50 protein-coding genes (1 of these 50 running past the window's edge) are annotated in these 56,443 nt (G+C 67.8%); 30 read left to right on the top strand and 20 right to left on the bottom strand.

Annotation, left to right across the window (positions count from 1 at the left end; translation table 11 throughout):
* Positions 1 to 584 precede the first annotated feature (584 nt).
* The 7 genes from glyA to fdhA all read left to right on the top strand — a co-directional run bounded on the left by glyA (position 585) and on the right by fdhA (position 9,436).
* Positions 585 to 1,838 (top strand): serine hydroxymethyltransferase, encoded by a 1,254-nt coding sequence (glyA, locus tag A9G05_RS00475; protein ID WP_069559108.1) that lies wholly within the window; start codon positions 585 to 587, stop codon positions 1,836 to 1,838.
* 15 nt (positions 1,839 to 1,853) lie between these two features.
* On the top strand, positions 1,854 to 3,104 hold the full coding sequence (locus A9G05_RS00470; RefSeq protein ID WP_044409143.1) for a sarcosine oxidase subunit beta family protein: 1,251 nt from the start codon (positions 1,854 to 1,856) through the stop codon (positions 3,102 to 3,104).
* 11 nt (positions 3,105 to 3,115) lie between these two features.
* Positions 3,116 to 3,442, top strand: a complete 327-nt coding sequence (locus tag A9G05_RS00465; RefSeq protein ID WP_044409140.1) for a sarcosine oxidase subunit delta — start codon at positions 3,116 to 3,118, stop codon at positions 3,440 to 3,442.
* On the top strand, positions 3,439 to 6,459 hold the full coding sequence (locus A9G05_RS00460; RefSeq protein WP_069559107.1) for a sarcosine oxidase subunit alpha: 3,021 nt from the start codon (positions 3,439 to 3,441) through the stop codon (positions 6,457 to 6,459). The genes A9G05_RS00465 and A9G05_RS00460 overlap by 4 nt, the downstream gene beginning before the upstream one ends.
* Positions 6,452 to 7,081: a sarcosine oxidase subunit gamma gene (locus tag A9G05_RS00455; RefSeq protein WP_044409134.1), complete on the top strand. Its 630-nt coding sequence runs from the start codon at positions 6,452 to 6,454 to the stop codon at positions 7,079 to 7,081. Before A9G05_RS00460 ends, A9G05_RS00455 begins: the two co-directional genes overlap by 8 nt.
* Before the next feature lie 110 nt (positions 7,082 to 7,191).
* Positions 7,192 to 8,049 carry a formyltetrahydrofolate deformylase gene (gene purU, locus A9G05_RS00450; RefSeq protein WP_069559106.1) on the top strand — a complete coding sequence of 286 codons (858 nt, stop codon included), beginning with the start codon at positions 7,192 to 7,194 and terminating at the stop codon, positions 8,047 to 8,049.
* A 187-nt stretch (positions 8,050 to 8,236) separates the two neighbouring features.
* On the top strand, positions 8,237 to 9,436 hold the full coding sequence (gene fdhA / locus A9G05_RS00445) for a formaldehyde dehydrogenase, glutathione-independent (protein ID WP_069559105.1): 1,200 nt from the start codon (positions 8,237 to 8,239) through the stop codon (positions 9,434 to 9,436).
* 124 nt (positions 9,437 to 9,560) lie between these two features.
* Here fdhA and betT read toward each other — a convergent pair whose 3' ends face one another.
* Both betT and A9G05_RS00435 read right to left on the bottom strand, forming a co-directional pair.
* Positions 9,561 to 11,522 (bottom strand): choline BCCT transporter BetT, encoded by a 1,962-nt coding sequence (betT, locus tag A9G05_RS00440; RefSeq protein ID WP_218187182.1) that lies wholly within the window; start codon positions 11,520 to 11,522, stop codon positions 9,561 to 9,563.
* A 311-nt stretch (positions 11,523 to 11,833) separates the two neighbouring features.
* Positions 11,834 to 12,727, bottom strand: coding sequence for an acyltransferase (locus A9G05_RS00435; protein ID WP_069559104.1), 894 nt, complete (start codon positions 12,725 to 12,727; stop codon positions 11,834 to 11,836).
* Positions 12,728 to 12,905: 178 nt separating this feature from the next.
* On the opposite strand from A9G05_RS00435, the gene A9G05_RS00430 reads away from it, so the two are divergent.
* The 4 genes from A9G05_RS00430 (at position 12,906) to creC (ending at position 17,012) form a co-directional block, all read left to right on the top strand.
* A complete protein-coding gene (locus tag A9G05_RS00430) occupies positions 12,906 to 14,159 on the top strand; it encodes an HD-GYP domain-containing protein (protein ID WP_069559235.1) in 1,254 nt (417 codons plus the stop codon).
* A 111-nt stretch (positions 14,160 to 14,270) separates the two neighbouring features.
* Positions 14,271 to 14,789 carry an ATP-dependent zinc protease gene (locus tag A9G05_RS00425; RefSeq protein WP_069559103.1) on the top strand — a complete coding sequence of 173 codons (519 nt, stop codon included), beginning with the start codon at positions 14,271 to 14,273 and terminating at the stop codon, positions 14,787 to 14,789.
* Between the two features lie 79 nt (positions 14,790 to 14,868).
* Positions 14,869 to 15,561: a two-component system response regulator CreB gene (creB, locus tag A9G05_RS00420; protein WP_069559102.1), complete on the top strand. Its 693-nt coding sequence runs from the start codon at positions 14,869 to 14,871 to the stop codon at positions 15,559 to 15,561.
* A gap of 26 nt (positions 15,562 to 15,587) precedes the next feature.
* Positions 15,588 to 17,012 (top strand): two-component system sensor histidine kinase CreC, encoded by a 1,425-nt coding sequence (gene creC, locus A9G05_RS00415; protein ID WP_069559101.1) that lies wholly within the window; start codon positions 15,588 to 15,590, stop codon positions 17,010 to 17,012.
* A 208-nt stretch (positions 17,013 to 17,220) separates the two neighbouring features.
* On the opposite strand, the gene A9G05_RS00410 is transcribed toward creC, so the two are convergent.
* Positions 17,221 to 17,940: a hypothetical protein gene (locus A9G05_RS00410; RefSeq protein ID WP_069559100.1), complete on the bottom strand. Its 720-nt coding sequence runs from the start codon at positions 17,938 to 17,940 to the stop codon at positions 17,221 to 17,223.
* A gap of 141 nt (positions 17,941 to 18,081) precedes the next feature.
* Between A9G05_RS00410 and A9G05_RS00405 the strand changes: the two genes are divergently transcribed.
* The 4 genes from A9G05_RS00405 (at position 18,082) to A9G05_RS00390 (ending at position 22,833) form a co-directional block, all read left to right on the top strand.
* On the top strand, positions 18,082 to 18,519 hold the full coding sequence (locus A9G05_RS00405; protein WP_069559099.1) for a CBS domain-containing protein: 438 nt from the start codon (positions 18,082 to 18,084) through the stop codon (positions 18,517 to 18,519).
* Between the two features lie 196 nt (positions 18,520 to 18,715).
* Positions 18,716 to 20,077: a cell envelope integrity protein CreD gene (gene creD, locus A9G05_RS00400; protein WP_069559098.1), complete on the top strand. Its 1,362-nt coding sequence runs from the start codon at positions 18,716 to 18,718 to the stop codon at positions 20,075 to 20,077.
* Positions 20,078 to 20,141: 64 nt separating this feature from the next.
* Entirely contained in the window at positions 20,142 to 20,483 is a 342-nt protein-coding gene (locus A9G05_RS00395) for a hypothetical protein (protein ID WP_069559097.1), read from the top strand.
* A gap of 247 nt (positions 20,484 to 20,730) precedes the next feature.
* The gene (locus A9G05_RS00390) at positions 20,731 to 22,833 is read left to right on the top strand and encodes a TonB-dependent siderophore receptor (RefSeq protein WP_069559096.1); all 2,103 of its coding nucleotides are present in this window, start codon (positions 20,731 to 20,733) and stop codon (positions 22,831 to 22,833) included.
* 187 nt (positions 22,834 to 23,020) lie between these two features.
* Here the strand turns inward: A9G05_RS00390 and A9G05_RS27575 are convergent, their stop codons facing one another.
* The 7 genes from A9G05_RS27575 to A9G05_RS00360 all read right to left on the bottom strand — a co-directional run bounded on the left by A9G05_RS27575 (position 23,021) and on the right by A9G05_RS00360 (position 31,126).
* Positions 23,021 to 23,185 (bottom strand): hypothetical protein, encoded by a 165-nt coding sequence (locus A9G05_RS27575; RefSeq protein ID WP_170832279.1) that lies wholly within the window; start codon positions 23,183 to 23,185, stop codon positions 23,021 to 23,023.
* A complete protein-coding gene (locus A9G05_RS00385) occupies positions 23,182 to 24,303 on the bottom strand; it encodes a PepSY domain-containing protein (RefSeq protein WP_069559095.1) in 1,122 nt (373 codons plus the stop codon). Before A9G05_RS00385 ends, A9G05_RS27575 begins: the two co-directional genes overlap by 4 nt.
* Before the next feature lie 67 nt (positions 24,304 to 24,370).
* Positions 24,371 to 26,797, bottom strand: a complete 2,427-nt coding sequence (locus A9G05_RS00380; RefSeq protein WP_069559094.1) for a TonB-dependent siderophore receptor — start codon at positions 26,795 to 26,797, stop codon at positions 24,371 to 24,373.
* Between the two features lie 111 nt (positions 26,798 to 26,908).
* A complete protein-coding gene (locus A9G05_RS00375) occupies positions 26,909 to 27,877 on the bottom strand; it encodes a FecR domain-containing protein (RefSeq protein WP_069559093.1) in 969 nt (322 codons plus the stop codon).
* Entirely contained in the window at positions 27,874 to 28,419 is a 546-nt protein-coding gene (locus tag A9G05_RS00370) for an RNA polymerase sigma factor (RefSeq protein WP_202119494.1), read from the bottom strand. Before A9G05_RS00370 ends, A9G05_RS00375 begins: the two co-directional genes overlap by 4 nt.
* A gap of 65 nt (positions 28,420 to 28,484) precedes the next feature.
* Positions 28,485 to 29,192 carry a PolC-type DNA polymerase III gene (locus A9G05_RS00365; RefSeq protein ID WP_069559091.1) on the bottom strand — a complete coding sequence of 236 codons (708 nt, stop codon included), beginning with the start codon at positions 29,190 to 29,192 and terminating at the stop codon, positions 28,485 to 28,487.
* On the bottom strand, positions 29,189 to 31,126 hold the full coding sequence (locus tag A9G05_RS00360; protein WP_069559090.1) for a putative nucleotidyltransferase substrate binding domain-containing protein: 1,938 nt from the start codon (positions 31,124 to 31,126) through the stop codon (positions 29,189 to 29,191). Before A9G05_RS00360 ends, A9G05_RS00365 begins: the two co-directional genes overlap by 4 nt.
* 192 nt (positions 31,127 to 31,318) lie before the next feature.
* On the opposite strand from A9G05_RS00360, the gene A9G05_RS00355 reads away from it, so the two are divergent.
* Positions 31,319 to 31,834, top strand: a complete 516-nt coding sequence (locus A9G05_RS00355; RefSeq protein WP_069559089.1) for a response regulator — start codon at positions 31,319 to 31,321, stop codon at positions 31,832 to 31,834.
* A gap of 25 nt (positions 31,835 to 31,859) precedes the next feature.
* Here A9G05_RS00355 and A9G05_RS00350 read toward each other — a convergent pair whose 3' ends face one another.
* The 3 genes from A9G05_RS00350 to A9G05_RS00340 all read right to left on the bottom strand — a co-directional run bounded on the left by A9G05_RS00350 (position 31,860) and on the right by A9G05_RS00340 (position 36,138).
* Positions 31,860 to 33,383 (bottom strand): NCS1 family nucleobase:cation symporter-1, encoded by a 1,524-nt coding sequence (locus A9G05_RS00350; protein ID WP_069559088.1) that lies wholly within the window; start codon positions 33,381 to 33,383, stop codon positions 31,860 to 31,862.
* A gap of 321 nt (positions 33,384 to 33,704) precedes the next feature.
* Positions 33,705 to 35,882, bottom strand: coding sequence for a malate synthase G (locus A9G05_RS00345; RefSeq protein ID WP_069559087.1), 2,178 nt, complete (start codon positions 35,880 to 35,882; stop codon positions 33,705 to 33,707).
* Between the two features lie 70 nt (positions 35,883 to 35,952).
* The gene (locus A9G05_RS00340) at positions 35,953 to 36,138 is read right to left on the bottom strand and encodes a hypothetical protein (RefSeq protein WP_069559086.1); all 186 of its coding nucleotides are present in this window, start codon (positions 36,136 to 36,138) and stop codon (positions 35,953 to 35,955) included.
* Positions 36,139 to 36,198: 60 nt separating this feature from the next.
* Between A9G05_RS00340 and A9G05_RS00335 the strand changes: the two genes are divergently transcribed.
* Both A9G05_RS00335 and A9G05_RS00330 read left to right on the top strand, forming a co-directional pair.
* Positions 36,199 to 36,651, top strand: a complete 453-nt coding sequence (locus A9G05_RS00335; protein WP_069559085.1) for a GNAT family N-acetyltransferase — start codon at positions 36,199 to 36,201, stop codon at positions 36,649 to 36,651.
* 25 nt (positions 36,652 to 36,676) lie between these two features.
* Positions 36,677 to 37,195, top strand: a complete 519-nt coding sequence (locus tag A9G05_RS00330) for a glycine cleavage system protein R (protein ID WP_069559084.1) — start codon at positions 36,677 to 36,679, stop codon at positions 37,193 to 37,195.
* 213 nt (positions 37,196 to 37,408) lie between these two features.
* Here the strand turns inward: A9G05_RS00330 and rarD are convergent, their stop codons facing one another.
* Positions 37,409 to 38,299: an EamA family transporter RarD gene (rarD, locus tag A9G05_RS00325; protein ID WP_069559083.1), complete on the bottom strand. Its 891-nt coding sequence runs from the start codon at positions 38,297 to 38,299 to the stop codon at positions 37,409 to 37,411.
* A 172-nt stretch (positions 38,300 to 38,471) separates the two neighbouring features.
* Here rarD and A9G05_RS00320 point away from each other — a divergent pair, with 172 nt between their 5' ends.
* Positions 38,472 to 39,059 (top strand): SMI1/KNR4 family protein, encoded by a 588-nt coding sequence (locus tag A9G05_RS00320; RefSeq protein ID WP_069559082.1) that lies wholly within the window; start codon positions 38,472 to 38,474, stop codon positions 39,057 to 39,059.
* A gap of 6 nt (positions 39,060 to 39,065) precedes the next feature.
* Here the strand turns inward: A9G05_RS00320 and A9G05_RS00315 are convergent, their stop codons facing one another.
* The 4 genes from A9G05_RS00315 to A9G05_RS00300 all read right to left on the bottom strand — a co-directional run bounded on the left by A9G05_RS00315 (position 39,066) and on the right by A9G05_RS00300 (position 41,975).
* The gene (locus A9G05_RS00315; RefSeq protein ID WP_069559081.1) at positions 39,066 to 40,040 is read right to left on the bottom strand and encodes a serine/threonine protein kinase; all 975 of its coding nucleotides are present in this window, start codon (positions 40,038 to 40,040) and stop codon (positions 39,066 to 39,068) included.
* A 66-nt stretch (positions 40,041 to 40,106) separates the two neighbouring features.
* Positions 40,107 to 40,871, bottom strand: coding sequence for a TOBE domain-containing protein (locus A9G05_RS00310; RefSeq protein ID WP_069559080.1), 765 nt, complete (start codon positions 40,869 to 40,871; stop codon positions 40,107 to 40,109).
* Positions 40,872 to 40,937: 66 nt separating this feature from the next.
* Positions 40,938 to 41,666 (bottom strand): ComF family protein, encoded by a 729-nt coding sequence (locus tag A9G05_RS00305; RefSeq protein ID WP_069559079.1) that lies wholly within the window; start codon positions 41,664 to 41,666, stop codon positions 40,938 to 40,940.
* Between the two features lie 15 nt (positions 41,667 to 41,681).
* On the bottom strand, positions 41,682 to 41,975 hold the full coding sequence (locus A9G05_RS00300; protein WP_069559078.1) for a hypothetical protein: 294 nt from the start codon (positions 41,973 to 41,975) through the stop codon (positions 41,682 to 41,684).
* A gap of 212 nt (positions 41,976 to 42,187) precedes the next feature.
* On the opposite strand from A9G05_RS00300, the gene bioB reads away from it, so the two are divergent.
* The 11 genes from bioB (at position 42,188) to A9G05_RS00245 (ending at position 55,109) form a co-directional block, all read left to right on the top strand.
* Positions 42,188 to 43,246 (top strand): biotin synthase BioB, encoded by a 1,059-nt coding sequence (gene bioB, locus A9G05_RS00295; RefSeq protein ID WP_069559077.1) that lies wholly within the window; start codon positions 42,188 to 42,190, stop codon positions 43,244 to 43,246.
* Between the two features lie 109 nt (positions 43,247 to 43,355).
* Entirely contained in the window at positions 43,356 to 44,537 is a 1,182-nt protein-coding gene (gene bioF, locus A9G05_RS00290; protein ID WP_069559076.1) for an 8-amino-7-oxononanoate synthase, read from the top strand.
* Positions 44,530 to 45,255, top strand: a complete 726-nt coding sequence (locus A9G05_RS00285; protein ID WP_069559075.1) for an alpha/beta fold hydrolase — start codon at positions 44,530 to 44,532, stop codon at positions 45,253 to 45,255. The genes bioF and A9G05_RS00285 overlap by 8 nt, the downstream gene beginning before the upstream one ends.
* A complete protein-coding gene (gene bioC, locus A9G05_RS00280; protein WP_069559074.1) occupies positions 45,248 to 46,057 on the top strand; it encodes a malonyl-ACP O-methyltransferase BioC in 810 nt (269 codons plus the stop codon). The genes A9G05_RS00285 and bioC overlap by 8 nt, the downstream gene beginning before the upstream one ends.
* Entirely contained in the window at positions 46,058 to 46,747 is a 690-nt protein-coding gene (gene bioD / locus A9G05_RS00275) for a dethiobiotin synthase (RefSeq protein ID WP_069559073.1), read from the top strand.
* Between the two features lie 90 nt (positions 46,748 to 46,837).
* Positions 46,838 to 47,119: a hypothetical protein gene (locus A9G05_RS00270; protein WP_069559072.1), complete on the top strand. Its 282-nt coding sequence runs from the start codon at positions 46,838 to 46,840 to the stop codon at positions 47,117 to 47,119.
* 61 nt (positions 47,120 to 47,180) lie between these two features.
* On the top strand, positions 47,181 to 47,825 hold the full coding sequence (locus A9G05_RS00265; protein WP_069559071.1) for a putative metalloprotease CJM1_0395 family protein: 645 nt from the start codon (positions 47,181 to 47,183) through the stop codon (positions 47,823 to 47,825).
* 161 nt (positions 47,826 to 47,986) lie between these two features.
* Positions 47,987 to 49,792 carry a phenylacyl-CoA dehydrogenase gene (locus A9G05_RS00260; RefSeq protein WP_069559070.1) on the top strand — a complete coding sequence of 602 codons (1,806 nt, stop codon included), beginning with the start codon at positions 47,987 to 47,989 and terminating at the stop codon, positions 49,790 to 49,792.
* A gap of 148 nt (positions 49,793 to 49,940) precedes the next feature.
* A complete protein-coding gene (locus A9G05_RS00255) occupies positions 49,941 to 51,233 on the top strand; it encodes a diguanylate cyclase (RefSeq protein ID WP_069559069.1) in 1,293 nt (430 codons plus the stop codon).
* A gap of 114 nt (positions 51,234 to 51,347) precedes the next feature.
* Positions 51,348 to 53,141, top strand: coding sequence for an acyl-CoA dehydrogenase C-terminal domain-containing protein (locus A9G05_RS00250; protein ID WP_069559068.1), 1,794 nt, complete (start codon positions 51,348 to 51,350; stop codon positions 53,139 to 53,141).
* Between the two features lie 189 nt (positions 53,142 to 53,330).
* Positions 53,331 to 55,109 carry an acyl-CoA dehydrogenase C-terminal domain-containing protein gene (locus A9G05_RS00245; RefSeq protein WP_069559067.1) on the top strand — a complete coding sequence of 593 codons (1,779 nt, stop codon included), beginning with the start codon at positions 53,331 to 53,333 and terminating at the stop codon, positions 55,107 to 55,109.
* A 42-nt stretch (positions 55,110 to 55,151) separates the two neighbouring features.
* Here A9G05_RS00245 and A9G05_RS00240 read toward each other — a convergent pair whose 3' ends face one another.
* Entirely contained in the window at positions 55,152 to 56,120 is a 969-nt protein-coding gene (locus tag A9G05_RS00240) for a serine/threonine-protein kinase (protein ID WP_069559066.1), read from the bottom strand.
* On the bottom strand, positions 56,117 to 56,443 hold the final stretch of the coding sequence (locus tag A9G05_RS00235) for a PP2C family serine/threonine-protein phosphatase (protein WP_069559234.1). The gene runs 399 nt beyond the window's last position; 327 of the gene's 726 nt are visible here — the last part of the coding sequence; the start codon falls outside the window, past its right edge — the gene reads right to left on this strand; it ends in the stop codon at positions 56,117 to 56,119. Before A9G05_RS00235 ends, A9G05_RS00240 begins: the two co-directional genes overlap by 4 nt.

The following is a 56,443-nucleotide window of genomic DNA, read 5'->3' as shown; positions in this document are numbered from 1 at the left end:
GCAAGCCTTCCAAAGCCTCGTCAGACCTGGCCCATGGCAATCTATCCACAGGCTGTGAACAGGGCCGTGCACAGTTTCTGTGGGCAAGCACCGGCTGCAACCCGCTGATACTGCTCAAGAAACGTACGAAGTCCGGGAGGCCGTGCCGGTTCTTGTGTGGCGCCAGCGTTCTACAGGTTATCCACAGGGTGCTCCACGCTTTATGGGGATCACCCCTCACGTCCGTTCATCCATCGCCTCTCTGTCGCGTCGGCGGCCATGTCCCGTGGCGTCATCTACTGTTCCCATCGCGTCGTCGCTTTTGGCAAAGACGGCGCTGCCTGGCTGCTCCGCGCCCTGTCGCCCCGGAGGCAAGGTGGCCGCTGAAAGCGCCGTGTCGCGGGTCGGGTCGTTTGAGCATTTGGACGTCGTAAACAGGCAAGTCGCCCCACAGGCGTTTTCGCACAATCGGTCGCAACAGGCCCGGTCAGACCGGAAATTCCGGCGCTGGCGCCCCCGGTGGAAACGCCGGTGGGCGCTTGCCGCGATGGCTTCCGACCAGCCCCCCAAACCCCGTGCGACAGTCGCACCGCAGGAGATCAGCGATGTTCAGCAAGCAAGACCGAATCCAGGGCTACGACGACGAACTGTTCAGCGCGATGCAGGAAGAAGCGCACCGACAGGAAGACCACATCGAGCTGATCGCCTCCGAGAACTACACCAGCCAGCGGGTGATGGAAGCCCAGGGCAGCGGCCTGACCAACAAGTACGCCGAAGGCTACCCGGGCAAGCGCTACTACGGCGGCTGCGAATTCGTCGACAAGGTGGAGCAACTGGCCATCGACCGTGCCAAGGAGCTGTTCGGCGCCGACTACGCCAACGTCCAGCCGCACTCCGGTTCCTCCGCCAACAGCGCCGTCTACCTGGCCCTGCTCAATGCCGGCGACACCCTGCTGGGCATGAGCCTGGCCCACGGCGGCCACCTCACCCACGGCGCCAAGGTGTCCTCCTCCGGCAAGCTGTACAACGCCGTGCAGTACGGCCTGGACCCGGCCACCGGCCTGATCGACTACGACGAAGTCGAGCGCCTGGCCGTGGAGCACAAGCCGAAGATGATCGTCGCCGGCTTCTCCGCCTACTCCAAGACCCTCGACTTCCCGCGCTTCCGCGCCATCGCCGACAAGGTCGGGGCGCTGCTGTTCGTCGACATGGCCCACGTCGCCGGCCTGGTGGCCGCCGGCCTGTACCCGAACCCGCTGCCCTACGCCGATGTGGTCACCACCACCACCCACAAGACCCTGCGCGGCCCGCGCGGTGGCCTGATCCTCGCGCGCAAGAACGAAGAGATCGAGAAGAAGCTCAACTCCGCCGTGTTCCCCGGCGCCCAGGGCGGCCCGCTGATGCACGTCATCGCCGCCAAGGCCGTGTGCTTCAAGGAAGCGCTGGAACCCGGCTTCAAGACCTACCAGGCCCAGGTCATCAAGAACGCCCAGGCCATGGCCAAGGTGTTCATCGAGCGTGGCTACGACGTGGTCTCCGGCGGCACCGACAACCACCTGTTCCTGGTCAGCCTGATCAAGCAGGGCCTGACCGGCAAGGACGCCGACGCCGCCCTCGGCCGCGCCGGCATCACCGTGAACAAGAACGCCGTGCCCAACGACCCGCAGTCGCCCTTCGTCACCTCCGGCGTGCGCATCGGCACCCCGGCCATCACCACCCGTGGCTTCAAGGAAGCCCAGTCCACCGAACTTGCCGGCTGGATCTGCGACATCCTCGACCACCTCGGCGACGCCGACGTGGAAGCCCAGGTGGCCCGGCAGGTGGCGGCGCTCTGCGCCGACTTCCCCGTCTACCGCTGATCCAGGAGTCCGAGCATGCAACGTTATTCCGGCTTCGGCCTGTTCAAGCACTCCCTGAGCCACCACGAGAACTGGCAGCGCATGTGGCGCAACCCCACGCCCAAGCCGGTCTATGACGTGATCGTGGTCGGCGGCGGCGGCCATGGCCTGGCCACGGCCTACTACCTGGCCAAGGAATTCGGCGTGAAGAACGTCGCGGTGGTGGAGAAGGGCTGGCTGGGCGGCGGCAACACCGCGCGCAACACCACCATCGTCCGCTCCAACTACCTGTGGGACGAGGCGGCGCACCTCTACGAGCACGCCATGAAGCTGTGGGAAGGCCTGTCCCAGGACCTGAACTACAACGTGATGTTCTCCCAGCGTGGCGTCTACAACCTCTGCCACACCCTGCAGGACATGCGTGACGCCGAGCGCCGCGTCAGTGCCAACCGCCTCAACGGCGTGGATGGCGAGCTGCTCAACGCCCGCCAGGTGGCCGAAGAAATCCCCTACCTGGACTGCAGCAAGAACACCCGTTACCCGATCCTCGGCTCCACCGTGCAGCGCCGGGGCGGCGTGGCCCGTCACGATGCCGTCGCCTGGGGCTTCGCCCGCGCCGCCGACGCCCTGGGCGTCGACCTGCTGCAGAACACCGAGGTGATCGGCTTCCGCAAGCAGGATGGCGCGGTCATCGGGGTCGAGACCAACCGCGGCTTCATCGGCGCCAAGCGCGTCGGCGTGGTCACCGCCGGCAACTCCGGGCACATGGCCAAGCTCGCCGGCTTCCGCCTGCCGCTGGAATCCCACCCGCTGCAGGCCCTGGTGTCCGAGCCGATCAAGCCGATCATCCACAGCGTGATCATGTCCAACGCCGTGCACGGCTACATCAGTCAGTCCGACAAGGGCGACCTGGTCATCGGCGCCGGCATCGACGGCTACAACGGCTACGGCCAGCGCGGCTCCTACCCGACCATCGAGCACACCCTGCAGGCCATCGTCGAGATGTTCCCGGTGCTGTCGCGCGTGCGCATGAACCGCCAGTGGGGCGGCATCGTCGACACCACCCCCGACGCCTGCCCGATCATCGCCAAGACGCCGGTTAAGAACCTGTTCTTCAACTGCGGCTGGGGCACCGGCGGCTTCAAGGCCACCCCCGGCTCGGGCAACGTCTTCGCCGCCAGCCTGGCCGCCGGCGAGATGCACCCGCTGGCCAAGCCCTTCTCCATCGAACGTTTCCACAACGGCGCACTGATCGACGAGCACGGCGCCGCTGCCGTGGCTCACTAAGGAGACCCGCCATGCTGCACATCTTCTGTCCCCACTGCGGCGAGCTGCGCTCCGAAGAGGAATTCCACGCCAAGGGCCAGGCGCACATCCCGCGTCCGCTGGACCCGGGCGCCTGCACCGACGAGGAGTGGGGCGACTACATGTTCTTCCGCGACAACCCCCGTGGCCTGCACCACGAGCTGTGGGTGCACGCGGCCGGCTGCCGCCGCTACTTCAACGTCACCCGCCACACCGTGACCTACGAAATCCTCGAAACCTACAAGATCGGTGAGAAGCCCAGCATCACCGAAGCCACCACCGGCGAGAAGAAAGCAGCGCCTGCAGGAGTAACGGCATGAGCCAGGTCAACCGCCTTCCCAAGGGGGGCCGCGTCGAGCGTGGCCAGCCCCTGACCTTCACCTTCAACGGCCAGAACTACCAGGGCTACGCCGGCGATACCCTCGCCTCGGCCCTGCTGGCCAATGGCGTGGACGTCGTCGGTCGCTCCTTCAAGTACGCCCGCCCGCGCGGCATCGTCGCCGCCGGTGCCGAAGAGCCTAATGCCATCCTCCAGTTGGGCTCCACCGAACAGGCCCAGGTGCCGAACATCCGTGCCACCCAGCAGGCCCTCTACGGCGGCCTGGTGGCCAGCAGCACCAACGGCTGGCCGAGCGTCAACACCGACCTGATGGGCATCCTCGGCAAGGTCGGCGGCGGCATGATGCCGCCCGGGTTCTACTACAAGACCTTCATGTACCCGCAGAACCTGTGGCTGACCTACGAGAAGTACATCCGCAAGGCCGCCGGTCTGGGCCGCTCGCCCACCGAAGTGGACCCGGACATCTACGACCACCTCAACCAGCATTGCGACGTGCTGGTGGTCGGTGCCGGCCCCGCCGGCCTGGCTGCCGCCCTGGCGGCCGGCCGTAGCGGCGCCCGCGTGATCCTCGCCGACGAGCAGGAAGAGTTCGGCGGCAGCCTGCTGGACACCCGCGAAACCCTGGACGGCAAGCCCGCCGCCGAGTGGGTCGCCAAGGCCCTGGCCGAGCTGGCCAGCCTGCCGGAAGTGACCCTGCTGCCGCGCGCCACGGTGAACGGCTACCACGACCACAACTTCCTCACCATCCACCAGCGCCTCACCGACCACCTGGGTGAAGTCGCCCCCCGAGGCCAGGCGCGCCACCGCGTCCACCGCGTGCGCGCCAAGCGCGTGGTGCTGGCCGCTGGCGCCCACGAGCGGCCGCTGGTGTATGCCAACAACGACGTCCCCGGCAACATGCTGGCCGGTGCCGTCTCCACCTACGTCAACCGCTACGGCGTGGCCCCCGGCCGCGAACTGGTGCTGTCCACCAACAACGACTACGCCTACCGCGTGGTGCTGGACTGGCTGGACGCCGGGCAGAACGTGGTTGCCGTTGCCGACGCCCGCAGCAACCCGCGCGGCGCCTGGGTCGAGGAAGCCCGCGCCCGTGGCGTGCGCATCCTCACCGGCAGCGCCGTGGTCGAGTGCCGTGGCAGCAAGCGTGTCACCGGTGCCCGCATCTGCGCCATCGACGTCAAGGGCCACCGCGTCACCAGCCCTGGCGAAGTGGTGGACTGCGACCTGATCGTCAGCTCCGGCGGCTACAGCCCCGTGGTGCACCTGGCTTCCCACCTGGGCGGCAAGCCCACCTGGCGCGAAGACATCCTGGCCTTCGTGCCCAGCGAGGGCGGCTTCCAGAAGCGCCTGTGCGCCGGTGCCGTGAACGGCGTCTTCGGCCTCGGTGACGTCCTCGCCGACGGCTACGAAGCCGGTGCCAAGGCCGCTGCCGAAGCCGGCTTCAAGCCGGTGGAAGGCGTCGTGCCCAAGGCCGCCATCCGTCACGAGGAACCCACCCTGGCGCTGTTCCAGGTGCCCCACGACAAGTCCACCGCCCGTGCGCCGAAGCAGTTCGTCGACCTGCAGAACGACGTCACCGCCGCCGGCATCGAGCTGGCCACCCGCGAGGGCTTCGAATCGGTCGAGCACGTCAAGCGCTACACCGCGCTGGGCTTCGGCACCGACCAGGGCAAGCTGGGCAACATCAACGGCCTGGCCATCGCCGCCCGTTCGATGGACATCAGCGTCGCCGAGATGGGCACCACCATGTTCCGCCCGAACTACACCCCGGTGACCTTCGGCGCCGTGGCCGGGCGTCACTGCGGCCACCTGTTCGATCCCAAGCGCTACACCGCCATGCACAGTTGGCACCTGGCCCAGGGCGCCGAGTTCGAGGACGTCGGCCAGTGGAAGCGCCCCTGGTACTTCCCGAAGAACGGCGAGGACCTGCACGCCGCCGTGGCCCGCGAATGCAAGGCCGTGCGCGAGAGCGTGGGCATCCTCGATGCCTCCACCCTCGGCAAGATCGACATCCAGGGCCCGGACGCCCGTGAGTTCCTCAACCGTGTCTACACCAACGCCTGGACCAAGCTGGACGTGGGCAAGGCCCGCTACGGCCTGATGTGCAAGGAAGACGGCATGGTCTTCGACGACGGCGTCACCGCCTGCGTCGGCGACAACCACTTCATCATGACCACCACCACCGGCGGCGCCGCCCGCGTCATGGAGTGGCTGGAGCTTTACCACCAGACCGAGTGGCCGGAGATGAAGGTGTACTTCACCTCAGTCACCGACCACTGGGCCACCATGACCCTGTCCGGCCCCAACAGCCGCAAGCTGCTGGCCGAGGTCACCGACATCGACCTGGACAAGGACGCCTTCCCCTTCATGAGCTGGAAGGAGGGCAAGGTGGGTGGCGTGCCGGCGCGGGTGTTCCGCATCTCCTTCACCGGTGAGCTGTCCTATGAAGTGAACGTGCAGGCCGACTACGCCCTCGGCGTGTGGAAGCAACTGATCGAGGCCGGCAAGAAGTACAACCTGACCCCCTACGGCACCGAGACCATGCACGTGCTGCGGGCCGAGAAGGGCTTCATCATCGTCGGCCAGGACACCGACGGCTCGGTCACCCCGGACGACCTGGGCATGGGCTGGTGCGTCGGCCGCAACAAGCCGTTCTCCTGGATCGGCTGGCGCGGCATGAACCGCGAGGACTGCCTGCGCGAGGACCGCAAGCAACTGGTGGGCCTCAAGCCGCTGGACCCGAACAAGGTCCTGCCGGAAGGCGCACAGCTGGTGTTCGATCCCAAGCAGGCCATCCCGATGACGATGGTCGGCCACGTGACCTCCAGCTACATGAGCGCCAGCCTGGGCTATCCCTTCGCCCTGGCCATGGTCAAGGGTGGCCTCAAGCGCATGGGTGAGCGGGTCTTCGCGCCCCTGGCCGACGGCAGCGTGATCGAAGCCGAAATCTGCAGCTCCGTGTTCTATGACCCCAAAGGGGATCGCCAGAATGTCTAACGTCAACGTCTACGAACAACGCCCGGGCAACATCCAGGGCGAGTCGCCCCTGCACCACGCCGGCCTCGACGAGCTGGCGCGCAAGGGCAAGGCCAGCGCCGGCGTCGTGCTGCGCGAGAAGAAGCTGCTGGGTCACCTGGTGATCCGTGGCGAAGCCAGCGACCCGGCCTTCGCCGGCGGCGTGCACAAGGCCCTGGGCCTGGAGCTGCCGGTGGCGCTGACCCTGGTGGCCAACGGCGACACCTCGCTGCAGTGGCTGGGCCCGGATGAGTGGCTGCTGATCGTCCCCGGTGGCCAGGAGTTCGCCACCGAGCAACGCCTGCGCGAGGCGCTGGACGGCCAGCACATCGCCGTGGTCAACGTCAGCGGCGGCCAGACCCTGCTGGAGCTGAGCGGGCCGAAGGTGCGCGAGCTGCTGATGAAGTCCACCTCCTATGACGTGCACCCGAGCAACTTCCCGGTGGGCAAGGCGGTGGGCACCCACTTCGCCAAGGCCACGGCGGTGATCCGCCACACCGGCGAAGACACCTGGGAGCTGGTGGTGCGTCGCAGCTTCTCCGACTACCTCTGGCTCTGGCTGCAGGACGCCAGCGCCGAGTACGGGCTGGCGATCAAGGCGTGAGATGGAGGGTGGACGGCGTCGTTGCCGTCCACCGCAGGCCAGCTCAGGTGGAGGGGTGAAGCGTCCTCCCCCCTGCGCCCCCTGACAGCATGGATTACCGAGACCCCGACATGAGCCGCACCCCCGATACCTGGATCCTCACCGCCCACTGCCCCAGCGTGCTCGGCACGGTGGACGCGGTGACCGGCTACCTGTTCGAGCAGCGCTGCTACGTCACCGAGCACCATTCGTTCGATGACCGGTTGTCCGCACGCTTCTTCATCCGCATCGAGTTCCGCCAGCCCGACGGCTTCGACGAGGCTGCCTTCCGTGCCGGTCTGGCCGCCCGCGTGGCGCCCTTCGACATGCAGGTGGAACTGACCCCGCCGGGCTACCGCGCCAAGGTGGTGATCATGGTCTCCAAGGCCGACCACTGCCTGCACGACCTGCTCTACCGCCAGCGCATCGGCCAACTGGCGATGGACGTGATGGCCGTGGTGTCCAACCACCCCGACCTGGAGCCGCTGGCCCGCTGGCACGGCATCCCCTACCACCACTTCCCCCTCGACCCCAACGACAAGCCCGCCCAGGAGCGGCGCGTGCTGCAGGTGATCGAGGACACCGGTGCCGAGCTGGTGGTGCTCGCCCGCTACATGCAGGTGCTGTCGCCCGAGCTGTGCCGGCGCCTGGATGGCTGGGCCATCAACATCCACCACTCCCTGCTGCCCGGCTTCAAGGGCGCCAAGCCCTACCACCAGGCCTACCAGAAGGGGGTCAAGCTGGTGGGCGCCACAGCCCACTACATCAACAACGATCTGGACGAGGGCCCGATCATCACCCAGGGCGTCGAACCGGTGGACCACGCCCACTACCCCGAGGACCTGGTGGCCAAGGGGCGTGACATCGAATGCCTGACCCTGGCCAAGGCGGTGGGCTACCACATCGAGCGCCGCGTGTTCCTCAACGCCAACCGCACCGTGGTGCTGTGAACCCACAGACGTAGCCCGGACCTAAGCCCGGGAGCGGGCCTCGCCCCGGACTGAGGTCCGGCTACAGACTTCGGCAGCCGCCCTGCCAGTTCCACCCGGCGGCTCCGGCAACAGACACAAGCTCCAGTACAAGGCCGCGTGGCCCAGGCCGCGCCTTTGTATCCACAACAACAAAGGAGATTCATGCATGTCTGGTAATCGTGGTGTCGTTTATCTCGGAGCGGGCAAGGTCGAAGTGCAGAAGATCGACTACCCGAAGATGCAGGACCCCCGTGGCAGGAAGATCGAGCACGGCGTGATCCTGAAGGTCGTCTCCACCAACATCTGCGGCTCGGACCAGCACATGGTGCGCGGCCGCACTACCGCCCAGGTCGGCCTGGTGCTCGGTCACGAAATCACCGGCGAGGTGGTGGAGAAGGGCAGCGACGTCGAGAACCTGAAGATCGGTGACCTGGTGTCCGTGCCCTTCAACGTCGCCTGCGGCCGGTGCCGCTCCTGCAAGGAGATGCACACCGGCGTCTGCCTGACCGTCAACCCGGCCCGCGCCGGCGGCGCCTACGGCTACGTCGACATGGGCGACTGGACCGGCGGCCAGGCCGAGTACGTGCTGGTGCCCTACGCCGACTTCAACCTGCTGAAGCTGCCCGAGCGCGACAAGGCGATGGAGAAGATCCGCGACCTGACCTGCCTCTCCGACATCCTGCCCACCGGCTACCACGGAGCCGTCACCGCCGGCGTCGGCCCGGGCTCCACCGTCTACGTGGCCGGTGCCGGCCCGGTGGGCCTGGCTGCTGCCGCCTCCGCCCGCCTGCTGGGCGCGGCCGTGGTCATCGTCGGCGACGTCAACCCGGTGCGCCTGGCCCACGCCAAGGCCGTCGGTTTCGAGATCGCCGACCTGTCCAAGGACACCCCGCTGCACGAGCAGATCGCCGACCTGCTGGGCGAGCCGGAAGTGGATTGCGCCGTCGACGCCGTGGGCTTCGAAGCCCGAGGCCACGGCCATGCCGGTGCCCAGCAAGAAGCCCCGGCCACCGTGCTCAACTCGCTGATGCAGGTCACCCGCGTGGCCGGCAAGATCGGCATCCCCGGCCTCTACGTCACCGAAGACCCGGGCGCCGTGGACGCCGCCGCCAAGATCGGCAGCCTGAGCATCCGTTTCGGCCTCGGCTGGGCCAAGTCCCACAGCTTCCACACCGGCCAGACCCCGGTGATGAAATACAACCGCCAGCTCATGCAGGCCATCATGTGGGACCGCATCAACATCGCCGAAGTGGTGGGCGTGCAGGTCATCAGCCTGGATGACGCGCCCCGTGGCTACGGCGAGTTCGATGCCGGCGTGCCGAAGAAATTCGTCATCGACCCGCACAGGACCTTCAGCGCCGCCTGACGCCTGAGCCGCAACCCCTGGTGCTGCGTTCTAGCGGCGCAGTACCTGTCCTTCGAGGAGCCATGACGGCTCCTCTTTTTTATCGACGGCGGATGGGGGGCCGGGCGTTTGCCCGGGGCTGCGGTCAGCGCACCAGGTGCAGGAACTGCAGGTGCCGCTCGTACTGGTCGAGCATGTCGTCGATCACCTGCTGGCGGCTGTAGCCCACCAGGTCGTAGTCCTGGCTGCCCTCGGCCAGGTGCACCTCGGCACGGTAGTAGCGGCGGTTCTGGCGGTTGCGCGCGTCCAGCCCGGCGACGGCGAAGGAGGGCGTGAAGTAGCCGCGCATCACCACCCGGTAGAGGAACGGGTGTTCCTCGCCATGTACCACCTCCAGGCTCAGGCTGGCGCCGGCCGGGTCCATGTGGGTTTCCACCGTCAGGCCACGGGTGCGGAACTGCTCGGCGAGGGCCTCCATGGCCGGCCGCACCTGTTCCTCCATGAAGCGGTACACCTCGTCCCGCGAGGGGAAGTGCACCGCCTGGGCCAGGCGCTGGCGCCAGCCGCTGCGGCGACGGGGCGAGCGCTGGTCCACCGGCGAGGGCGCATGCAGGCGGGCACGCTGGCGCTGGGACTCCAGGTAGAAGGCCTTGTGCAGCCCCCACATCATCAGCAGCAGGATCAGCGAGAAGGGCAGGGAGGTGAGCACCACCGCGGACTTCAGCGCGTCGATGCTGCCGGCGAACAGCAGGCCGATGGTGATCAGCGCGATCAGTGCGCCCCAGAACACCCGCAGCCAGCGCGGGCCGTCTTCGTCCACCGCACCGCCCCGGGAGGAGAGGGTGGAGAGCACCACGGTGCCCGAGTCGGCTGAGGTGACGAAGAACACGAAGCTGATGAACACCGTCACGGCGATCACCGCGCGGCTCCACGGGTAGCTTTCCAGCAGGTGGTAGATGGCCATGGACGGTTCGTTCACCGCCACCGTGGCGAGGTCGCTGGTGCCGTTGAAGGCCTGCTCCAGGGCACTGTTGCCGAAGATCGACATCCACGCCAGGGTGAAGCCCAGGGGAATGAACAGCACGCCGAAGACGAATTCGCGGATCGTCCGACCGCGGGAAATCCGCGCGATGAACAGCCCGACGAAGGGCGCCCAGGCGATCCACCAGGCCCAGTAGAACACCGTCCAGTCGCCCAGCCAGCGGGTGCCGCCGTCGTAGGCGTAGAGGTCGAAGCTCTTGGTCGGCAGCGCGCCCAGGTAGTCGCCGAGGTTCTGCACCAGCATGTTCAGCAGGTGCTGGGTGGGCCCGGCGAAGAGCACGAACAGCAGCAGCGAGCAGGCCAGCAGCATGTTGACGTCGGACATCACCCGCACGCCCTTCTCCACGCCGCTGACGGCGACGATCACGGCGGCACCCATCATCAGCACGATCAGCGCCACCTGCACCCACTGGTCGTGGGGGATGCCGAACAGGTAGTCCAGGCCGGCATTGAGGTGCAGCACGCCGAAGCCCATGTCGGCGCCCAGGCCGAACACCGTGGCGATGATGCCGAAGGCGTCCACGGTGTAGCCGATGGGGCCGTTGATGCGCTTGCCGATCAGCGGGTACAGCGCCGAACGCAGGGCCAGCGGCAGGTTGTGGCGGTAGGCGAAGTAGGCCAGGGCCATGGCCACCAGGGCGAACACGCCCCAGCCGTGCAGGCCCCAGTGCAGGAACAGCAGCTGCATGGCCTGGCGCGCGGCTTCGCTGCCGCCGGCCTCGCCCTTGGGCGGCTGGGCGAAGTGGGTCAGCGGCTCCGACACGCAGAAGAAGAACAGGGTGATGCTGATGCCGGCGGCGAACAGCATGCCGGCCCAGGACAGGTAGCTGAACTCGGGCTCGTCGTGGTCGGCACCGAGCTTGATCCGGCCATAGCCGGACAGCGCGGTGACCACCACGAAGACCAGGTACAGCGTCATCGCCAGCAGGTAGTACCAGCCGACGCTGCCGGAGGCCCAGGCCTGGGTGCGGGCGAGCCATTCACCGGCCTGTTCGGCGAACAGGGTGGCAGCCAGGCCGAAGATGAGGACAAAGGCCGCCGAGCCGATCAGCACCGGGGCGTTCATGCGCAGGGATGGGGTGGAAGCTGGGGTCGAGGTGGTCACAGGGTTCCCCCTGTGTGGGTGGTCGAGGGTGTCGGCAAGCGGCATCTCCTTTAACGCGGATTCGGGCATTCGGGTGAGAGTGCGGGAGCGGGTGCGGGGTTCCTTTTAAATTGATCGGGCGTTCAATATAAACACGCTAAAGCGCGCCAACGCCAATGGCGGCGCGCTCTACAGCCATTTCAGACAAGGCATCAGGCCGGGTGGTACGGGGGCTGCGACGCTTCGTCGGAAAGCGCAGCGGGGCGGGCCGGGCGAGCGCCCGGCCGCGAGCGTCAGCCGTGCAGTTCGCTGCGCAACTGGTGGATGCGGGCGTCCTTTTCGGACCACAGGCGGGTCACCCAGTCCTGCAGGTACTGGCGGAACACCGGGTCGTTCTCGTAGTCGCCCTGCCACAGGGACGGGTCAAGGTCGCGGGTCTGGATATCGACGATCACCCACGGCACCTGGCCCGACACCAGCGCCCAGAAGCCCGGCACCTGCTGGCCGGGGTAGATCAGCGTGACGTCGAGGATCGCATCCAGTTGCTCACCCAGGGTCGCCAGCACGAAGGCCACGCCGCCCGCCTTGGGTTTGAGCAGGTAGCGAAAAGGGGAGCCCTGCTGGGCCTGCTTGGCGGGGGTGAAGCGGGTGCCCTCCAGGTAGTTCACCACGGTGACCGGCAGGCGCTTGAACTTCTCGCAGGCGGCCTTGGTGATCTCCAGGTCCTTGCCCTTCATTTCCGGGTGTTTCGCCAGGAAGGCCTTGGAGTAACGCTTCATGAAGGGGTAGTCCAGCGCCCAGAACGCCAGGCCGATGAAGGGCACCCAGATCAGCTCCTGCTTGAGGAAGAACTTGAAGTAGGGCGCCTTGCGGTTGAAGGCCTGCACCAGCGCGGGGATGTCCACCCAGGACTGGTGGTTGGACACCACCAGGTAAGAGGTGTCGTTGCGCAGGCCGTCGCCGCCGCGGATGTCCCAGCGGGTGGGGGTGAGCAGGGCGAAGATGCGCTTGCAGTTCTCCGCCCAGGCCTCGGCGATGCCCATCACCGCGCGGGAGCAGGCGTCCTTGAGTGCCTGGCCGGGGAGCACCAGCTTGAGCAGGGCGATCAGCAGCATCGGGCCGATCAGGGCCAGGGTGTTGATCAGCACGAGGAGGATGGTGGTGATACCGGTCAGCAGCGCCCTCATGGGTCCTTGGCTCCTTGGCCTGTGGATGGCGTTGCCATGATACGCAGGCGTGAACGGCTGCCAAGACACTCGTCGCCTTCCTCGGCTAAAGTCAGGCACAGCGGCTGTCCAGGCCACTGGCCATGAGGCATCATCGCCCTCGGTCCAGTTTTCCCGTGTGTTTCCATCGGTGTCCATCGTGTTGAAGAAGATCGCTGTGTCGGACCTGCGTCCGGGCATGTACGTTCAGGAACTCTGCGGCTCATGGATGGACCACCCCTTCTGGAAGAGCAGCTTTCTGCTGAAGTCGCAGAAGGACCTGGCGCGCATTCTCGACAGCGCCGTCACCGAAGTCTGGATCGACACCGCCAAGGGTCTCGACCTGTCCCCTGAGCAGGCCGCTGCCCAGGTCACGGCCGAACAGGCCAACGAGGAAGCCGACGCCCAGTTGCTGGCTGCCAACCACCCCGACAGCACTGCCGTGCGCCCCGTCAGCCTGGAAGACGAGGTGGCCCGGGCCGTGGCGCTGTGCGAGCGCTCCCGCGCCGCCGTCATGGACATGTTCAAGGACGCCCGGCTCGGCCAGGTGGTGGAGCTGAGCCAGGCCGACGGGCTGGTGGAGGAAATCTCCGCCTCGGTGCTGCGCCACCCCAACGCCCTCATCAGCCTCGCGCGGCTGAAGAACTCCGACGAATACACCTACATGCACTCGGTGGCCGTCTGCGCCCTGATGATCGCCCTGGCCCGCCAGCTCGGCCTGCCCGAGCCTCAGGTGCGCGAGGCCGGGCTCGCCGGGCTGCTCCACGACATCGGCAAGATGGCCGTGCCCAACGCCGTGCTGAACAAGCCCGGCAAGCTCACCGACAGCGAGTTCGCCACCATGCGCGGCCACCCCATGGCCGGCGCGCGCATCCTGCTGGAGAGCCACCAGGTCAGCGCGCTGGTGCTGGACGTGTGCCTGCACCACCACGAGAAGTTCGACGGCAGCGGCTACCCCCATCACCTGGCTGGCGAGCAGATCAGCCTGCTGGCGCGGATGGGCGCGGTGTGCGACGTGTACGACGCCATCACCTCCGACCGCCCCTACAAGAAGGGCTGGGACCCGGCCGAGTCCCTGCACAAGATGGCCGAGTGGACCAAGGGTCACTTCGACCCCAAGGTCTTCCAGGCCTTCGTCAAATGCGTCGGCATCTACCCCACCGGCTCCCTGGTGCGCCTGGAGAGCGGGCGCCTCGGCGTGGTGCTGGAGCAGGGCAGCGGCTCCCTGCTGATGCCCAAAGTGCGGGTGTTCTTCTCCGCCCGCTCCAGGGTGCCGATCCCCCAGGAGGTGATCGACCTTGCCACCATGCAGGGCCGCGACCGCATCGTCGCCCGCGAATCCCCCGAGGACTGGGGCTTCCGCAACCTCGAGGAACTCTGGGGCGGGGTACGCCTGAAGAAATTGGGCGGGTAGACTGCAGCCCCGCTGCCGAACCAAAGGCCCGTTGCGCCGGTCCCAGAACCTGCCGGCGCATGTGCCCCGTCGACAGATCCGCCCACCGCGCGCCACGCCGAGGAGACCGATTTGAAACCCTTGCTCGCCCTGCTGACCCTGCTCGCCCTGCCGGTATTCGCTGCCCAAGAGCCCGACCTCTACGGCCGCTACGAATACATCCGCCTGCCCGAGATCGGCCAGACCCTCAAGGCCAAGATGGACACCGGCGCCCTTACCGCCTCCCTCTCGGCCAAGGACATCGAGCGCTTCAAGCGCGACGGCGAGGAGTGGGTGCGCTTCCGCCTGGCCACCAAGGACGCCGACGACACCCTCTACGAGCACCGCCTGGCGCGCATCAGCAAGATCAAGACCCGTGCCGAGGAAGCTGGCGACGAAGAGGATGACGAGCGCGAGAAGGCCGACCCGTCCAAGCGCCCAGTCATCGAGCTGGACATGTGCCTGGGTGACACCCAGCGTACCGTCGAGGTCAACCTCACCGACCGCAGCAGCTTCAACTACCCCCTGCTGATCGGCGCCAAGGCGCTGCGCGAGTTCCGCGCTGCCATCTACCCCGGTCGCAAGTACACCGCCGGCAAGCCGCAGTGCTGAACCGTCGGCCCGGGCGGGATTGACGCCGCCCCGGCCCGGCGGCACCCTGCCGGCTTTCCAGCCGCCTCGCACGGACGCCATGCCCAGCATCCTCATCGTCGAAGACGAAGCCGCCATCGCCGACACCCTCGTCTACGCCCTGCAATCCGAAGGCTTCACCGTCACCTGGCTCAGCCTGGCGGGCGAGGCCCTGGAGCGCCTGGCCCACGAGCCCTTCGACCTGGTCATCCTTGACGTCGGCCTGCCCGACATCAGTGGCTTCGAGGCCTGCCGCCGGCTGCGGCGCTTTTCCGAAGTGCCGGTGATCTTCCTCACCGCCCGCGATGCCGAGATCGACCGCGTGGTGGGCCTGGAGATCGGCGCCGACGACTACGTGGTCAAGCCCTTCAGCCCCCGCGAAGTGGCCGCCCGGGTCCGCGCCATCCTCAAGCGCATGACCCCCCGCGAGCCCGCCCCGGTCGCCCCCGCATCCCCTGCCGGCGACGGCCCCTTCCAGGTGGACCTGGAGCGCTTCCGCATCCACTACCACGGCCAGTTGCTGGCCCTGACCCGCCACGAATTCCGCCTGCTGCAGCACCTGCTCGGCCAGCCGGAACGGGTGTTCAGCCGCGAGCAACTGCTCGACGCCCTCGGCGTGGCCAGCGACGCCGGCTACGAGCGCAGCATCGACAGCCACATCAAGAGCCTGCGCGCCAAGCTGCGCCAGGTCGCCGATGCCGAGCCGATCCAGACCCACCGCGGGCTCGGCTACAGCTACGACCCCCGCGCCTGAGCCCATCCGGGCCCCGAGGACCTGCCATGCCACTGGGCATCCGAATCTTCCTGGTCTACTTCCTCTTCGTCGGCCTGGCCGGCTACTTCGTGCTCAGCACCGTGATGGACGAGATCCGCCCCGGCGTGCGCCAGTCCACCGAGGAAACCCTGGTGGACACCGCCAACCTGCTGGCCGAGATCCTCCGTGACCCGGTGCGCGACGGCACCCTCACCCAGAGCAACCTGCCCGAGCTGCTCAAGGCCTACGGCAAGCGCCAACCCGGCGCCGAGATCTGGGGCGTGCGCAAGACCGAAGTCAACCACCGCATCTACGTCACCGACGGCACCGGCCGCGTGCTGCTGGATTCCACCGGCCGGGCCGTGGGCCAGGACTACTCCGGCTGGAACGACGTCCTGCTGACCCTGCGCGGCCAGTACGGTGCCCGCTCCACCCGAGAAGACCCGACCGACCCCGATTCCTCGGTGATGTACGTGGCAGCGCCGATCCGTGCCGATGGGCAGATCATCGGCGTGGTCTCGGTGGCCAAGCCCAACCGCTCGCTGCAGCCCTACATCTACCGCTCCCAGGTGCGCCTGGCCTGGCTCGGCGCCGGCCTCATCGTCCTCGGGCTGCTGATCGGCGGCCTGCTCTCCTGGTGGCTCAGCGGCTCCCTGCGGCGCCTGACCCGCTACGCCCAGGCCGTCAGCGAAGGGCAACGGGCCGAACTGCCCAGCCTCAGCGGCGGCGAACTGACCAAGCTGGCCCGCGCCGTGGAGCGCATGCGCACCGAACTGGAGGGCAAGGCCTACGTCGAGCGCTACGTGCACACCCTGACCCATGAACTGAAGAGCCCCCTGGCAGCCATCCGGGGCGCCGCCGAACTGCTGGAGGGCGACATGCCCGCCGAGCAACGGCAACGCTTCGTCGCCAACATCGCCGGCGAGGGCGCGCGCCTGCAGCAACTGATCGAACGCCTGCTGTACCTGGCCCAGGTCGAGCAGCGCCAGGGCCTGGAAGAGCGCGTCAGCGTGCCGGTGGCGCCGATGGTGGATGAGCTGGTGCAGGCCCAGGCGGCGCGCATCGAATCCGCCGGCCTGCGCGTCGAAGACGCCATCGGCGACGACGTGGAGGTGAAGGGGGAGCGCTTCCTGCTGCGCCAGGCCCTGGCCAACCTGCTGGACAATGCCCTGGACTTCACGCCCCCCGGCGGCCTCATCCGCTTCGCTGCCGAGCGCGAGGGCAGCCACTGGACGCTGTGCCTGTTCAACCAGGGCGACGCCATCCCCGACTACGCCCTGGCCCGCCTCACCGAACGCTTCTACTCCCTGCCGCGCCCCGGCAGCGGGCGCAAGAGCACCGGCCTCGGCCTCAACTTCGTGCAGGAAGTGGCCAACCTGCACGGCGGCGCCCTGCGGGTGGAAAACCGCGACGGCGGCGTCGAAGTCCGCCTGCGGCTGCCCGCTGCCTGAACGCCTGCGCACCCTCCTGGTGCCGATCAGCGCCCCGTATCGACGCGACGCACCTCGTGCCAGGCCCCGGCCCCGCGTGGTGGGTCGATGGAACGCGACCCACCCTACAACCGCCCCCGTGCTCAACCCCGCGAGGGTGGGTGGCGCTTTTCCCATCCACCAACGGAGCTGGGGCGTAGCCCGGGCTTCAGCCCGGGAGGGGAGGGTTCTACTGGGACGCCGCTGGGTTCTTCGCGTACTTCGTCAGCACGCCCTGCCAGAACGCCGGGAAGCCCTCGCTGAAGCGGGTGAGCGCGGCTTTTTCGGCGCGGATTTTCGACTCGGCCACGGCGTCTTCGGTGGACCAGGTGCTGGCGCGCTGCTCCTCCTGCGCGGTGGCTTCGGTCGAGCCGTAGATGTAGCCGCTGCGTACATCCACCAGAATGCCGGCCACGGTGCTGGTGACATGGGCCTGGTGATTGGGCAGGAAGCCCAGCGACACCGCCGTCAGTGGGCCCAGCGGGGTGCTGTCGACATAGAAGCGGGTGTCCACGGTGTAGACCAGCAGCAGGTCCGAGCGCATGTGGGCGGCCGGGAGGCGCAGGTCCTTCAGGCTCTTCATGTCATCGGGGACCAGCAAGCGGCTCAGGGGAGCGACCTGGCTGATCTGCGGCTGCTCGGCGATGCGCGCGAGGTCCGCGTCGGATTCGATGTCGCGGGTCTGCACCACCTCGAATCCGTCCCGGTAGAGGCTGGCCACGCGGACGATGCTCAGTTGGGCCGGGAAGGGGCTGGCAGGTTTCTTGCTGAACAGCTCCTCGATGTCGGTGTCGTCGATGCCGGCCAGGGGAACGCCATGGCTGGGCGTGACATAGCTTTTGCTGGAGCAACCGCCGAGCATGAGCAACGACAGGACGGCGAAGGTGCAGAGGGTTTTGCGGGGCTGCATGGAATCTCCATTTCCGAAAGGCCAGGAGGGCCGAGTGCGGCGATTCTGTCGCTTCTTGCAGGTGCCCACAATTGACTATTCTCAGTTCGTCGCCGTGATGGAACGCCGTGCGCAAATAACGAAAGAAACCGGGAGCAGCCTATGAAGACCGTCGCCGAAATACTGCGGGGCAAAGCCCACACGACCCTCTACCGCGTGGACCCCACCACCACCGTGCTGGAAGCGGCCGAGCTGATGGCCGAGAAAGGCATCGGTGCCGTGCTGGTGATGGAGCGCGACGAACTGGTGGGCATCGTCACCGAGCGCGACTACGTGCGCCGGGTGGCCGCCAAGGACCGCTCCTCCTACGGCACCGAGGTGCAGGAAGTCATGACCTCCAACCTCTACGTGGTCGGTCCGAAGGACAGCAACCAGTTCTGCATGCAACTGATGACCGAGAAGAACCTGCGCCACTTGCCGGTGCTGGACGAAGGCAAGGTGATCGGCCTGCTGTCGATCCGCGACCTGGTGCGCGACATCACCGCCGAGCAGGAAAGCCTGATCCAGCACCTGGAGCAGTACATTCGCGGCGCGTGCTGATCGCCCGGCCCCGTCTCCCGTAGGGTGGGCTTCAGCCCACCGTCAGCCATCGTTCCGCTCAGGGTGATCGGCCGGCAGGATCGCGCCGCGATCCCGGCTCTTCACCCAATTCCCACACAAACTCCACATTCCCCCCATAGCCCCACCCCAGGCGCGCTCCAGACTTTCCCCATCGAACACACGAGGAGAGTCCGAGATGACCCGAACCCTGGGCTTCAAGCTGGGCGCCATCGCCCTGCTGATCCTGCTGCTGCTGATCCCGCTGCTGATGATCGACGGCCTGATCGACGAGCGTCAGATGGCCCGCGACAGCGTGCAGGCCAACATCGCGCAGAGTTCCAGCTACGCCCAGCAGGTGACCGGCCCGCTGCTGGTGGTGCCGTTCCGCCGCACCGTGCGCGAGTGGAAGACCCACGAGAAGACCGGTCAGCGCTACCTGGACGAGCGTGAGCAGCGCGGCCGGCTGTTCTTCCTGCCCGAGCGCTTCCACCTGCAGGGTGACGTCGACACCCAGTTGCTGACCCGTGGCATCTACCAGGCCCGCCTGTACAAGAGCGACAGCCGCATCAGTGGTGAATTCGCCGTGCCGGCGCATTTCGGCATCGAGGAAGGGCTGGAGGACTACCAGTTCGAGACCCCGTTCCTGGCGGTGGGCATCAGCGACATCCGTGGCATCAACAACGCCCTCAAGCTGGAACTGAACGGCCGCAGCCTGGACTTCCAGCCCGGCAGCGGTGACCCGATCCTGGCCAGCGGCGTGCATGTACCGCTGCCCCACCTGGCCAGCGGCGAGGCCCAGACCCTCAGCTACGGCTTCACCCTCAACCTGCAGGGCACCGGATCGCTGCACATCACCCCGGTGGGGCGTGACAGCCAGGTGGAGCTGAAGTCGCCCTGGCCGCACCCCAGCTTCGTCGGCGAGTTCCTCCCCGCCGAGCGCGAAGTGCGCGAGGACGGCTTCACCGCCCGCTGGCAGACCAGCTTCTTCGCCACCGACCTGCAGCAGGCCCTGGCCGACTGCGCCTATGACGACCGTTGCCAGGCCTTCAACAGCCGGGTGTTCGGGGTCAGCTTCGTCGACCCGGTGGACCAGTACCTGAAGAGCGACCGCGCCATCAAGTACGCCCTGCTGTTCATCTGCCTGACCTTCGCCGGCTTCTTCCTGGTGGAGGTGCTCAAGCGCATCAACGTCCACCCGGTGCAGTACGGCCTGGTGGGCCTGGCCCTGGCGTTCTTCTACCTGCTGCTGCTGTCGCTCTCCGAGCACCTGGCGTTCGGCCTGGCCTATGCGCTGTCCGCCTCGGCCTGCGTGCTGCTGGTGGGCATCTACGTCAGCAGCGTGCTGCACAGTTGGGTGCGCGGTGGCGGCTTCACCGCCGGCCTCGCCGCGCTGTACGGGATGCTCTACGGCCTGCTCAGCGCCGAGGACTACGCCCTGCTGATGGGCTCGCTGCTGGTGTTCGGCCTGCTGGCCTGCGTGATGGTGCTGACCCGCAAGCTCGACTGGTACGCCGTTGGCCGCCCCGTCGCTCCGTCCCAAACCCCGATCCAGGCCTGAGCCCAGGCGATCCCCGACCCCCGGCGTGGCACCCGCCGCGCCGCCTACTGAAGGAAGACCCACCATGCGCGCACTGTTCCAGTTCTCCGCCTGCTTCGCCCTCGGGCTGGTGATCTCGGTGTTCATCCTCGGCGGCCTGATGTTCGCCAACGGCTTCGGCGTCATCGAGATCTGGCTGCTGACCGGCAAGCCCCTGGCCAGCCTGGCCCTCACCGTCATCCCGGACGGCTTCTGGCACGCCCTCACCGGCGTGATGGAGGCCCGCACCAACCCCACCGTCAACTCCTTCCTGCAGATGTGCGCGGCGCTGGCCCAGGTCGCACTGGTGCTGGGCTACGGGCTGTTCCGCCTCTGGTACCGCCGCGATGACGACGAAGAGGAGGCCTGCGATGGGACCGCTCACTGAGGAACGCCGACAGGCCCGACTGCTCGCCGCACGCATCGCCCTGCATTTCCCCGGCTACCAGGTGGCCCCGGAAGGTGTGACTGGCGTGCGGCAGCCGGCCCGGCGGCAAGGGGGCGATCTACGGCCCCAGCCGGGCAGGTGACGGTGCGATGTGTCGGGATTGTAGGGAATCGGTATCAGATGGCTATCAATATCAAATGCAAATAAATATCATCTGCGCCCTTTTCCTACGATCCGGACGCCGATCATGCACCACCCCGCCCATCCCCTCGCCCTTTCCCGACTCGCACTGGGCCTGGCCGCCACCCTGATGGCACCGCTGGCCCTGGCAGCCGGCGCTTCCACCGACCTGCCGGCCATCGAAGTGGAGGGCAAGGGCAGCCAGGACACCCGCACCCGCGAGGTCTCCACCGCCACCCGCACCGCCACGCCGGTACGCTACGTGCCCCAGGCCATCGACTCGGTACGCACCCAGGACGCCCTCAACTACGGCGCCACCCGCATCGGCCAGGTGCTCAGCGGCCTGCCCAACGTCAGTGACGCCAGCGATACCCGCTTCGACGGCCTGCGCATCCGCGGCTTCGACGCCAGCAACGACTTCTACCTCGATGGCCTGCGCGACGACAGCCAGTACACCCGCGACCTGCACAACATCGAGCGCATCGACGTGCTCAAGGGGCCGGCCGCCGTGCTCTACGGGCGTGGCAGCCAGGGTGGCCTGGTCAATCGCATCAGCAAGCAGCCCCAGGCCGGCCTCGGCTCCTCCATCGAGGCGCAACTGGGCAGCCAGGACTACCGCAGCCTGTACGCCGACCTCAGCGCCGACGCCAGCGACGACATCGCCCTGCGCCTGAACCTCGGCGAGCAGGACGCCAACAGCTTCCGCAAGGGCATCGACTCCAGCCGGCAACTGTTCGCCCCGGCCATGAGCTGGCAGCTCAGCCCCGACCTCAACTGGCTGGTGCAGTACGAGTACAGCCGCCACAACCGCACCCCGGACCGGGGCATCCCCGGCCTCAACGGCCGCCCCGCCGACGTCGGCCGCGACACCACCTACGGTGACCCGCAGCGCGACTACATCGACGACAAGGCCCAGTCCCTGCGCTCGCGCCTGACCTACGACCTCAGCCCCGACTGGCAACTGCGCCAGACCCTCGGGCTGTTCATGCTCGACAGCCGTTTCGACAACACCTACGTCACCCGCGTCGATGCCGCCGCCCGCACCGTCGGCCGCGCCCGCTGGCAGCAGGACCTGACCACCCGCAACCTGTTCAACAGCATCGAGCTGGAAGGGCTGGTGATGACCGGCGACATCGAGCACCGCCTGCTTACCGGCGTCGAACTGGGCAGCCAGCAGCGCAACCCGAAGCTCTACACCAACGCCACCGGCGCGGCCAACGCCGTGCCGGCCCTCAGCATCTTCGACCCCGACACCGGCCGCCAGCACACCGGCCGCATGGTCGCCAGCAGCGATGCCCAGCACCACATCGACAGCCGCGCGCTCTACCTGCAGGACCAGGTGCGCCTGAACGAGCACTGGCAGGTGCTGCTCGGCCTGCGCTACGACCACTTCGAGGTGGACTCCGAAAACCGCCTCAATGGCCGCCGCGAACGCCGCGTGGACGACAGCTTCAGCCCCCGCGTCGGGGTGGTCTGGACGCCCGTGCCGGAGCACGCCTTCTACGCCTCGTTCAGCAAGAGCTACGCCCCGGTGGGCGGCGGGCTGATCGGCATCACCGCCGGCGCGGCGAGCAACACCAATACCCTCGACCCGGAACTGACCCGGCAGAAGGAAGTGGGGGTGAAGAGCGACTGGCTCGACGACCGCCTCAGCACCACCTTCGCGCTGTACGAGATCGAGCTGTACAACCGCCGCACCAGCGACCCGAACAACCCCGGCAACGTGCTGCTCTCCGGCCTGCAGCGCTCCCGGGGCGCCGAGCTGACCGCCACCGGGCGCCTGTATGGCAACTGGGTGATGCGCGGCGGCATCGGCCTGCAGGACGCCACCATCGTCAAGGACAACAACGGCTTCGAAGGCAAGCGCATCGGCAACGTCGCCAAGCGCAACGGCAGCCTGTTCATCGGCTGGCAGCCCGAGCAGGGCTTCTACGGCGAGACCGGCGTGACCCTGGTGGGCGACCGCTACGCCGACAACGCCAACACTGTGGTGCTGCCCGGCTACGGCCGCTGGGATGCCTTGCTGGGCTACCGGGTCGAGCACTGGGACCTGCGCGCCGCCCTCACCAACCTGACCGACAAGACCTACTACAGCACCGCCACCAGCGCCGCGCAGATCATGCCCGGCGACCCCCGTACCCTGATGACCACCCTGGCGTATCGCTTCTGATGCGCCCGGCCCTGATCTGGAATGCGCCGTTCCCGGACTGAAGTCCGGGCTACAGCAATCGCCGGGGCTGGGTGTAGGGACCGTTCGTGGTAACGCCGAGTGTCATAGGCGGGCCTTGAACGGCTCCCTTCCGAATCACCGCCATCCGGTCGCGGTTGGGCTCGGCGCCGAGGGTTCGCCTCCCGGCTCAGCGGCGCTGCAGGAAGGGGCGCAGGGCGAGGGCGACCGGGATGCCCAGGCCGATCCAGGCCAGGGCGTCCCAGATGCCATCGCCGAGCAGTGCGCCCACCAGGCCGATGGCACTCAGTGCGGCCAGCAGGGCGGGCACGGCGAAGATGCGCGTCAGGTTCATGCCGTGGCCTCCCGCCGGCGTGCCGGGGCGCGTCGGCGCACCCACCACAGGTAGAGCCCGCTGCCGAGCACGACGATGGTCAGCACGTCGAGGGCTGCCCAGAGCAGTTGCATGGGCCGGCCGCCGTAGTCGCCGAAGTGCAGCGGCTGGGACATGGCCAGGGCGTCCATGTACCAGGGGCGCTCGCCGACCGCCGTGACCTCCAGGGTGCGCGCATCGATCAGCACCGGGGTCCACAGGTGCGAGGTGAGGTGACTGCTGCCTTTCATGAACACCGCGTAGTGGTGCTCGCTGGAGAAGCGTGTGCCGGGGAAGGCGATGAAGTCCGCCGCCATGCCCGGCGTTGCCCGGCCGGCGATTTCCAGCAGGCGCGTGGCCGGGGCCCGCTCGGTGAGCGGCGGGGCGTCGTGGTAGGGCTCGACCATAGCGGCCAGGCTCTCATTGCGCCAGGCGGCGATCACCAGGTCGGCGCAGGCGCTGATCACCCCAGTGACGCCAACCACCAGGGCCCAGGTGAGGGTGACGATGCCGATCAGGTTGTGCAGGTCCAGCCAGCGGGTGCGGGGGGAACGGTCGCGGCGCACGGTGCCGAATTCCAGGCGGCGCATGAAGGGTGCATAGAGCACCACGCCGGAGACGATCGCGACCACGAACAGAAGGCCCATGAAGGCCAGCAGCAGCTTGCCCGGCAGCCCGGCGAACAGGTCCACGTGCAGGCGCAGCATGGTCATCATGAAGCCGCCGTTGGCCGAGGGCATGGCCACCGGCTCGCCGCTGCGGGCGTCGAGCATGAAGGTGTGGGAAGCGTTGGGTTCGGTGCCGGCGGTGGCGGCGGTGATGGCTACCACGCCGTTGGGCTCGTCGTCTTCCCAGCCCAGGTACTGCACCACCTCGCCGGGGCGGTGGTCTTCGGCAGCCTGCACCAGTTGCTGCAGGTCGAGGCGCGGCGCATCGGCCGGCATCTCGCGCAGCACCGGGGCGTCGCCCAGCAGGTGGTCGATCTCGTGGTGGAAGATCAGCGGCAGGCCGGTCAGTGCCAGGAGCAGCAGGAAGGCCGTGCAGATCAGGCTGCTCCAGGTGTGCACCTGGGACCAGCGGCGGAGGGTGGTGGTTTTCATGATCCGTCCAGAAGCCCAAGGCCACCCAGCGGGCGGCCTCGGTGGTGCGTGGCGTGCGGCGAGGGGCTCACCACCTGTAGGTGGCGCTGGCAACGACGCTGCGCTCGTCACCGTAGTAGCAGTAGTAGCCGTCGCAGGTGGAGAGGTAGTCCTTGTCCAGCAGGTTGGTGGCGTTGAGCGCCAGCGACGCGCCGTTCAGGCTGCTGTCCAGGCGACCGAGGTCGTAGTGCACGGCGGCATCGAACACGGTGTAGGACTTGGCGAAGCCGAGCTCGCTGTTGGCCTGGTCGCCGAAGGTGTTGCCGGTGTAGCGGGCGCCGGCGGCGATGCCGAAGCCGTCGAGCACGCCGTTGTGCCAGGTGTAGTCGGCCCACAGCGAGGCCTGGCGGTTGGGCATCAATTGCAGGCGCTTGCCCTTGAACTCACCGTCCTGCACGTCGGATTTCGCCTGGGTGTAGGAGGCGATCAGCTTCAGGCTGTCGGTGACGTTGCCCACGGCTTCCAGCTCCAGGCCCTTGACCTTCACTTCGCCGTCCTGGCTGGTGACCGGCGTGCCGTTGATGCGGTTCGTGACCGAAACGTTCTGCTGGGTCAGGTCGTAGACGGCGGCGCTCAGCAGGATGTCGCTGCCCGGCGGCTGGTACTTCACGCCCAGCTCCCACTGCTTGCCTTCGGTCGGTTTGAACGAGTCGGTCGGTGAGGCCGTGGCGTTGCTGGTGGGCTGGAAGGATTCTGCGTACGACAGGTAGGGGGTGAAGCCGGAGTCGAACACATAGCTGAGGGCGGCGTTGCCGCTGAAGGCCCTGTCGCGCTCGGTGTTGGTGGCATCGCCCTGGTTGAGGAAGGTGGTGCCGGTGTGCACCCAGTCCTCGCGGCCGCCGAGGGTCAGGCGCCACTGGTCGAGGGCCATCTGGTCCTGGACGTAGAGGCCGGTCTGGTGGGACTTCTGGTTGTAGTCGTAGAACGCCAGGGAGCGCGGCGGGCGGACGATGGGCTGGCCGTGCACCGGGTTGTTGACGTTGATGTCCGGCGGGGCGTAGCCGTTGAAGGCGGTGCCGAAGACCGACATGTAGTCGGTTTCGATGCGCTGGTGGTCGAGGCCGAACAGCAGGGTGTGGTTGATTTCGCCGGTGGTGAAGTCGGCCTGGAAGTTGTTGTCCACCGCGAACTGGCTGATGGCCTCATCGGTGTTGGTGCTGTTGCGACCGACATTGCCACTGGCGTCGACCACATAGCCGGAACCGGCGAGCGATGGGATGTAGCTGTTGACGGTGACGGTCTGGAACGACAGCTCGGACTTGGTGTAGCGCAGGTTCTGGCGGAACTGCCAGACATCGTTGAAGCGATGCTCGAAGGCATAGCCCAGCGCGTAGTAGGTGCGGTCGTAGAAGTCGTAGTCCGGATCGCCCAGGTTCTTGTGGTGGGAGATCTTGCCGAAGGGCATGTCGATCTTGGTGCCCTGGATCGGCCTGAACTGGCTGGTGGTGCCGGTATCGTCGCGGGTGAACTGCGACAGCAGGGTGAGGCGGGTGTCGGGGTCGATGTTCCAGGTCAGGCTGGGGGCGAGGTTGTAGCGCTTGTTGTCGACATGGTCGATCTGCGTGCCGCTGTCGCGCACCACGCCGCTCAGGCCATAGAGGAACTGGCCCTGGTCGTCGATCTGGCCGGTGCTGGCGAAGTTGATCTGGCGATGGTTGTCACTGCCGTACTGCACCTCGATCTCATGGCGGGTCTCGGCGCTCGGGCGACGGCTGACCATGTCCAGCAGGCCGCCGGGAGGGGTCTGGCCATAGACCGATGAGGCCGGGCCGCGCAGCAGGGCCAGGCGGTCCAGGTTCCAGGTCTCCGGCTTTGGGTTGGCGTACACGCCGCGCGGCAGCGGCAGGCCATCGAGGAAGTGGGTCGGCTCGAAACCGCGCACGCGCATCCAGTCGTAGCGGGTGTCGCTGCCGAAGCTGCTGGAGACGATGCCCGGCATGTACTTCACCGCGTCGTCGAGGCTGTGCACGCTGCGGTCCTGCATCTGCTCGCGGGTGGCGACGGAGATCGAACGCGGAGCCTCGGCCAGGGCGGTGTCGGTCTTGGTGCCGGCGGCGGTGCGTTGGGCCAGGTAGCCGGTGGTGGGGCCCCAGGCGCTTTCGCTGGCAGCGGCGCCGTCGATGTTGGTGCTCGGCAGGACCATGGCGTCCTGCGGCAGCGCGGCCAGGCTGTAGCTGCTGCCGTTCTGCACCAGTTGCAGGCCACTGCCGTTCAGTGCGGCATTCAGTGCGTCGACCGGCGAGTACTCGCCCTGCACGGGCTGCGCCGTCTTGCCGGCGGTCAGGCTCGGATCGATGCTGAGGACGATGCCGGCCTCGCCGGCGATGCGGTTCAGGGTGCTGGCCAGAGGGGCAGCGGGCAGTTGGTATTGCTGGGTATCGGCGCTGGCGTAATGCGCCAGGCTGCCCAGGAGGATGGCGCCTGCGAGCAGGCTGGGGCGGAAGGCAAACGTCATTGCGAGCGACTCCTGATAGGAAACAAGTCTCAATGACTCCTTGCCGAGCCAGGATGGAAAAGTGATAGGGGCTGTGGAAAAAATCTCGCGCCGCACGGCGACCGCCCCGGGCTACGGGGGCGGGGGTGTCCGGTGGGCGGGTACCACGCGGGCCCACCAGTCGGTGTGCCGCTCGATGCGCACCGGCAGGCTGGGCGGCAGCGCGGCCAGGGCCTGGTCGGTGTCGCCGAGGGGGAAGCTGCCGCTGATGCGCAGGTCGGCCACCGCCGGGTCGACCCCGAGGTAGCCACGGCGGTATTGGCCGAGCTGCTCCAGCAGGTCCGCCAGGCGGACGTTATCGACCACCAGCATGCCGCGGCTCCAGGCGTCGGCGCCCACCGGGGAGGCCTCGCTGCGGCCCAGGGCGTCGGCCTGCATCAGCACCTGCTGGCCTTCGCCGATGATGCGTTCGTCTTCGGCCTGCGCGGGGTGCGCGGCGACGGCGGAGCGCAGCACGACCAGGCGGGTGGCCTGGCCTTCGCGGCGCACCAGGAAGCGGGTGCCGAGGGCGCGCAGCTCGCCCTGTTCCGTGGCGACCACGAAGGGGCGCGGGTCGCCGTGGGCGGTTTCGACGAGGATCTCGCCGCTGCGCAGGTAGAGCCGGCGCTGGGGGCCGTCGAACTGGATGTCGAGGGCGCTGCGGCTGTTCAGGCGCACCTGGCTGTGGTCCGGCAGTTGCAGTTGGCGCTGTTCGCCACTGGCGGTCATTTCGTCGGCCAGCCAGTCTCCCAGCGGGCGGTGCTGCTGGGCGAGGAGCAGCCCGAGCACGCCGGCCAGGCACAGGCCGAGCACGCTGCCACTGCTGCGCAGGCGGCGGCGCGGGGCTTCCAGCAGGGCGTGGCGGGCGGGTGCGCTGCTGGCGGCGCCCAGGTGCGCATCCAGGCCGTTGAGCCGCGACCAGGCGAGGGCGTGCTCGGGGCTGGCGGCGTGCCAGAGGTTGAATTCGGCCCGTTCCTGGGCGCTGGCTTCGCCGGAGCCGAGGCACAGCTGCCAGTGGATGGCTTCGTCCAGCACGCGGGAGGACACCGGCGCCGGGTTCATTGCGGCGCTCCGTAGAGGGCGATGTAGCACTGGCGCAGGCCCTGGGCGAGGTATTGGCGCACGCGGGGCACGGAGACGCCCAGGCGCTGGGCGATCTCGGCGTGGCCGAGGCCGTCCAGGCGGTTGTAGAGGAAGGCGGCGCGGGCCTTGGCCGAGAGGCTGCCGAGCAGGCGGTCGATCTCGCGCAGGGATTCGAGCATCAGCGCCTGTTCCTCCAGGCTTGGCTGGGTGGGTTCGGGCAGGTGTTCCAGGGCTTCCAGGTAGGCCCGCTCCAGGGCGCTGCGGCGGAAGTGGTCCACCAGCAGGCCACGGGCAATGGTGGTGAGCAGGGCGCGGGGTTCGCGCACCTGGCCGAGGTCGGGCTTGCCCAGCAGGCGGACGAAGGTGTCCTGGCTGAGGTCTTCGGCGCGGTGGTGGTTGTCCAGGCTGCGGCGCAGCCAGCCGAGCAGCCAGGCGCGGTGGTCGCGGTACAGGGCACCGGCCAGTTCCTGGTTTGTGGGGTCCACCGACGACACGGCCACCTCCGGCTGAGTGCGAATCATGAGCGAGAATGATTCGCAATTATGCCGATGGCGGCGAAGTGCCGCAATTGCAGGCCGTCGGCCGGTCAGAGGCCCGGTTGCTGCTGACGACGCTGCTGCCGGGCGAGGGCGGCGGACAGTGCGGCGGGGCTGTCCAGCCCCTGGCGGCGGGCGTGGGCGAAGAGGATCAGGGCCATCTCGGCGGTGGCCAGGGCGTCGGCACTGGCGTGGTGGCGTTGCTGTACCTGCAGGCCGAAATGCTCGGCCCACTGGTCCAGCCCGCCGTTGCGGATGCCGGCGCCGGGGCAGAGCAGGGGGGCCAGTTCGGCGATGTCGAGGAACGGGTGGCGCAGGCGCAGCCCCAGGTCCTGGCGCAGGGCGCGGGCGAGCATGCGCTGGTCGAAGGGGGCGTGGAAGGCCAGTACCGGGCTGTCGCCCAGGTAGTCCATGAAATCCAGCAGGGCTTCGGCCGGGGCCAGGCCGGCGGCGGAGACGCTGGGGGCGATGCCGTGGATGAGCACGGCGGGGGAGTTGCCGGCGTTCCGGTACAGGGTCGCTTCGAAGCCGCGCCCGAGGGGGATGGCGCCGGCTTCGATGCTCACCGCACCAATGGACAGCACCAGGTCGCGGCTCATGTCCAGGCCGCTGGTCTCCAGGTCGAGCACCACGAAGCGCTGCTCGGCCAGGGGCCGGTCGTCCAGCGCCTGGGGCGCAGGCAGGGCGTCGCGGCGCTGCTGCTGGTCGTCTGTCAGGACCGGGCGCTGGCACCGGGTGAACCAGGAGAAGGCATTCATAGCTGGTAGCGCAACGCCAGGCTGGCCTGCAGGCGCTGGGCTTGGCGGAAGGATTCGCGGAGGATGCGCCGGTCCAGGTGGTTGAGGCTGTCGGGGTTGAGGTGGTTGGACAGCGGGAGCCCCTGGCGGGCCTGTTGCTGGTGCTGCTGCATGCGGGTCTGCTGGATGAAGTGGTAGGCCTCTTCGAAGGCGGCGCCGTCCTGGGCGTCGATCACCTCGCGCTGTACCAACTGGCGCAGGCGGTCGAGGGTGTTGCCGCTCTCGATGCCGTTGGCCAAGGCCAGCAGGCGGGCGCCGTCGACGAAGGGGGTGAGGCCCTGGACCTTGAGGTCGAGGGTGTCTTTCTCGGCGCCTTTGCGGGCCACCACGAAGTCGCGGAAGCGGCCTACCGGTGGGCGCTGGCGCAGGGCGTTCTCGGCCATCATGCGCTGGAACAGGCTGTTGTCGGCGACCTGCGCGAGCATCTCGCGGCGCAGTTGGTCGCAGCCGTCGTGCTCGCCCCAGACGGCGCGCAGGTCGAAGTAGATGCTGGAGGCCAGGAGGTTCTCGGGGGTGGCCTCGCGGATGAAGCCGGTGAAGCGCCGGCGCCATTCGTTGCGCGACAGGCACAGCTCGGGGTTGCCGGCCATGATCCGCCCTTTGCACAGCTCGAAGCCGCAGGTGGCGAGGGCCTGGTTGATGCGTTCGGCCAGCGGCAGCAGGCGCCCGCGCAGCAGGGCGGCCTCGGCGTCGTCGGCGGCTTCGAAGAGGATGCCGTTGTCCTGGTCGGTGTGCAGGGTCTGTTCGCGGCGCCCTTCGCTGCCGAAGCAGAGCCAGGTGAAGGGCACGCCGGGGTCGCCCATTTCTTCCAGGGTCAGTTCGATCACCCGGCACACGGTGTGGTCGTTGAGCAGGGTGATGATGTGGGTGATCTGGGTGGAGCTGGCGCCGTGGGCGAGCATGCTGTCCACCAGGCGGCGGATGTCGGCGCGCAGGGCGGCGAGGGTCTCGACGCGACCGGCATGGCGGATGGTGCGGGCCAGGTGCACCAGGTCGACCCGCTGCAGGGAGAACAGGTCGCGCTCGGAGACCACGCCCTGCAGGTGACCGTCCTCCACCACGCAGACGTGGGCGATGTGGCGCTCGGTCATGGCGATGGCGGCGTCGAAGGCGCTGGCATCCGGCGGCAGGTGGAAGGGTTGCTGGGTCATCAGCTCGGCGATGGGCTGGTCGAGGTCGGCGCAGGCGTCGGCGATCACCCGGCGCAGGTCGCGCAGGGTGAAAATGCCCACCGGGCGTTCGTCGCCCTGGACGATGACGATGCTGCCCACCTGGCTTTCGTGCATCAGCCGCACCGCTTCGCGCAGGGGCATGTGCGGCGGGCAGGCCACCGGCTGGCGCACGGCCAGCTCCGCCAGGCGGGTGTCGAGGGAATACTGCGCGCCGAGGGTCTCCACCGCGCGCAGTTGGACCTGCTGGTTGACCTGGTCCAGCAGGCTGCTGACGCCGCGCAGGGCGAAGTCGCGGAAGGGGTTGGAGAGGGCGAACAGCTTGACGAAGCTTGCCTTGTCCAGCAGCAGGCAGAAGGTGTCTTCGCCGGCCAGGTGCTCGGTGCGGGTGGCCCGTTCGCCCAGCAGGGCGGCGAGGGGGAAGCACTCGCCGGTGGCGATCTCGAAGGTGGTTTCGGTGCCGCGCTTGGCCGAATGCGGGCGCTCGCCCACCACCCGGCCCTGCTTGACGATGTAGAAGTGCTCCACCGGCCCGTCGCCGGGCTTGATGATGGAGTCGCCGCGCGCATAGAAGCGCAGCAGGCAATGTTCCACCAGGAAGGCCAGGTGAGCGCTTTCCATCTGGTTGAAGGGTGGGAACTTCTGCAGGAACTCCATGGTGCCGTGGACGTTCTGCATCACCGCGAGCTTGCCCGCCTGCTCGAAGGCGTTGCCTGTCGTGCTCATGCCGTGCTTCCGCGTGTCTCTTGTTGTCCCGGCATGGTCGTGGCTGGGGGCCGGGGCTGCCCATTGGACGTAAGTATAGGAAGGGGCGGCGACCGTCCGGCGGGCCAAGGGAACTCCGGCTAAGCGGCGTTATCCCACCCTAGTTGGCCGTCCATGAGGTGGACGGGCCGGGAGTCGGGCACAGGTGACGCGATGAGTTACGGCGATCTGCTCAGTGAAGAAGAACTGCTCGCGCTGGACGAGCTGGTGCGCGGTCCGCACCAGGCATCGGTGCTGCTGGTGGACGGCGACGATGCGCTGTATCCACGGCTGGCCGCTGCGCTGCAGGGGCTCGGCTTGCGCTGCCTGCACGCGCCCGGCCGTGCCGAAGCGCTGGAGCTGCTGGCCTCGCGTTCTTCCATCGGGTTGCTGGTGTGCGCTCTACACCTGCCGGACGGCAGCGGCCTGGAGCTGGTGCGCCAGTTGCGCCAGTCGGCCCGCGCCAGCCTGCCGGTGGTGGTGATGGCGGGCGATGCGACGGTGCAGGACGCGGTGGATGCCTTGCACCTGAAGGTGCTGGATTTCCTGCTGGGGCCGCCCGACCTGGCCCACCTGACCACCCTGGCGCGCAATGAGCTGGGGACGCCGCCGGAGCCGAAGGTTGTCCGGAGGCGGCCCAGGCCGAAAGAAGCGGCCGTCGAAACCTGCCTCGCCCTGAAGAGCGCCTGAGCCGAGCGGCCCAGGCGTTCTTCGTTCAGTGGTGGACGCTGTCCACTGCGATGGATTCCCCCGAAACCTCCACGAACGGCTGCCGGCGATCGGCGAGCGCGACGTGGATCAGTGCCGCCAGCCCGGCACCGAAGAACCAGGAGAAGTGCGACAGGCTCTCGAAGGCCGGCAGCAGCGCGAGGACGATGGCGATCAGCGCCGAGGGGGCGAAGGCCGCCAGGGCCCGCAGGTTGATGCCGCGGTGGTAGTGGTAGGCCGCTTCGGGCGCTTCCGAGTACAGCTCCGGCAGGTTCACCCGGCCCCGGCGCACCAGGTAGTAGTCGGCGACGATGATGCCGTACAGCGGGCCGAGCAGGGCGCCCAGGCCGCCGAGGAAGTAGAGGATCACGCCGGGGCTGTTGTAGAGGTGCCAGGGCAGGATCACCACGGCCAGGGTGGCGGCCAGCAGGCCGGCGCGGCGGAAGTTCAGCACGCGCGGGGCCAGGTTGGTGAGCACGTAGGCCGGGGCGACGAAGTTGGCCATGATGTTCACCGCCACGGTGACGATCAGGAAGGCCAGGCAGCCGAGCACCAGCAGCCCGGTGTGGGGGATGGCGGCGACGATGTCGGTGGGGCTCTGGATCAGCGTGCCGTCAAGGCTGAACTGGGCCCCGGCGAGGACCACGGCGATCAGCCCGAACAGCAGCATGTTCACCGGCAGGCCCCAGAAGTTGCCCTGGCTGATGGTGCGGCGGTCCGGGCAGTTCCGCGAGAAGTCGCAGAAGTTGAGGATCATGGTGCCGTACAGGCTCACCCACAGCGCGGCGCCGCTGAACACCTTGAGCCACAGGCCGGCACCTTCGGCCTGCTGGCCGGTGGACCAGCTGATGCGCAGCCCGGCGCGGACGTACATCCAGCTGGCCAGCGCGGCGACGGTGACCAGGATCACCGGCCCGGCGAAGGACTCGTAGCGCCGCACCATTTCCATGCCGTAGGCGAAGATCAGCAGTTGCACGCACCAGATGCCGAGGAAGGTCAGCCAGCCCAGGGTGGACAGGCCCAGCAGGCTGTCCTGGTCGTAGGCCCGCAACTCCGGCGCCAGGGCGGTGAGCAGCACCCGCAGCACCACCGAGGCGAGGTAGGTCTGGATGCCGAACCAGGCGATGGCGATCACCGCGCGGATCAGTGCCGGCAACTGGGCGCCGTGGATGCCGAAGGCGATGCGGCACATCACCGGGTAGGGCAGGCCGGTTTTCTGGCCCATGTAGCCGGAGAGGTTCATCAGGCCGTAGATGAGCAGCGCGCCGAGGGCGAAGGCGGCGAGGATCTGCGCGCCGCTCATGCCGAGGGCGAACAGGCCGATGGCGAAGGAGTAGTTGGCGATGTTGTGGACGTCGTTGGTCCACAGCGCGAAGAGGCTGTAGCGCCCCCAGCGGCGCCCCTCGGCCTTGGTGGGGGCGAGGTCGGCGCTGTAGAGCCGGGGGCTGAGGGCGGCTTGCCGGGGTGAGGCGGCGGTGGGCGCGGTGGCGGCACCGGGTGCAGCGGCGACATGGGCGGGGGTTGGGTTCATGGTCGGCTCGGCCTGTATGCACGGTTTGTTTGAGTTGTGTGCAATTGCGAGTTCCATGCCACTTTCCGGGCGTTCGCGCTCATCTGAGTGCTGCGCGTGCTCTCACGTCAGGCGTGGCGTGGGCTGCCGGGAATGGATTGAATTTTCCTTGTTGATCATTGACTTGCGGGTCAGATTTAACGTGCCCAGTCGCGGGGCGCTTTGGGTTTTTTGTACACAAAATTGTGCGCAGGCGTTACGTGAACCCATGGCGACATTGGAGGTGGGGGCACATAAAAAAACCGCCCCAGAGGGCGGTTTCTTCAACGCGGTGTGCAGCGCTTACAGGCCGTTCTTGGCCTTGTACTCGCGGCGACGGCGGTGCAGTACCGGCTCGGTGTAGCCGTTGGGCTGCCGGGTGCCTTCGACCACCAGTTCCAGGGCGGCCTGGAAGGCGACGTTGTCGTCGAAGTTCGGCGCCATCGGGCGGTAGAGCGGGTCGCTGGCGTTCTGGCGGTCCACCACGGCGGCCATACGCTTGAGGCTTTCCTCGACCTGCTCGCGGGTGATCACGCCGTGGCGCAGCCAGTTGGCCAGCAGCTGGCTGGAGATGCGCAGGGTGGCGCGGTCTTCCATCAGGCCGACGTCGTTGATGTCCGGCACCTTGGAGCAGCCGACACCCTGGTCGATCCAGCGGACCACGTAGCCGAGGATGCCCTGGGCGTTGTTGTCCACTTCGTTCTTGATCTCCTCGGCGGTCCAGTCGGTGCTGGGAGCCAGGGGGATGGTCAGGATGTCGTCCACGGAGGCCTGGGTGCGCTTGGCCAGCTCGGCCTGGCGGGCGAACACGTCGACCTTGTGGTAGTGCAGCGCGTGCAGGGTGGCGGCGGTGGGCGAGGGGACCCAGGCGGTGTTGGCGCCGGAGAGCGGGTGGCCGATCTTCTGCTCCACCATCGCGGCCATCAGGTCCGGCATGGCCCACATGCCCTTGCCGATCTGCGCGCGGCCTTGCAGGCCGGTGGCCAGGCCGACGTCGACGTTGTTGTTCTCGTAGGAGCCGATCCACTTCTCGCTCTTCATGGCGGCCTTGCGCACCATGGCGCCGGCTTCCATGGAGGTGTGGATTTCGTCACCGGTGCGGTCGAGGAAGCCGGTGTTGATGAACACCACGCGCTCGGCGGCGGCCTTGATGCAGGCCTTCAGGTTGACGGTGGTGCGGCGCTCCTCGTCCATGATGCCGACCTTGAGGGTGTTGCGCGGCATGCCCAGCACGTCTTCGACGCGGCTGAAGATCTCGGTGGCGAAGGCGACTTCCTCCGGGCCGTGCATCTTCGGCTTGACGATGTAGACCGAGCCGGTGCGGGTGTTCTTGCGGCTGGTGTTGCCGTTGAGGTTGTGCAGGGCGATGAGGCTGGTGAACAGCGCGTCCTGGATGCCCTCGGGCACTTCGTTGCCGGCGGCGTCGAGGATGGCCGGGTTGGTCATCAGGTGGCCGACGTTGCGCACGAACAGCAGGCTGCGGCCGTGCAGGGTCAGCTCGGAACCGTCGGCCTTGGTGTAGACGCGGTCGGGGTTCATGGTGCGGGTGAAGGTCTGGCCGCCCTTGCTGACGTCCTCGGCGAGGTCGCCTTTCATCAGGCCCAGCCAGTTGCGGTAGACGACGGTCTTGTCGTCGGCGTCGACGGCGGCGACGGAGTCCTCGCAGTCCATGATGGTGGTCAGGGCGGCTTCCATCAGCACGTCCTTGACGCCAGCGGCATCGGTCTGGCCGATGGGGCTGGTGGGGTCGATCTGGATCTCGAAGTGCAGGCCGTTGTGCTTGAGCAGCACGGCGGCGGGCTTGGCAGCGTCACCCTGGAAGGCGATGAACTGCGCGGCGTTCTTCAGGCCGGTCTCGCTGCCGTTCTTCAGGCTCACGGCGAGCTGGCCGTTCTTGACGGTGTAGGCGGTGGCGTCGACGTGGGAGCCGGCCTCCAGCGGCGCGGCTTCGTCGAGGAAGGCGCGGGCGTAGGCGATGACCAGGTCACCGCGGACCTTGTTGTAGCCCTTGCCCTTCTCGGCGCCGTTGGCTTCGCTGATCACGTCGGTGCCGTAGAGCGCGTCGTACAGCGAGCCCCAGCGGGCGTTGGCGGCGTTCAGGGCGAAGCGGGCGTTCATCACCGGCACCACCAGCTGCGGGCCGGCCATGCGGGCGATTTCTTCGTCGACGTTCTGGGTGCTGGCCTGGAAGTCGGCCGGTTCGGGCAGCAGGTAGCCGATTTCCTGCAGGAAGGCCTTGTAGGCCACGGCGTCATGGGCCTGGCCGGCACGGGCCTGGTGCCAGGCGTCGATCTTGGCCTGCAGTTCGTCGCGTTTGGCGAGCAGGGCTTTGTTCTTCGGCGCCAGGTCGTTGATGACCTTCTCCGCACCGGCCCAGAACGCATCGGCAGCGATGCCGGTTCCGGGGATGGCTTCGTTGTTCACGAAGTCGAACAGGACTTTGGCGACCTGCAGGCCACCGACTTGAACGCGCTCAGTCATTGCTTGCCTCACTCTGCTCAATATCCGCTCTGGACCGTGCCTGAAAGCTTGTAGTCCGAGCTGCGGCATACTACATGAACCCGTCACAAAAAACAGGGTCGGGCGTCGCTATGCGACCGAAAAACCACTTACGGTCACTGCCGGGCATGAATGTTCTCAAATAATTGACGGATTGTTCCAGATAAATCTTCAAACCGTACACGATCACGATTTTCGCGGCGCTGCGACCCGGCGTCGCAGCATCTGACAGCGTCATCAGCCACTACCTTCAGCTCTTTTCTATACTGCCTTCACTACATAAAAAGGAGCCCCACCAATGACGGTACGCGCTGCGACCGCCGCTGACCTGGATGAGCTGAGCCAGTTATTCAGTGGCTACCTGGACTTCTACCGGGTGCCCCGCCCGTTGCAGGAGATCCGCCGCTTCCTCGGCGAGCGCCTGGAGCGCGGCGATTCGGTGATCTTCGTCGACCGCGACGAGTCGGGGGATGCCTTGGGATTCGTCCAGCTTTATCCCTTCATGTCCTCCCTGGCCTTGGCGCCGGCCTGGCTGCTCAGTGACCTGTTCGTCGCCCCATCGGCGCGCCGCCTGGGGATTGGGGAGCGGCTGATGAACGCCGCCCGCGCCCATGGCGAGGCCACCGGCGCCTGCGGCCTGCAGTTGGAGACGGCACGAACCAACCTGGCCGGTCAGGCCCTCTACGAGCGTCTCGGCTACGTGCGGGACGAGGTGTACCTGACCTACTGGCTGAGCCTGGATCGCCGTTGAGCGACCCCACCCCAAGGAGACCGACATGCACCATCTCGTACTCACCGTGATCGCCGCCGACCAGCCCGGGCTGGTGGAGCGCATCGCCCAGTGCATCGCCACCCACGGCGGCAACTGGCTGGAAAGCCGCATGGCGCGGATGGCTGGGCAGTTCGCCGGCATCCTGCGGGTGGCCGTGCCCGCCGAGGGCCAGGGCAAGCTGGTGGCGGGCCTGCAGGGGCTGGAGGCGCAGGGCATCCGCGTGATGCTGGCGGACAGCGGCGCCGAGCCGGCCAGCGGCTGGCAGACCATCCACCTGGAGCTGGTGGGCAATGACCGACCCGGCATCGTCCGCGACATCACCCACCTGCTGTCCCGCCACGGGGTCAATCTGGAGCAGTTGCAGACCGAGGTGGTGCCGGCGCCCATGAGCAGTGAGCCGTTGTTCCGCGCCGAGGCCACCCTGGCCGTGCCCTTGGCACTGTCGCTGGATGATCTGCAGGCGCAGTTGGAAACCCTGGCCGACGACCTGATGGTGGAACTGACGCTCAACGCCGACGGCTGAGGCTTACCCACGGAAAACCGGGGCAAGCCTGTGGACAAGTTGGGGATGCCCCGCTGCAAGCCTTGCCGGGCGAGGGATACAGGCGACTGGACGGAAACTGATCAGCTCGCCGGGCTTGTGCACATCCGCCGTGGACGGGGCTGTGGATAAGCTTGGGATCGACGGCTGCAGCCCCCGCCAGCAGAGGCTCGCAGCCCGTCGTTCACTCATTGCTCAACCCTGGTTGCGACGCAGGGTCATCCAGGCATCGACGCTGTAGATCGCCAGGCCGGCCCAGATGCAGCAGAAGGCCACCAGCTTGTTCGGGTCGAAGTGCTCGCCGAACAGGAAGATCGCCTGCAGCATCACCAGGGTCGGCGCCAGGTACTGCAGGAAGCCCAGGGTGGTGTACGGCAGGTGGCGGGCGGCGGCGTTGAAGCACACCAGCGGCACCAGGGTCACCGGGCCGGCGGCCACCAGCCAGAGGGCCTGCGGGTCGCTCCAGAACCCCGCCTGGCCGGTGCTGGCCTCCGGGTGCAGCAAGAGCCAGCCCAGGGCCAGCGGCAGCAGCAGCCAGGTCTCCACCACCAGGCCCGGCAGCGCAGCCACCGGGGCCTGCTTACGGATCAGCCCATAGAAACCGAAGGTCAGGGCCAGGGTCAGCGACACCCAGGGCAACGCGCCCACCTGCCAGATCTGCTGGGCCACGCCCACGGCCGCCAGGCCCACCGCCAGCCACTGCAGGCGGCGCAGGCGTTCGCCAAGGAGGAGCATGCCCAACAGCACGTTCACCAGCGGGTTGATGTAGTAGCCCAGGCTGGCTTCCAGCATCCGGCCGTTGTTCACCGCCCACACGTAGACCAGCCAGTTACTGGCGATCAGCAACCCGCTGGCGCCGAGGATGGCGAAGCGACGCGGGTTTTCGCGCAGCTCCCGCCACCAGCCCGGGTGCTTCCAGACCGCCAGCAGCACCGCGCCGAACAGGGCGGACCAGATGGCCCGGTGGGTGATGATCTCCAGTGCGGGGATGTGCTCGAGCAGTTTGAAGTACAGCGGGAAGAGTCCCCAGATGACATAGGCAGTCAGGCCCAGGGCATAGCCCCGGCGGGGATTGGCGGTGGCCATCAGGCGTCCTTGGTCGGGCAGGTTGAGGGAGGCGCGCCATTTTAGGGCGCGCGCCGGCGCTTGTCTGTGACGTTGCGGTGAGCACGGGGTTCCGCAGTGCCGTGGGAGGACGGTCGCGGCAATGCCGCCCGGCGGCTGGCACACTGCACGCCGGTTTCCCAAGGAGTGCGCCATGACCGTCGTCGAACGCTACCTGCAAGGCCTGGAGCAGGCCCTGCCCCCCGAGCCCCGTCAGCGCCTGGGCCAGGCGTTGGGGGCCACGCCGGCCCAGCTGGAGGCCCTGCGCGCGGCTTATCCCCAGGTGTCCGGCAGCCTGCTGGCGTTGCTCCGGCGGATCAACGGCACCTACTGGCAGGACCATGGCGGGGTGATGCTGCAGGAGCTGATCCTCGGCTCGGACGTGTTCGAGTACCCCTATTACCTGCTCTCGGTGGAGCAGATGCTCGCCGAGCGTCGCCGTACCGACAGCATCCTCCAGGTCTACGACGGCTACCTGGACGAGTTTCCGGAGCTGATCGGCGCCGGCATCGACCCGGCGCTGCCGATGGATCGCCGCCTGTGCTTTTCCCACTGCGTGAACAACGGCGGCACCTCGTTGCTGTACCTGGACTTCGACCCCGCGCCGGGCGGCACGGTGGGGCAGGTCGTGCGCTTCCTGCACGACCCCGATTCCTACGCGGTGATCGCGCCGAGTTTCGAGCGCTACCTCGAACAGTTGATGGAGGACGGCTACGCCTTCGTCTTCGACGAGGACGAGTGAGCTCCCTCAGAACAGCCTGAGCGGCTCCTCGTCCAGGGCCGCCAGTTGCTCGCGCAGGGTGAGCACCTGGTCGCCCCAGTAGCGTTCGCTGCCGAACCAGGAGAAGTGCATGGGGAAGGCCGGGTCGTCCCAGCGGCGGGCGATCCAGGCGCTGTGGTGCATCAGGCGCAGGGCCCGCAGGCCTTCGATCAGCGGCAGTTCGCGGCGGTCGAAGTCGTGGAATTCCTGGTAGCCGTCCATCAGCTCGGAGAGCTGCCCCAGCCGCTCCTGGCGTTCGCCGGCCAGCATCATCCACAGGTCCTGCACGGCGGGGCCCATGCGGCAGTCGTCGAGGTCGACGACGTGGAACACCTCGTCGCGGCACAGCAGGTTACCCGGGTGGCAGTCGCCATGCAGGCGGATGGGGGTGTAGCGCACCTCGGCGAACAGCTTGTCGAGGCGCTTCAGCAGGTCGCGGGCCACTGATTCGTAGGCCGGCAGCAAGCCCTTGGGGATGAAGCCACCTTCCAGCAGTGTCTCCAGCGAGGTGTGGCCGAAGTTGTCCACAGCCAGTTGCTCGCGGTGCTGGAACGGCCGGGTCGCGCCCACGGCATGCAGGCGGCCGAGCAACTGGCCGAGGCGATAGAGCTGGTCGAGATTGCCTGGCTCCGGGGCACGGCCGCCGCGACGGGGGAACAGGGCGAAGCGGAAGCCGGCGTGCTCGAACAGCGTTTCGCCTTCGCAGCGCAGGGGCGCCACCACCGGCACTTCGTGTTCCTCCAGCTCCAGGGTGAAGGCGTGCTCCTCGCGAATTGCTGCGTCGGTCCAGCGCTCGGGCCGGTAGAACTTGGCGATGAGCGGCGCGCTGTCCTCGATCCCCACCTGGTACACGCGGTTCTCGTAGCTGTTCAGCGCCAGCACCCGGGCATCGCTGAGGTAGCCCAGGCTCTCCACGGCATCCAGGACCAGGTCGGGGGTGAGGGCGTCGAAGGGATGGGACATGGGGCGGCTCCAGCGGATGGGCGCACAGTCTAGCGGGTCGCGCATCGGCCTGCCGAAACAGCCGGGCTAGAGTGCCGTGCCCAGCAGCACCTGGCCGGGGTCGAACAGCACCCGTGCCAGATGGCCGGGTTGCAGGTCGTCGTCGGCGAGGCGGGCCGGCTCGGCCAGGGCGCAGAGGGTCTGGCCGTTGCCCAGGGCGATGCGCACCTCGCTGGGACCTTCCGGGTCGGGGACGATGGCCTCGATCCGGCCCTCCAGGGCGTTCAGGTGGGCATCCACGGGCGCATGCAGCGGGCGCACCTCCAGCCAGCCGGCCTTCATCAGCGCGACCACGCCGACACCCAGGGCCAGCTCCAGCTTCTCGGTGCTGTCGTGGGTGATCTGCGCCTTCAGCCGGGCGCCGCCGGGCAGCTCCATTTCCACCAGGTCGTTGCGGCCGTGGGCCTGCAGGCCGATCACCTTGCCGCTGAGCTGGTTGCGGGCGCTGGTGCGCAGCATCAGGCGGCCCAGGCGCTCCAGGTCCTGTTCGTGCTCGGCGCTTTCCACCAGGCGTGCCTGCAGGCTTTCCAGGCGCTTGAACAGTGCCAGCAGACGCTCACCCTCGGCGGACAGGCGCGCGCCGCCGCCGCCCTTGCCCCCCACGCTGCGTTCCACCAGCGGCTTTTCGGCGAGGTTGTTGAGCTCGTCGACGGCATCCCAGGCAGCCTTGTAGCTGAGGCCGGCTGCCTTGGCGGCGCGGGTGATGGAGCCTTGGATGGCGATCTGCTCCAGCAGCGCCATGCGCTGGGGGCGGCGGGTCAGTTGCTGGGTGAGGGGGATGAACTGGCTCATGGTGGTCGGGGCCCGATGAACATGGCGCGCAGGCTGAGTGAGCAGGGCACGGTCGTCAAGCGCCTGTCAGGGCACGCTGCCCGGCTTGGGGGTGCGAGCCAGGCAGTAGACGTCCACCCGAGCGGCGCCGGCGCGCTTGAGCAGGCGGGCGAGGGCGTGGGCGGTGGTGCCGGTGGTCAGCACGTCGTCCACCAGGGCCAGGTGCAGACCGGCGGGGCGCGCGTGGGGTGCCAGGGTGAAGGCCCGGCGCAGGTTGCGCCGCCGGGTGGCGGCATCCAGCCCTTGCTGGGCCGGTGTGTCCAGGGTACGTAGCAGCCAGCCGGCCTCCACCTTCAGGCGCAGCGAGCGGCCGAGCCAGTCGGCGAGCATCTGCGCCTGGTTGAAGCCCCGCGCCCGCTGGCGTGCCCGTGCCAGGGGCACCGGCAGCAGCAGGTCCGGCAGCGGTTGCCGGGTGTGCCGCAGGTGGTCGGCGAACAGCTCCGCCAGCAGGCGCCCGGCAGGCCAGTCGGCACGGTGCTTGAAACGGGTGACCAGAGCGTCGAGGGGGAAGCCGTAGCGCCAGGGCACGCAGGCGCTGTCGAAGGCCGGTGGCCGCCGTTGGCATTCGCCGCAGAGCAGCCCGTCGGCCGTCAGGGGCAGGGCGCATTGGCGGCAATGCCCGGCCAGCCAGGGCAGGTCGAGCAGGCAGCCGGGGCAGATGGGGTGGATGTCACCGCCCTCCAGGGTGGCCAGGCACAGTTGGCAGCGAGCCTGGCTACGCGCCAGGCGGCGAAGCCGGTGGAGGAGTCCGTCCATGGTGGTCCTGCGGGGTCAGTGGATGAGCCAGCTCATCACCACCAGGCCAAGCAGGGTGAGGATGAGGCCGCTGATGATGCCCTTCCTCGCCAGGGCGCGGATGCCGGACACCAGCAGCATCAGTCCGATGAACAGCACGATGAAGCTGAACAGCGAGGTATCCATTCCGATGGCCCGTGCCAGACCGTGGAAGAAGTCGTCCATTGCCGACCAGATGCCGCCGAGCAGCCCGGAAAGCAGGTCGACGATGAAGCGGATGGCACGGCCCAGCGCCTCGCCGAGCCAACCGAAGAAACCTTCTGTGCCCATGGTGGGTCCTTGAGTGGGGGAGTCCGCCATTGGATTCGCAGCGGCGACAAGGGTTCTGTTGGTTATTATTTGCTCACTTGTAAACCTGTGTCTCAAATCTGGTTGACAGCGTCGAAGCCGAAATTAAGATGCCCCTTAGCCTGAACGCCCGGCCCACCGGCCCGGGCCACTCCGACAAGAGGCGCCATCCAAGCGTCGTAGGAACCCTTCCCATGAGTGCAACCGCCGCCATCGCTACCCGCCACGACTGGACCCTCGCCGAGGTGAAGGCACTGTTCCAGCAGCCGTTCAACGACCTGCTGTTCCAGGCCCAGACCGTGCACCGCGCGCACTTCGACCCGAACCGCGTTCAGGTCTCCACTCTGCTCTCCATCAAGACCGGCGCCTGCCCGGAAGACTGCAAGTACTGCCCGCAGTCCGGCCACTACAACACCGGCCTGGACAAGGAAAAGCTGATGGAAGTGCAGAAGGTGCTGGAGGCGGCCGCCGAGGCCAAGGCCATCGGCTCGACCCGCTTCTGCATGGGCGCGGCGTGGAAGCATCCCTCGGCCAAGGACATGCCCTACGTGCTGGAGATGGTGAAGGGCGTGAAGAAGCTCGGCCTGGAGACCTGCATGACCCTCGGTCGCCTGGACCAGGAGCAGACCCGGGCGCTGGCTGATGCCGGCCTGGACTACTACAACCACAATCTCGATACCTCGCCGGAGTTCTACGGCAACATCATCACCACCCGCACCTACAGCGAACGCCTGCAGACCCTGGCCTACGTGCGCGAAGCGGGGATGAAGATCTGCTCCGGAGGCATCCTCGGCATGGGCGAGTCGCTGGACGACCGCGCCGGCCTGCTGATCCAGTTGGCCAACCTGCCGGAACACCCCGAGTCGGTGCCGATCAACATGCTGGTGAAGGTCAAGGGCACGCCCCTGGCCGAGGAACAGGACGTCGACCCGTTCGACTTCATCCGCACCCTGGCCGTGGCGCGGATCATGATGCCGAAGTCCCATGTACGCCTTTCCGCCGGGCGCGAGCAGATGAACGACCAGATGCAGGCCCTGGCCTTCATGGCCGGCGCCAACTCGATCTTCTACGGCGAGAAGCTGCTGACCACAGCCAACCCCCAGGCGGACAAGGACATGCAACTGTTCGCCCGCCTCGGCATCAAGCCCGAGGAGCGCGAGGAACACGCCGACGAGGTGCACCAGGCCGCCATTGAGCAGGCCCTGGTGGAGCAGCGCGATTCGCAACTGTTCTACAACGCCGCCTCGGCCTGACGTTCGCCCGGTGGCGGGTGCTTGCGCCCGCCACACCGTGCAATCCGAGTCCCCCATAGGGCAGGTGCGCCGCCGTTGGCCGCCTGCCCGCTGCCGGTGAGCCATTGCGATGCCTTTCGATCTCGCCTCCCGCCTTGCCGCCCGCCGTGCGGAAAACCTCTACCGCCAACGCCCGCTGCTGGAAACGCCCCAGGCGCCCGAGGTGGTGGTGGATGGCCGGCCGATGCTGGCCTTCTGTTCCAACGACTACCTGGGCCTGGCCGACCACCCCGAGGTGAAAGCTGCCTTCATGCGCGGTGTCGAGCGCTGGGGAGCAGGCGGCGGCGCCTCGCACCTGGTGATCGGCCACAGCGGCCCGCACCACGACCTGGAACTGGCCCTGGCCGAGTTCACCGGGCGGCCGCGGGTGCTGCTGTTCTCCACCGGCTACATGGCCAACCTGGGCGCCGTGACCGCGTTGGTGGGCAAGGGCGATACCGTGCTGGAGGACCGCCTCAACCACGCCTCGTTGCTGGACGCCGGGCTGCTCTCCGGGGCGCGTTTCTCCCGCTACCTGCACAACGACGTCGCCAGCCTCGAGGGCCGACTGGAGAAGGCCGAGGGCAACACCCTGGTGGTGACAGACGGTGTGTTCAGCATGGACGGTGACCTGGCCGACCTGCCCGGCCTGTGTGCCGCCGCCCGCGCCCGGGGCGCCTGGGTGATGGTGGACGACGCCCACGGCTTCGGGCCCCTTGGTGCCCAGGGCGGCGGCATTGTCGAGCACTTCGGCCTGGGCCTGGAGGATGTGCCCGTGCTGGTGGGCACCCTGGGCAAGGGCTTCGGCACCGCCGGTGCCTTCGTGGCCGGCAGCGACGACCTGATCGAGAGCCTGATCCAGTTCGCCCGGCCTTACATCTACACCACCAGTCAGCCGCCGGCGGTGGCCTGCGCGACCCTGAAGAGCCTGGAGTTGCTGCAGCGCGAGCACTGGCGCCGCGAGCACCTTAATGCGCTGGTCCGCCGCTTCCGCCAAGGGGCTGCGGAGATCGGCCTGGACCTGATGGACAGTCCCACGCCGATCCAACCGATCCGGGTGGGCGACAGCGCCCGTGCGCTGCGGCTTGCGGCCCTGCTGCGCGAGCGCGGGCTGCTGGTTGGGGCGATCCGCCCGCCCACGGTGCCGGTCGGTGCTGCACGCCTGCGAGTGACGCTCAGTGCCGCCCACAGCGAGGCGCAGGTGGAACGCCTGCTGGTGGCGTTGTCCGAAAGCTGGAAGCTGCTGACCGAAGAAGGACATCCCGATGCGTGACCACCTGATCCTCATCCCCGGCTGGGCCCTGGGCCCGGCTGCGCTCGAACCCCTGCGCGATGCCCTGGCCGAGCGCGTCCCGCACCTGGCGGTGCAGATCCAGCCGTTGCCGGAGCTGGACGACCCGGCCGCCTGGCTCGACGAGCTGGATGCGCGCCTGCCCGGCGACAGTTGGCTGGCGGGCTGGTCCCTGGGCGGCATGCTGGCCGCCGAATTGGCCGCGCGGCGGGATACGCACTGCCGGGGCCTGATCGGGCTGGCTGCCAATGCCTGTTTCCGCACCCGTGACGATTGGCCGAGCGCCATGCGGGCCGAGGTGTTCGGCGACTTCCAGGAGGCTTTCGGGCTCGACCCGGAGCTGACCCTCAAGCGCTTCCGCCTGCTGGTCAGCCAGGGCGCGCGGGACCCACGCACCCTGGCGCGGCAGTTGCAGGTGACGCAGCCGGCCACCGAGCCGGCGATCCTCGCGGCGGGCCTGCAGCTGCTGGCCGAGCTGGATACCCGCGCCGCCCTGGGGCGCTTTACCGGGCCGCAACTGCACCTCTTCGCTGGGCGCGACGCCTTGGTCCCTGCCTCGGCGGCCGATGCCCTGCTGGAGGAGTTGCCGGACGTGGAGGTGTCGGTGATCCCCGAGGCCAGCCACGGCTTGCCGGTGGAGTGTGCGGATGCCGTTGCAGCGGCGGTGCTGGCGTTCATGTTCGAAGGTGACGATGTCTGAATTCCCCGTACCACCCGTGCCCGGCCTGCCGGACAAGCGCCAGGTGGCGGCGTCCTTCTCTCGTGCCGCCGCCAGCTACGACGCTGTGGCCGGCCTGCAGCGTCAGGTCGGTGCCGACCTGCTGGCGAGCCTGCCGGAAGGTTTCGAACCGCAGCGCTGGCTCGACCTGGGCTGCGGGACGGGGCACTTCTCCCGCCAACTGGCAGAACGCTTCCCCCGTGCCCAGGGCCTGGCCCTGGACCTGGCCGAGGGCATGCTTCGGCACGCTCGCCCGTTGGGCGGGGCGTCGCACTTCATCGCCGGTGACGCCGAGCATCTGCCGCTGGCCGACGCCGGCCTGGACCTGGTGTTCAGCAGCCTGGCCGTGCAGTGGTGCGAGGACTTCCCGGCGGTACTGGCGGAGGCGCGGCGGGTGCTTCGCCCCGGTGGCCTGCTGGTGTTCAGCAGCCTCTGCGTCGGTACCCTGCAGGAGCTGCGCGACAGTTGGCGCGAAGTGGACGGTTTCACCCATGTGAACCGCTTCCGTGCCTTCACCCACTATCAGGCACTGTGCGCCGACAGTGGGTTGCAGGTGCTGCAACTGGAGCGCCGCCCCCATGTGCTGCACTTCCCCGACTTGCGCCAGCTGACCCACGAACTGAAGGCGCTGGGGGCTCACAACCTCAACCCCGGGCGTCCTGGCGGCCTGACCGGGCGAGCCCGCATGCGGGCGCTGGTCGATGCCTACGAACAACAGCGCGAGGCCCAAGGGTTGCCGGCGACCTACCAGGTCGTCCACGGCCTGCTGCGCAAGGAGACCTGAATGGGTACTGCCTTTTTCATCACCGGGACCGACACCGAGATCGGCAAGACCACCATCGCCTGTGGCCTGCTCCAGGCCGCCCGTCATGCCGGGCTGAGCACCGCCGCTGCAAAGCCGGTGGCCTCCGGCTGCGAACGGACCGCCCAGGGGCTTCGCAACAGCGATGCCCTCGGCCTGCTGGCGGGCTGCAGCCTGCCGCTGCGCTACGAAGAGGTGAATCCCTTCCCCTTCGAACCGGCCATCGCCCCGCACCTGGCGGCACGTGAGGCGGGTGTGCAGCTTGATGTCGAAGCGCTGGCCGGGCCGGTCAGCGCGGTGCTGGCGCGCAACGCCGACTTCACCCTGGTGGAGGGCGCAGGGGGTTGGCGCGTGCCCCTGACAGGTCGGGAGAACCTGTCGGACCTGGCGGTGCGCCTGGGCCTGCCGGTCATCCTGGTGGTGGGCGTGCGCCTGGGATGCATCAACCACGCCGTACTGAGTGCCGAGGCGATCCAGCGGGACGGCCTGGTGCTGGCGGGTTGGGTGGCCAATATCGTCGACCCGGCCACTTCGCGGCTGGAGGAGAACCTCGCGACCCTCGCCGAGCGCCTGCCTGCCCCGTGCCTTGGGCGGGTGCCGCGCCTTGAGGTGCCGTCAGCCGAGGTCGTTGCCGCGCATCTGGACCTGCATCCGCTGAAGCTGCCGCTATAAGCCGCCGGTCGTCCATCGCGTTTTGTTTGTACGTTTTTTAAGCGGCATCTGCTTCAATTACGTCGTGGTTCCCCTGGTTCGAGGTTGACGATGGAAATCTCAGGCAGTGCATTCAGTTACGGGCTCAACGCCCTTCAATCCGGTCAGCAGCGTATCGACAAGGCCGCGTCGGACATCGCCAGTGCGCCCGTTCAACGGTCGTCCGATGTACCAGCCGCCCGCTCCCAAGGCGGTCCGGACGAAAGCAGCAGTGCCGACCTGGCTTCCAACCTGGTGGATTTGGACGTCGGCAAGTACCAGGCCCTGGCAGGCGCGAACGTCGTGAAAACGGCCGACGAACTGCTTGGCACCCTGGTCGATACCAAGGCTTGAGCCCCGGTCTCCCCATCTTCGCGGCGGAGGCCGGTGAGCGGGCTCAGGCGCGGAGGGCCTTATGCGGATCGACAGTGCGGCTCTCGATCCCCTCATCAGCTTCACTCGTTCCCGTTCATCAACGGTGGCGACTGGAGCATCCCTCGATACGGCCCTCGAAAAACCCAGCCGCTCCTCCGGTTCCCCCTCGCGGACCTCTGATCAGGGCTCTTCCCGCGCCAGTACCGAGCTGACCCAGGAAGAGCGGGAGCGCGTTAGCGAACTGATCAGCATCGATCGCAAGGTGCGCGCCCATGAGCAGGCTCATGCCTCCGTTGGCGGGCGCTATGCCAGTGCTCCCCGGTACGACTTCGAACGCGGACCCGATGGCCTTGCCTATGCCGTCGGCGGTGAGGTGCGCATCGACTCCAGCCCTGTGGCCAACGATCCCGAGGCCACCCTCATCAAGATGGACATTGTGCAGCGTGCCGCCCTGGCTCCCGTCGACCCCTCTGCGGAGGACCGCCAGGTGGCGGCACGGGCTGCCGGTTATGCCGCCGAAGCTCGGGTCGAGCTCGCCCGGTTACGCCTGGAGGAGGCGAACGGTGGGCGCAGTGCGGTTGCGGCGTCGTCGTCCGGCGCTGCCAGCACCTCCGGCGACCTTCGCCTCTACGCCCGGATTTCCCAGACAGAGCAAGCGCCGGCCTTGCTGGACACGCGTGCCTGATAACAGGGCGTGGATGCTTGACAAGGGTCAGTGCGAAACGTATGTTTCAAACACCTGTTTGATTGCGGGCGGCACCCTGCAGCCGGCAACGACTACCGTGAAGTTGTAAGCGACCGATTCACCGGTCACCTAACTAGGAACCACCGTAGAGGTTTACCGCTATGCCTGATTACAAGGCCCCCTTGCGTGATATCCGCTTCGTTCGCGATGAACTGCTTGGCTACGAAGCGCACTATCAGAGCCTGCCTGGCTGCCAGGACGCCACCCCGGACATGGTCGACGCCATCCTCGAGGAAGGCGCCAAGTTCTGTGAGCAGGTGATCGCTCCGCTGAACCGCGTCGGTGATACCGAAGGCTGCACCTGGTCCGCCGAGGGTGTTAAGACCCCGACCGGTTTCAAGGAAGCCTACAAACAGTTCGTCGAAGGCGGCTGGCCGAGCCTGGCCCACAACGTCGAGCACGGTGGCCAAGGCCTGCCGGAATCCCTGGGCCTGGCCATCAGCGAGATGGTCGGTGAAGCCAACTGGGCGTGGGGCATGTACCCCGGCCTGTCCCACGGCGCGATGAACACCATCGAGCAGCACGGCACCGACGAGCAGAAGCATACCTACCTGACCAAGCTGGTTTCCGGTGAGTGGACCGGCACCATGTGTCTCACCGAGCCGCATTGCGGCACCGACCTGGGCATGCTGCGCACCAAGGCCGAGCCCCAGGCCGATGGCACCTACAAGGTGTCCGGCACCAAGATCTTCATCTCCGCTGGTGAACACGACATGGCCGACAACATCGTCCACATCGTGCTGGCTCGCCTGCCCGATGCCCCCGCGGGCACCAAGGGCATCTCCCTGTTCATCGTGCCGAAGTTCATGCCGACCGCCGAAGGCGGCGTCGGTGCACGCAACGCCGTGACCTGTGGCTCCATCGAGCACAAGATGGGCATCCACGGCAACGCCACCTGCGTGATGAACTTCGACGGCGCCACCGGTTTCCTGATCGGCCCGGCGAACAAGGGCCTGAACTGCATGTTCACCTTCATGAACACCGCTCGCCTGGGTACCGCGCTGCAAGGCCTGGCCCACGCCGAGATCGGTTTCCAGGGTGGCATCAAGTACGCCCGCGAGCGTCTGCAGATGCGCTCCCTGACTGGCCCGAAAGCGCCGGACAAGGCTGCTGACCCGATCATCGTCCACCCGGACGTGCGTCGCATGCTGCTGACCATGAAGGCCTTCGCCGAAGGCAACCGCGCCATGGTGTACTTCACCGCCAAGCAGGTGGACATCGTCAAGTACAGCCAGGACGAGGAAGAGAAGAAAGCCGCCGACTCCCTGCTGGCCTTCCTGACCCCCATCGCCAAGGCCTTCATGACCGAAGTCGGCTTCGAAGCCGCTTCCCACGGCATGCAGATCTACGGTGGCCACGGCTTCATCAGCGAGTGGGGCATGGAGCAGAACCTGCGTGACTGCCGCATCTCCATGATGTACGAGGGCACCACCGGCGTTCAGGCGCTCGACCTGCTGGGCCGCAAGATCCTCATGACCCAGGGCGAAGCGCTGAAGGGCTTCACCAAGATCGTCCACAAGTTCTGCCAGGCCAACGAGAGCAACGAAGCCGTCAAGGAGTTCGTCGAGCCGCTGGCCAAGCTGAACAAGGAGTGGGGCGAGGTCACCATGAAGGTCGGCATGGCCGCCATGAAGGACCGCGAGGAAGTCGGTGCCGCTTCGGTGGACTACCTGATGTACTCCGGCTACGCCTGCCTGGCCTACTTCTGGGCCGACATGGCTCTCCTGGCTGCCGAGAAACTGGCTGCCGGCGAAGGCGACGCTGCCTTCTACAAGGCCAAGCTGCAGACCGCGCGCTTCTACTTCAAGCGCATCCTGCCGCGTACCCGCACCCACGTGGAAACCATGCTGTCCGGCGCCAGCAACCTCATGGACCTGGCCGAAGAAGACTTCGCCCTGGGCTACTGAGTTCTGCGCGTACTGAAGGAGCCCGCCTTTCGGCGGGCTTCTTCATTTCCGGTCCCCTGCCGGGCACCGTGCGTCGTCCGGCCGAGTGCCAGTGACCGGCGGAAGTGCCATCATATGGCCTGCTTTCCAACCAGCCGGACTCAGACGCGTGCGGACACTCCCGTCATTCCGCTTCAGCCATTTCCTGCCGCCGCTGGCCCTGGTGCTCGGCGGTGCGGTGGCGGGGACCCTGGCGGACATGAGCGAGTTCTTCGTCTCCCTGTTCAACGTCCTGCCCACCCTGCTGCTGCTGCTCGGCGGCTCGTTCTGCGCCGCCTATGGGCGCCTTCGCCAGCTCTTCCTGCTGGCATCGATCTACATCGGTTACTACCTGCTGGACACCCAGGTCGACTACTTCCAGGCCGAGCGCGTGGTGCGGGAGGATGCGGCCCTGGTCTTCCACCTCACCAGCCTGGTGCTGCCGCTGTTGTTCGGCCTGTTCGGCTGCTGGCAGGAGCGCACCCACCTGCTGCAGGACTTCGTCGCCCGCAGCGCCGTCCTGCTGGCCACCCTCGGCGTCGTCATGGCCTTGGGGCGGAGCTACCCCGAGGCGATGCTGGCTTTCGTCACCCCCGTGCGCTGGCCGTTGCTGCACGGCAGTTGGATGAGCCTGGTGCAGCTCTCCTACTTCGCCTTCGTCATTGCCCTGCTGGCCCTCGGCATCGCCTACCTGCGCCAGCCCCGACCGCAGCACGCCGCCCAGGTGATCGCCCTGGCGGGGCTCTGGTGGATGCTGCCGAAGGTGTTCATCCTGCCCCACGCCCTGCATGCGATGACCAGCCTGGCCATGCTCGCCCTGACCGCCTCGGTGGCTCACGAGGCCTACCAGATGGCCTTCCGCGACGAGCTGACCGGCCTGCCCGGGCGCCGCGCGCTCAATGAACGGCTGCAGCGGCTGGGGCGCAATTACGTGCTGGCCATGACCGACGTGGACCACTTCAAGAAATTCAACGACACCTACGGCCACGACGTGGGCGACCAGGTGCTGCGCATGGTCGCCAGCCAACTGCGTCGGGTCGGCGGGGGCGGCAAGGCCTACCGCTACGGCGGCGAGGAATTCACCATCGTCTTCGCCGGCAAGAGCATGGAGGAATGCCAGCCCCACCTGGAGGCCGTGCGCGAGGCCATCGAGTGTTATGCCCTGCACCTGCGTGACCGCGACAGCCGGCCGAAGAGCGACCAGCAGGGCCGTGCCAAGCGCGGCGCGGCGGTGGCCCAGAGCGTCTCGGTGACCATCAGCATCGGCGTGGCCGAACGCGACGCCGAGCAGCGCACCCCGGAAGAGGTGATCAAGGCCGCCGACCAGGCGCTGTACAGCGCCAAGAGCGCCGGGCGCAACCGGGTCTTCCTCCACGGCCAGGCGCGCCGGGGCGCCGTGCGGGTGCGTCAGCCGGCCACCTGAACGGCCGGTTATGGCGCTGCATTCAGCCCCCGCAGCGTCGTTGTCGAGGGGGCGCCCAGCCTTTAGGGTCCGCAGGATTGGCGCCGAGCCTGGCGCAGCCAAGGAGACCCTGCCATGCCCGAGTACAAGGCCCCCCTGCGCGACATGCGCTTTCTCACCGACGAGCTGTTCGACTTCCCCGCTACCTACACCGCCATCGGCGCCAGCGATGCCAGCCCCGACATGGTTGCCGCGATCCTCGAAGAGGGCGCCAAGTTCTGCGAGCAGGTGCTCTCGCCGCTGAACCGTTCCGGTGACGAAGAGGAGTGCAAGTGGAAGGATGGCGTGGTCACCACGCCCAAGGGCTTCAAGGAAGCCTTCGCCCAGTACGTCGAGGGCGGCTGGAACGGCCTCTCCGCCGATCCCACCTACGGTGGCCAGGGCCTGCCGCATTCCCTCGGGCTGATCGTCAGCGAGATGGTCGCCTCGGCCAACCAGTCCTGGGCCATGTACCCGGGCCTGACCCATGGCGCCATGTCCGCCATCCATGCCCATGGCAGCGAAGAACAGAAACAGACCTACCTGACCCGCCTCACCGAAGGCCGCTGGACCGGCACCATGTGCCTGACCGAGCCCCACTGCGGCACCGACCTCGGCATCATCAAGACCCGCGCCGTACCCCAGGCCGATGGCAGCTATGCCATCTCCGGCACCAAGATCTTCATCTCCGCCGGTGAGCACGACATGAGCGAGAACATCGTTCACCTCGTCCTGGCCAAGCTGCCCGACGCCCCTGCCGGCACCAAGGGCATCTCCCTGTTCATCGTGCCCAAGTTCCTGCCCCAGGGAGACGGCATCGGCGAGCGCAACGCCGTGTCCTGCGGCTCCATCGAACACAAGATGGGCATCAAGGCCTCCGCCACCTGCGTGATGAACTTCGATGGCGCCACCGGCTTCCTCATCGGCGAAGCCAACAAGGGCCTGAACTGCATGTTCACCATGATGAACCACGCCCGCCTGGGCACCGGCATGCAGGGCCTCTGCCTCGGCGAGGCCAGCTACCAGGGCGCCGTGCGCTACGCCACCGAGCGCCTGCAGATGCGTGCCCTGACCGGGCCCAAGGCGCCGGACAAGCCCGCCGACCCGATCATCGTCCACCCGGACGTGCGCCGCATGCTGCTGACCATGCGCGCCTTCAACGAGGGCAACCGCGCCCTGGCCTACTTCACGGCCCAGCAAATGGACATCGCCCACGGCGCCGAAAGCGCAGAAGAACGCGAGCAGGCCGAGAACCTGCTGGCCTTCCTCACCCCCATCTGCAAGGCCTTCATGACCGAGACCGGCCTCGAAGCCACCAACCTCGGCATGCAGGTGTTCGGCGGCCACGGCTACATCCGCGAGTGGGGCATGGAGCAACTGGTGCGCGACTGCCGCATCGCCCCCATCTACGAGGGCACCAATGGCATCCAGGCCCTCGACCTGCTGGGCCGCAAGGTCCTGGGCAGCCAGGGCAAGCTGCTGATGGGCTTCACCAAGCGTGTCCACCGGTTCTGCCAGGCCCAGGCCGAGCACCCGCAACTCAAGGCCCAGGTAGCACAACTGGCCGACCTCAATCGCCAGTGGGGCGAACTGACCCAGCGCATCGGCATGGCGGCGATGAAGAATCCCGATGAAGTCGGCGCCGCGTCCGTGGACTACCTGATGTACAGCGGCTACATCGTGCTGGCCTACTTCTGGCTGCAGATGGCAGTGGTCGCTCGCCAACAACTGGACGCCGGCACCGGCGAAGCCGCCTTCTACGAAGCGAAGCTGCTCACCTGCGACTTCTACTTCAAGCGTCTGTTGCCTCGCACTGCCGCTCACAAGGCTGCGGCCGAAGCCGGCAGCGACTGCCTGATGGCCCTCTCCGCCGAGCAGTTCGCCCTCTGATTGCCTATCGTCAGAGCGACCGGGCCCGCCGCGTGCGGGCCTTTTCGCAAGGGGTAAGTTGCGTGACCGGCATATTTTAAATGGTCATGCACTGACCCTATGTGTCTGTCGAGTTGTTCGGATACACTGCCGGCCTGTTCCGTGAAACCGGCCTGACCGGCCACCTGAGAGTTCCTGCGAGGTTTGCACATGGCTGACTACAAAGCGCCCCTGCGCGATATGCGCTTCGTCCTCAATGAAGTCTTCGACGTCGCCAAGCTCTGGTCCGAAATGCCAGCCCTGGCCGAGGTGGTCGATGCCGAAACCGCGTCGGCGATCCTGGAAGAGGCTGGCAAGGTCACCAGCGGCGTCATCGCACCGCTGAACCGTTCCGGTGACGAAGAAGGTTGCCAGTGGAACGACGGCCGCGTGAGCACCCCGGCCGGCTTCCCCGAGGCTTACCGCACCTACGCCGAAGGTGGCTGGGTCGGCGTCGGTGGCGACCCGGTGTTCGGTGGCATGGGCATGCCCAAGGTCATCTCCGCCCAGGTGGAAGAGATGGTGAACTCCGCCAACCTGTCCTTCGGCCTCTACCCGATGCTGACCGCTGGCGCCTGCCTCTCCATCAACGCCCACGCCAGCGAAGAGCTGAAGCAGAAATACCTGCCGAACATGTACGCCGGCACCTGGGCGGGCTCCATGTGCCTCACCGAGCCCCATGCCGGTACCGACCTCGGCATCATCCGCACCAAGGCCGAACCCCAGGCCGACGGCAGCTTCAAGATCACCGGCACCAAGATCTTCATCACCGGCGGTGAGCACGACCTGACCGAGAACATCATCCACTTGGTGCTGGCCAAGCTCCCCGACGCACCGGCCGGTCCCAAGGGCATCTCCCTGTTCCTGGTGCCCAAGGTGCTGGTGAACGAAGACGGCTCCCTCGGCGAGAAGAACAGCCTGTCCTGCGGCTCCATTGAGCACAAGATGGGCATCAAGGCCTCCGCCACCTGCGTGATGAACTTCGACGGCGCCACTGGCTGGATCGTCGATGCGCCGAACAAGGGCCTGGCCGCGATGTTCACCATGATGAACTACGAGCGCCTGGGCGTCGGCATCCAGGGCCTGGCCACCGGCGAGCGTTCCTACCAGAGCGCCATCGAATACGCCCGCGAGCGTATCCAGAGCCGCGCCCCGACCGGCCCGGTCGCCAAGGACAAGGCCGCCGACCCGATCATCGTCCACCCGGACGTGCGCCGCATGCTGCTGACCATGAAAGCCTTCAACGAAGGTGGCCGTGCGTTCTCCAGCTACGTGGCCCTGCAACTGGACACCGCCAAGTACAGCGAGGACCCGGTGGTGCGCAAGCGCGCCGAGGAACTGGTCGCCCTGCTCACCCCGGTGGCCAAGGCCTTCCTGACCGACCTCGGCCTGGAAACCACCGTCCACGGCCAGCAGGTCTTCGGCGGCCACGGCTTCATCCGCGAGTGGGGCCAGGAGCAACTGGTACGCGACTGCCGCATTACCCAGATCTACGAAGGCACCAACGGCATCCAGGCCCTGGACCTCGCCGGCCGCAAGGTGGTGGGCAGTGGCGGCGCGTTCTACAAGCACTTCGCCGATGAGGTGAAGGCCTTCGCCAACGGCGCGTCGGCTGAGCTGGCCGAGTTCACCGAGCCGCTGAAGGCCGCCATCGCCAACCTGGACGACCTCACCGCCTGGCTGCTGGAAAGCGCCAAGACCAACCCCAACGAGATCGGCGCCGCCTCCGTGGAGTACCTCCAGGTGTTCGGCTACACCGCCTATGCCTACATGTGGGCGCTGATGGCCCGCGCCTCCCTGGGCAAGGAAGGCCAGGACGAGTTCTATGCCAGCAAGCTTGGCACCGCGCGCTTCTACTTCGCCCGCCTGCTGCCGCGCATCCACTCCCTGACCGCCTCGGTCAAGGCCGGCAGTGACTCGCTCTACCTGCTGGACGCCGCGCAGTTCTAAGGCGCAGCGTGAATGAAAAAGCCCCGCCTTGGCGGGGCTTTTTCATAGCCGCGCCAAGGGGCGCCTGATCCATTCCGGCAGCAACGGCCCCCGGCGCCGGAAGGCCGCCTCCAGCTCCTCCAGCCCAATGCAGCGCGCCGTGGCCGTCGGCGCCAGGGCGGCTCGCAAGGCGCGCCAGGTTCCCAGGGGCAAGACACCGGGGGCTTCCAGTTGCCGGTGGCAGTGCTGCTCCAGGGCCTGGCGGGCGTCCAGCCGGCCATAGGGGTGGCGCCCCGTCGCCAGTTCGTAAAGCACACAGGCCAGTGCGTAGAGGTCGCTGGAGGGGCTCGGCCTGTCGCCGTCGAGCAGCTCCAGGGCGGCGTAGCGGGGCGTCCAGGCGCCGATCCGTTCCCGCGCCAGGGCGGGTAGGCCGCCGTCGGCATGGGCCAGGCCGAAGTCGAACAGCCGTGGTCCCGCGTCGGTGAGTATCACGTTGCTCGGCTTCAGGTCGCCATGCACCACGCCGCAGTGGTGAGCGTGGGCGACGGCGCCGAGCAGCGGTACGGCGATTTCACGCAGCTCCGGCCAGGGCAGCCCGGTCGGGCGATCGCAGAGCAGGTGGTCCAGGGGCAGGCCCTTGAGCAGCTCCTGGGTGATGAAGGCACGGCAGCAGGCCGTGTCCACCTCGAATGCATACAGGCGGACGATGGCCGGGTGGCGCGAGCGCACCGCCAGGGCGTACTCGCTGTAGAGCAGCGCGCTGGCATCGGGGATGGTGGCGAACTCCTCGTTCAGCAGCTTCACCGCCACCCAGGGCGCCGGCTCACCGAATTGTTCCCATAGCAGGTCCCGCGCCCGGTACACCGAGCCCATGCCGCCGATGCCCAGCAGGCGCTCCAGGCGGTAGCGCCCGTTGAGCACGGCCGGCAGTTCGCCGAGGCCGACTGCCGGGGCGACGGGACGGGCGAGGCCCACATGCGCCGCCGGCGCGGGAGCCTGGCGTGGCTTGCGGCGGCGCTTGGCCCGGCTCATCGGCGCGCCACCACGGCAGTGAGGTTGTCCGGGGCCGTCCCCAGCAGGGCCTGCTCGAAGAGCTGTTCCAGGGTGGCGACGGGCGAGGCGAGGCTGAGCGCCCGGCTCAGGTCGACCTCGTCCAGCTCGCGGTACAGCCCGTCACTGCAGAGCAGGAAGGTGTCGCCGGGGTGCAGCTCCAGCTCCAGCACATCCAGGGCGAAGTCGCCGTCGCCGCCCAAGGCACGGGTCAGGGCATGGGCGGATGGGTGGCGGCCGGCCTGTTCCGGGCTCATGCCCTGGTCCTCGATCAGCTCGCGCAGCAGCGAATGGTCGCGGGTGAG

The sequence above is a fragment of the Pseudomonas sp. ENNP23 genome, assembly GCF_001728945.1.
Taxonomy (GTDB): domain Bacteria; phylum Pseudomonadota; class Gammaproteobacteria; order Pseudomonadales; family Pseudomonadaceae; genus Metapseudomonas; species Metapseudomonas otitidis.
The sequence above is the reverse complement of the archived record's forward strand: the minus strand, read 5'-3'. Positions and strand labels throughout refer to the sequence as shown.

Coding starts and splice junctions, on each gene's coding strand:
- A9G05_RS00335 (WP_069559085.1), top strand. CDS start 36,199: ATGACGGTACGCGCTGCGACCGCCGCTGACCTGGATGAGCTGAGCCAG.
- A9G05_RS00320 (WP_069559082.1), top strand. CDS start 38,472: ATGACCGTCGTCGAACGCTACCTGCAAGGCCTGGAGCAGGCCCTGCCC.
- A9G05_RS00395 (WP_069559097.1), top strand. CDS start 20,142: ATGCGCGCACTGTTCCAGTTCTCCGCCTGCTTCGCCCTCGGGCTGGTG.
- A9G05_RS00300 (WP_069559078.1), bottom strand. CDS start 41,975: ATGGGCACAGAAGGTTTCTTCGGTTGGCTCGGCGAGGCGCTGGGCCGT.
- A9G05_RS00455 (WP_044409134.1), top strand. CDS start 6,452: ATGTCTAACGTCAACGTCTACGAACAACGCCCGGGCAACATCCAGGGC.
- A9G05_RS00365 (WP_069559091.1), bottom strand. CDS start 29,192: ATGAATGCCTTCTCCTGGTTCACCCGGTGCCAGCGCCCGGTCCTGACA.
- A9G05_RS00410 (WP_069559100.1), bottom strand. CDS start 17,940: ATGCAGCCCCGCAAAACCCTCTGCACCTTCGCCGTCCTGTCGTTGCTC.
- A9G05_RS00375 (WP_069559093.1), bottom strand. CDS start 27,877: ATGAACCCGGCGCCGGTGTCCTCCCGCGTGCTGGACGAAGCCATCCAC.
- rarD (WP_069559083.1), bottom strand. CDS start 38,299: ATGGCCACCGCCAATCCCCGCCGGGGCTATGCCCTGGGCCTGACTGCC.
- A9G05_RS00390 (WP_069559096.1), top strand. CDS start 20,731: ATGCACCACCCCGCCCATCCCCTCGCCCTTTCCCGACTCGCACTGGGC.
- A9G05_RS00285 (WP_069559075.1), top strand. CDS start 44,530: ATGCGTGACCACCTGATCCTCATCCCCGGCTGGGCCCTGGGCCCGGCT.
- glyA (WP_069559108.1), top strand. CDS start 585: ATGTTCAGCAAGCAAGACCGAATCCAGGGCTACGACGACGAACTGTTC.
- A9G05_RS00355 (WP_069559089.1), top strand. CDS start 31,319: ATGAGTTACGGCGATCTGCTCAGTGAAGAAGAACTGCTCGCGCTGGAC.
- A9G05_RS00240 (WP_069559066.1), bottom strand. CDS start 56,120: ATGAGCCGGGCCAAGCGCCGCCGCAAGCCACGCCAGGCTCCCGCGCCG.
- A9G05_RS00315 (WP_069559081.1), bottom strand. CDS start 40,040: ATGTCCCATCCCTTCGACGCCCTCACCCCCGACCTGGTCCTGGATGCC.
- A9G05_RS00460 (WP_069559107.1), top strand. CDS start 3,439: ATGAGCCAGGTCAACCGCCTTCCCAAGGGGGGCCGCGTCGAGCGTGGC.
- A9G05_RS00305 (WP_069559079.1), bottom strand. CDS start 41,666: ATGGACGGACTCCTCCACCGGCTTCGCCGCCTGGCGCGTAGCCAGGCT.
- bioF (WP_069559076.1), top strand. CDS start 43,356: ATGCCTTTCGATCTCGCCTCCCGCCTTGCCGCCCGCCGTGCGGAAAAC.
- A9G05_RS00345 (WP_069559087.1), bottom strand. CDS start 35,882: ATGACTGAGCGCGTTCAAGTCGGTGGCCTGCAGGTCGCCAAAGTCCTG.
- A9G05_RS00380 (WP_069559094.1), bottom strand. CDS start 26,797: ATGACGTTTGCCTTCCGCCCCAGCCTGCTCGCAGGCGCCATCCTCCTG.
- A9G05_RS27575 (WP_170832279.1), bottom strand. CDS start 23,185: ATGAACCTGACGCGCATCTTCGCCGTGCCCGCCCTGCTGGCCGCACTG.
- A9G05_RS00350 (WP_069559088.1), bottom strand. CDS start 33,383: ATGAACCCAACCCCCGCCCATGTCGCCGCTGCACCCGGTGCCGCCACC.
- A9G05_RS00385 (WP_069559095.1), bottom strand. CDS start 24,303: ATGAAAACCACCACCCTCCGCCGCTGGTCCCAGGTGCACACCTGGAGC.
- fdhA (WP_069559105.1), top strand. CDS start 8,237: ATGTCTGGTAATCGTGGTGTCGTTTATCTCGGAGCGGGCAAGGTCGAA.
- creC (WP_069559101.1), top strand. CDS start 15,588: ATGCCACTGGGCATCCGAATCTTCCTGGTCTACTTCCTCTTCGTCGGC.
- A9G05_RS00250 (WP_069559068.1), top strand. CDS start 51,348: ATGCCCGAGTACAAGGCCCCCCTGCGCGACATGCGCTTTCTCACCGAC.
- A9G05_RS00260 (WP_069559070.1), top strand. CDS start 47,987: ATGCCTGATTACAAGGCCCCCTTGCGTGATATCCGCTTCGTTCGCGAT.
- A9G05_RS00435 (WP_069559104.1), bottom strand. CDS start 12,727: ATGAGGGCGCTGCTGACCGGTATCACCACCATCCTCCTCGTGCTGATC.
- A9G05_RS00330 (WP_069559084.1), top strand. CDS start 36,677: ATGCACCATCTCGTACTCACCGTGATCGCCGCCGACCAGCCCGGGCTG.
- A9G05_RS00405 (WP_069559099.1), top strand. CDS start 18,082: ATGAAGACCGTCGCCGAAATACTGCGGGGCAAAGCCCACACGACCCTC.
- A9G05_RS00360 (WP_069559090.1), bottom strand. CDS start 31,126: ATGAGCACGACAGGCAACGCCTTCGAGCAGGCGGGCAAGCTCGCGGTG.
- A9G05_RS00245 (WP_069559067.1), top strand. CDS start 53,331: ATGGCTGACTACAAAGCGCCCCTGCGCGATATGCGCTTCGTCCTCAAT.
- bioB (WP_069559077.1), top strand. CDS start 42,188: ATGAGTGCAACCGCCGCCATCGCTACCCGCCACGACTGGACCCTCGCC.
- A9G05_RS00270 (WP_069559072.1), top strand. CDS start 46,838: ATGGAAATCTCAGGCAGTGCATTCAGTTACGGGCTCAACGCCCTTCAA.
- A9G05_RS00370 (WP_202119494.1), bottom strand. CDS start 28,419: ATGATTCGCACTCAGCCGGAGGTGGCCGTGTCGTCGGTGGACCCCACA.
- A9G05_RS00265 (WP_069559071.1), top strand. CDS start 47,181: ATGCGGATCGACAGTGCGGCTCTCGATCCCCTCATCAGCTTCACTCGT.
- A9G05_RS00465 (WP_044409140.1), top strand. CDS start 3,116: ATGCTGCACATCTTCTGTCCCCACTGCGGCGAGCTGCGCTCCGAAGAG.
- A9G05_RS00310 (WP_069559080.1), bottom strand. CDS start 40,871: ATGAGCCAGTTCATCCCCCTCACCCAGCAACTGACCCGCCGCCCCCAG.
- betT (WP_218187182.1), bottom strand. CDS start 11,522: ATGAACGCCCCGGTGCTGATCGGCTCGGCGGCCTTTGTCCTCATCTTC.
- purU (WP_069559106.1), top strand. CDS start 7,192: ATGAGCCGCACCCCCGATACCTGGATCCTCACCGCCCACTGCCCCAGC.
- creB (WP_069559102.1), top strand. CDS start 14,869: ATGCCCAGCATCCTCATCGTCGAAGACGAAGCCGCCATCGCCGACACC.
- A9G05_RS00340 (WP_069559086.1), bottom strand. CDS start 36,138: ATGACGCTGTCAGATGCTGCGACGCCGGGTCGCAGCGCCGCGAAAATC.
- bioD (WP_069559073.1), top strand. CDS start 46,058: ATGGGTACTGCCTTTTTCATCACCGGGACCGACACCGAGATCGGCAAG.
- creD (WP_069559098.1), top strand. CDS start 18,716: ATGACCCGAACCCTGGGCTTCAAGCTGGGCGCCATCGCCCTGCTGATC.
- bioC (WP_069559074.1), top strand. CDS start 45,248: ATGTCTGAATTCCCCGTACCACCCGTGCCCGGCCTGCCGGACAAGCGC.
- A9G05_RS00470 (WP_044409143.1), top strand. CDS start 1,854: ATGCAACGTTATTCCGGCTTCGGCCTGTTCAAGCACTCCCTGAGCCAC.